The sequence below is a fragment of the Rhodococcus sp. NPDC058639 genome (assembly GCF_042717545.1).
GTDB lineage: Bacteria > Actinomycetota > Actinomycetes > Mycobacteriales > Mycobacteriaceae > Rhodococcus.
The window spans coordinates 461,373-519,043 of the sequence record NZ_JBHXRF010000004.1; the positions used below are offsets into that span (position 1 = coordinate 461,373).

The window sequence follows — 57,671 nt, forward strand, 5'->3', positions numbered from 1 at the left end:
ACCGTCACCGGAATGCTGGCGTCGTAGAGGCGATCCGCGAAGACCACGAGGCGCAAGGCGACCGACTGATCGCGCGCGGGATGCACTCCGTTGATGAAGACCGCAGGCACCCCTTCGACGAGCTTGCCGTACCGGGAGGGGTGCAAGGTGCTCAGGTGATCGCACAATTCGTCGAAGTCGTCGAGCGTCGCACCGGAAACCTGGTCCGCACGCTGGATGAGCTCCTCCGACCCGATGGGATCGGGGGCCGGCGGGAGGTCGCGGTGCCGGTAGTCGGGTCCGTCCACGCGGATCGTCTCGAAGATCGAGGCGAGCTTCTTGATCTCACGCAGGAAGTCCTGGGCTGCGAAGCGACCCTCGCCGAGCTGGCCCGGCAGTGTGTTCGACGTGGCCACGATCGACACTCCGCGTGCCGACAATTCCGTGAGCAGCCGGGAGATGAGCATCGTGTCGCCCGGATCGTCGAGTTCGAACTCGTCGATGCACAGGACGCTGTGACTCGACAGTTCCTCCACGGCCTTGTTGAACCCGAGTGCTCCGACGACGTGCGTGAGCTCGACGAAGGTGCCGAAGGCTTTCGGGGGGGGTGCGCTGTGGAAGATCGAGGCGAGCAGGTGGGTCTTGCCCACGCCGAAACCGCCGTCGAGGTACAGCCCCGCTCCCTGGGCCGGCGCCTTACGGCCGAACAGGCCTCGCTTGCCGCCCCGGACCTTCTCGACCTTGCCGACGAACTCCTCGGCGGCCTTGACCGCTGCGGCCTGGCTCGGCTCGGCGGGATCGGGGATGTACGACGCGAAACTCACCTCGTCGAACATTGCGGGCGGCACCAGCTGGGCTACCAACTGATCTGCGGGCACCACCGGGTTGCGGTCGACGAGGCGTTCGTGCATTCATCCAGCGTAAGGCCGCAGAGTGAGTGGGCAGCACCGGCAAAGCGGAATGCGACCTACTTCACAGAACGTTCACCATGTGGTTACGAGCCGCGAGGACAATGCACTGCACCGCGACGCGGCTCCCGTTCACTCCCACCGGGACCATGCCGGGTCTCGGGGTCGTCCCTCACGTCGGCACCTGTGCACTCCCCGATCGGTGACACCTGGCAGGCTGTCCCCATGCGCAGAACCGGTGTGCTCGCGGTGGGATGGATCGCAGTGGCCGCAGTGGCCGCCGCGTGCGGAGCGGGACCATCGGTCCGGCCCGACGTCGCCGTGGTGCGCGAAGGAGTCGGTGGCAGCGAACCGACCGTCCAGGAAGACGAGGACGCGGCGCCCGAACTCCCCGTTCCCCAAACAGATCTCACGTGGCGCGACTGCACTTCCGACACCGTCGCGTCCTACTCCCTGCCGCCGGGGCCGACAGGCCTGCTGCTCGAATGCGCCGAAGTCCCCACGCCGATCGACCCCTCCGGAGCTGTTCCCGGCACCTTCCCGCTCGCCGTGCTCCGGGCGCAACTGCCGGACACCCCCGACGACGTCGCACCACTGGTCCTCACGACCGGCAGCGACATGCCGTCGACGCGTGCCCTCGCCGCACTCGCAACCGGCCCCCTCTCCGGTGTGCTGACCACGCGTCCGGTGGTCGCGGTGGACCGTCGCGGCATCGGGATGTCGCTGGCCATCGACTGTGTGTTCGGCGCCGACCGTCGCGCCATCGCCGATCTGGGACAGTTCGGTCGCAGCGGGTCCGCGCCGGAGCGAGTGGCCGAACTCGGCCGCCAGGCCACCATCTCCTGCACCGACTACCTTCAGCCCCAGGAGTTGATGTTCAGCGCGTCCCACGCGGCCGGCGACATCGACCGGCTGCGGCAGGCATGGAACATCGAGCGCCTGGGCCTCCTCGGCATCGGAAACGGCGCGGCTGTGGGCCTCGCATACGCCGCGGCGTACCCGGGTGCCGTGGGCCGGCTCGTACTGGACTCCCCCGTCGCCGCATCGGGCGACGCGGAACAGATCGCGGAGTCGCGCGCCCGCGGCGCCGAGTCCGCGGTGGACGCGTTCTCGCGGCAGTGCGCGGCGCTCGACTGCTCGCTCGGTGACGACCCCCGGCAGGCTCTCGAAGACCTCCACGCACAGGCCTCGAGCGGCGCTCTGGCACCTGTCTCCTCCAACGCCCTGCTCACGGTCGTCACCGCGTTTCTCGGCACACCGCGCGGAGATCTTCCGAGCCGGATCCGCGAACTCTCCGACACGCTGGCTGCCGCGCGGGACGGCGATGTGGTGCCGCTGCTCGATCTCGTAGGCACCGCCGAACAGATGCTCGCCTCGGACGGTCAGTTCGTCTCGCGGTGCAGCGACGGCCAGCGGTGGCCGACGCCGACGCGCGCCGCCGATCTCCAGCGCAACTGGGCGACGCTGTACCCCCTGTTCGGCGCAGACACGGCCGCGGCCACCACCGCGTGCGCGGCATGGCCCACCCTGCCCGCTCCACCCCTGCCCGCAGCCCTGGACACCCCTGTGCTCGTCACCGGTGGCGCTGCGGATCCGATCGTCGGCAGCGCGGGAGTCGAATCGGTGACCGGCGCGCTCACCTCCGGCGCGATCGCATGGTCGACCGTGTCCTGGCAGGGTGCCGGTTATTCCGCCTCGCTGCATTCGACGTGCATCCAGGGCCGCATCGAGCGGTATCTGAGTACGGGAGAGTTGCCGCCGAACGGGAGTCTCTGCCCGGCGTGACACGCGACGCGGCGATCCCCTGCGTGCCGGGGGACGTGCGCGGTCCCGATCTCGGACGGGGTACCGTGCCGTAGTGTTCCTCAGCAGTCTCGAACCCCGGACGGCACGAACCACGGCAGACGTGGTCAAGGCCGTGGTGTGGCCACTGGCGGTCCTGACCGTTCTGCACCGGGTGGTGATCAAAGCAGTCAACGGTTTCCGAACCGATGATTTCACCCCGGTCTACAACGCGGCGCTCGCGTTCCTCAACCGGCTTCCGGTCTATACCGCGAACTTCCAATGGGTCGACCCGCACTACCTCTATCCCCCGTCCGGGACGCTGCTGATCTCGCCGATCGCCGTGATCGACCCCGAACGGTCCCGGTGGCTTTTCATCCTCGCGAACGCCATCGCCATCCTGATCGCGCTGTACCTGCTGCTGCGCATGTTCGGCTTGCGGCTCGACTCGCCCGTCGCTCCCATCCTCGTGCTGGGTGCGTTCGCGTCCGAGACGGTGACCAACACGCTGGTCTTCACCAACATCAACGGGATGGTGCTGCTGGGAGAAGTCGCGTTCCTGGTACTCCTGCTCAAACGCCGAGACCTCTGGGCGGGCGTGATGCTGGGGCTCACCTTCGCGGTCAAACCGATCCTCGCGCCGCTGCTGTTCCTTCCGCTGGTGCGAGGGCAATGGAAAGTGTTCATTCCCGCCGCCGGCGTGCCGATTCTGCTCAACATCATCGCGTGGCCGTTGTCGGTCGACGCGTGGAACTTCGTCGAACTGACGGTGCCGTACCTGCTCGAGTCCCGCGACTATTTCAACAGCGCGATCGTCGGCAACGGGATGTACTACGGTCTGCCCGGCTGGCTGGTCCTGGGCCTGCGCGGTGTGCTCGCCGTGCTCGTCGCGGTGTCGCTCTGGCTGCTCTACCGCTACTGCCGCAACGACGAGGTCTTCTTCGTGTGCACCGCCGCCGGTGTGCTCCTGAGTGCGTCGTTCCTGCTGGGGTCGCTCGGCCAGATGTACTACTCGATGATGCTGTTCCCGCTGCTCATGACGGTGCTGCTGCCCAACTCCGTGATGCGGAACTGGCCGGCCTGGCTGGCGGTGTACGGCTTCATGAGCTACGACTCCTGGCTGTCGGGGCGCTGGGTCGAGGCGGGCCGGGCCGCGGAATACATGAAGACGACCCTCGGGTGGTCTCTGCTCATCATCGTGATCTTCGCGGTGCTCCTCGACCGCTACCTCGCGGCGCGCCGGGAAGGGCGGCTCGACGACGGTATCGAGCCGTCACACCTGCTCCCTGCCGCGGAGCACACCGACGAGGCCGCTACTCGGGCCTGAAGTACCCGGGTAGTCGGGACGTGGCCCCGGGGTGCGTCGTGGCGGCGGTCTCGGAGCGCGACTAGCGTGGGGACATGACTTCCACTCCCCGATCCGAACCCGCTCCCAAAGTTGTGCTGAGCGAGGACGAGTGGCGCGACAAACTCACTCCCGCCGAGTACGCGGTGCTGCGTCAGGCCGGCACGGAACGGCCCTTCACCGGTGAATACACCGACACCGAGTCCGAGGGTGTCTACGAATGCCGTGCGTGTGGCGCCGAACTGTTCCGCAGCAGCGAGAAGTTCCCGTCGCACTGCGGCTGGCCGTCGTTCTTCGATCCCGCCGACTCCGACGCCGTGATCCTGCGGACCGACGATTCGCTGGGGATGCGCCGCGTGGAAGTGCTGTGCGCCTCGTGCCACAGTCACCTCGGCCATGTCTTCGAGGGCGAGGGTTACCCCACCCCCACCGACCAGCGCTACTGCATCAATTCGATTTCCTTGCGCCTGGTTCCGACAACGTAACGCCCGCGTCCGTCAACGCGCGCCACAGCCCGTCGGGCCGCTCCGTCGTCGGGAGCGGCTCGACGAGCCGGAACGCACACCCGATCTCCCTGGCGGCGCCGTCCGCTACCGCACTGTCGCCGATCATCAGGGTGCGTTCGGGTTCGACTCCGAGTGCATCGACGGCGTAGCGAAAGATCTCGGGTTCCGGTTTGACAGCACCGATCTCGAAAGAGAGAGCGAACACGGAGACCAAGTCGTCGATGCCGAGTGCGGCGAAGGCAGGCCGGATGTCGAAGGCGATGTTGCTGAGGACCCCCACCGCGATGCCATCGCCCGCGAGTGCTTCGATCACGGGCACGGTATCGGGGTACACCGTCCAGCTCGCCGGGTCGACCACCTTCCCGTACAGCTGCTGAGCCTGCTGGGGGTCCTCGACGCCGGACCTGCAGAGCACGGTCAGATACGCCTCCCGATGCCAGCGCGGATCGCGGTCGCGATTGATCCAGGCGTGATGCTCCTCCGCGTCCATCTCCACCGGCTGTCCGGTGGGAGCGGTCAGCCGCCGCATCAGCTCGGCCTGCCGGCTCACGTCGAGGGCCTCACCTCGTGCATCGGTGAAGCCGGCCATCCAGCTCTCGTCCTCTTCGAGCCGGAACAGCGTGCCGGAGAAGTCGAACAGAACAGCATCGAACGGTCGCGCGCTCATGGTCCGAGGCTATCGACTCGCCGACCGCCTCGCTGTGCGACCAGATCCCGCCGGGTGGCGCCGTCGTGGCTATGGGGCCATGATCGGACCATGGCGACAGCGCGCAGCGGGCCCCGGATCGGAACGGCCAAGGTGTCCATCGTCGGCGTCGGCAGCGTCGGAGCCGCGGTGGCGTACGCGTGCCTGCTCCGCGGCACCGCGAACACGATCGCGTTGTTCGACACCAACGCGGCTCGCGTGCGCGCCGAGGTTCTCGACCTCAACCACGGCACCCAGTTCACTCCGGCCTGCCGTATCGAGGGCAGCGACGATATCTCGGTGACCGCCAATTCCGACCTCGTCGTCGTGACCGCGGGCGCGAAACAGCAGCCCGGTCAGTCCCGGCTCGATCTCGCCGCGGCCAATGTCGCGATCACCCAATCGGTCACGCCCCGGTTGCTGGCGGAGTCTCCCGACGCGGTGATTCTGTTCGTCAGTAACCCCGTCGACATCGTCACGGCGGCGGCCATCGCGGTGACCGGCGTCGACGACGGCAGGATCTTCGGATCCGGCACGGTTCTCGACTCGGGTCGTCTCCGCTATCTCATCGCCGAGCGGGCCGGTGTCGCGATCGAGAACACCCATGCATTCATCGTCGGCGAGCACGGCGACTCCGAACTCGCGCTGTGGTCGGGAGCGTCCGTCGGCGGCATTCCCATCGACTCGTACACGGTCGACGGTCGCGTCGTGTTCGATGCCCAGACCCGCGCAGACATCTTCCACGAAGTGGTGCGCAGCGCCTACGAGATCATCCAGGGGAAAGGCGCGACGAACCTGGCGATCGGGCTGTCGACGGCGCGGATCGTCGAGGCCGTCCTGCGCGACCAGCGGCGCGTACTGCCCGTGACCTCGTGGCAGACCGGGATCCACGGCATGCGCGACGTGTGCCTGTCGCTGCCGACCATCGTCGACGCGGGCGGCGCAGGCAGAGTTCTGGAGGTCCCGCTCTCCGAGGACGAGGTGGCCGGACTGGCCGAATCGGCCGCAACACTGCACAACGTGCAGAAATCGCTCGGGTTGTAGACCGCCCGGTTCCTCACGTCACGGTCGGCGGGGCCTGATCGTCGGCGGGTCGTACGCGCGGATGGGCGGCAACTCCCCCTCGAACCGTTCGATCTCGACGAGCACGTGTTGTCCCGTGCACCCCTGAGCCAGCGACGACGTGCCTGTATCGGGAGTGAGAACGTTCGGGTTGCCGTGGACGCACATGGACTCCGGATCGGCCGGGTCGAGCGGGTCGTACCACGCTCCCGTCGCGAGTTGGACGACCCCGCGGCGCAGTCCTTCGTCGAGCAGCGCACCGGCCAGGCACGCACCCCGGTCGTTGTACACCCGCACCACGTCGCCGGGGGTGATTGCGCGCTCGGCCGCGTCCTGCGGATGGATACGGATCGGTTCGCGGCCGCGGACCTTGCTCTTCTGGCTGGTCGCGCCGTGGTCGAGTTGGCTGTGCAACCTGCTTTTGGGCTGGTTCGCGATCAAATGCAGCGGGAACGTCTGTGCCCGCTCACCGCCGAGCCACTCCTCCGGTTCGTACCACGTCGGGTGGCCCGCGCAGTCGTCGTATCCGAAGCCGTCGATGTCCGCCGAGAAGATCTCGATGCGCCCGCTGGGCGTGCGGAGCGGATTGTGCTCCGGGTCGGCGCGGAATTCCTCGAACAGGGTGAGGTCGTCCTCGGTGCGCATGCGGACGTGGCCGCGACGCCAGAATTCCGCGAACGATGGGGGGTCCTCGAGCCGGCGCTCGTCGGCGAGGACGTAGCCGCGCCACTGCCCGTACAGGTGCTCGAGCCATTGCGCCGACGTGCGCCCCTCGGTGAACCGCTCCCCGAATCCGAGTCGGTGCGCGAGAGCGGAGAAGGTGTCGTAGTCGTCGCGGGCGTCGGCGAAACGGGGTGCGGCCGCCTGCATTGCGACGAGCAGCGGATCGTTGCGCGTGCACGACAGATCGTCGCGTTCGAGCGCGGTGGTGGACGGCACGACGATGTCCGCGTGCTTGGCCATCTGCGTCCAGTACGGGTCGTGGACGACGATCGTGTCCGGCCGCGTCAATGCGCGGCGCAGACGGGCGAGATGCTGATGGTGATGGAACGGGTTGCCGCCCGCCCAGTAGACGAGCCGGGTGTCCGGAAACGTCAGCCGTCGGCCGTCGTAATCGAACTGCTCCCCCGGATGCAGCAGAAGATCGGAGATCGCGGCGACGGGGATGAAGTCGTCGACGTCGTTGTTGCCCTGGAACAGCGTGGGCAGCGGGTAGGGCACGGGCGCGCGGCCGGGTTCGTTCATGGATCCGTACCCGTGGCCGAATCCCCCACCGGGAACGCCGATCTGACCCAGCATGGCCGCCAGGGTGATACCGGCCCACGGTGCCTGCTCGCCGTGTCGTACCCGCTGCAGCGACCAGGTCACCGAGATCAGCGTCCGGCCGGTCGCCATCCGGCGAGCGAGATCGATGAGCGTGGCTGCCGGCAGACCCGACAGTTCCGCAGCCCATTCCGGTGTCTTGGGAACACCGTCGGTGCGGCCGAGCAGGTACGCCTCGAACCGGTCGTATCCGGTGCAGTAGCGGTCCAGGAACTCGCGATCGGCCAGACCTTCGCGCGCGAGGACGTAGGCGAGCGCCAGCATGATCGCGACATCGGTGCCCGGGCGCGGTGCCAGCCATTCGTGCTCGCCGTGGACGTCGTCGCGCAGCGGTGTGATCGACACGATGCGGCCCCCGCGGGCGCGCATCCGGTCGAGGGCACCGCGCGTCGGATGGTCGCTGGTGCCGCCGTCGTTGACGCCGGTGTTCTTCAGCGGCACACCGCCGAAGCACACGAGCAGGTCGGTCTCGCGGGCGATGACGTCCCAGTTGGTGGAGCGTGCGAACAGTTTCCAGTGGGCCCCGACCACTCGCGGCATGATCACGCCGGTCGCGCCCAGCGAGTAGCTGTGCACCGAGCGGGTGTATCCACCGAACATCTTCAGGAAACGGTGCACCTGGCTCTGTGCATGATGGAAACGTCCGGGCGACGACCATCCGTACGATCCACCGAAGATCGCGCGGTTGCCGTGACGCTCCGCTACTCGCTTCAGTTCCGTGGCGAGCAACTCGGTGAGTTCGTCCCACGAGACGGCGACGAATTCGTCGCTGCCGCGGTCTGTGCTCGGGCCCGGCCCGTGTTCGAGCCATCCCCGCCGGATCGCGGGACCCGTGATCCGGGAGCGGTGCCGCACCGATCCCGGAATGTTCTGCAGGATCGGCGACGGGTCGGCGTCCCCCGCGTAGGGGTGCGCGGCGACGACTTCGCCGTCACGCACCTCCGCGGAGTACATACCCCAGTGCGCCATCTGGGAGAAGCGCGCTCCGGGCAGCGCGGGGCCGCCGTCCGTCCCGATCGGGCCGGTCACGGTCAGGGCAGCGACTCGATAAGCGCTTCGACCTCGACGCGCGGACCGGTGAAGAAGGGCGTTTCCTCGCGCACGTGCATCCGGGCTTCGGTCGCACGCAGGTCGCGCATGAGATCGACGATCCGGTCGAGTTCGGGTGCCTCGAACGCGAGGATCCACTCGTAGTCGCCGAGCGCGAACGAGGGCACGGTGTTCGCGCGGACGTCGGGGTAACCGCGTCCGGCCTTGCCGTGATCGGCGAGCATGGTCCGGCGCTCGGCGTCGGGCAGCAGGTACCACTCGTAGGAGCGGACGAACGGGTAGACGCACACGTATGCGCCCGGCTCCTCACCGGCGATGAACGCCGGCACGTGGCTCTTGTTGAACTCTGCAGGGCGGTGCAGGGCGACATTCGACCACACCGGCTCGCTGGCCCGGCCCAGGTTCGTGGTGCGCCGGAAATCGGCGTAGAGCTTCTGGAGGTCTTCGAGCCGCTCGGCGTGCGACCAGATCATGAAGTCGGCATCCGCACGGGTGCCGGCGACGTTGTAGATGCCGCGCACGGTGACATCGGTGTCGTCGAACTGGGCGAAGAACTCCTTCGCGTTCTCGATCGCCGCTGCGCGGTCGTCGTCGAGAACACCCGGCTGCACCTGGAAGACGGACCACATGGTGTAGCGGAGGGTGGAATTGAGTTTGTCGTAATCGAGACGTGCCATACCGTTCATCCTGCCATTCGTGCGGCGAGTCGTGCCGCCGCGGTGGTTCCCGACGCGACGCATGCGGGGACGCCGACACCGTGCAGCATCGCGCCGGCGATTTCGAGTCCGTCGACTTCCGCGACTGCGGCGTCGAGCGCGGCGACGACATCGTGGTGCCCGGACCGATACTGCGGAAGCCCCCCGTGCCAGCGCTGCACGTAGGAAGCCACCGGCTCGTCCTCGACCCCGGTCACGGCGGCGAGGTCGGCGCGCGCGAGGGTGACGAGTTGCTCGTCGGAGGCGGAGAGCAGTGCGTCGTCGCCGTAGCGCCCGAACGACGCCCGGGCGAGCGCGACATCACGCTGCGCGAGGTGTGGCCACTTCCTGCTCGACAGGGTGAACGCCTTCGCGGCGAGCTCTTCTCCGGTGGCCACCAGAATCCCGGAGTTCTGCGGCAACGCCGAACTGCCGGGAAGAGCGAGAGCGACGACGACCGACGACGCGAGAGGTATCTCCGCCGCGGGGGCCGCGGCCGCCGGCACGGCCTCGGCCAGGAGCGCGGCGACCTCGGTGGCGGGGACCGCCAGCACGACTCCGTCGACCTCGCCGACGGGGTCGAGCGACCATCGTCCGTTGCTGCGGCGCAGCCCGCCCGCAGTGGTGTCCAGGTGGATCTCGGGCGCGGCCGCACGCTCGAGCGCCGCGAGCAGCACCGCGTAGCCGTCGCGCAGGGTGCCGAAGACGGGCGTGTTCGAGGGTGCCGGGAGTGCCGCCGCGACCGCGGCGGTCAGGCTCGTTGCACCGGCGTCGAGTGCGGCGGCGAGCGCCGGGACGGTGGCGCGGACACCGGCGGTGTCGGACAGTCCCGAGTAGACCCCACCCAGGAGCGGATCGACACTGCGCCGGACGACCTGCTCACCGAAACGCGAGCCGACGAGTGCGGCGACCGACATGTCGCCGGCCGGATCCCAGTTCAGCGGTACGCCCGGTTCGTCGGTGATGCGCTGCAGCGTGTCGTCGTCGACGAGTCCTTCGACGGAACGGGCGTCGGCGGGGATACCCATGAGCGTCCCCGCGGGCAACGGCCGAAGCCGTCCCCCGGCATAGAGCAGGGGCCGAGCGCCCGACGGATGGACGACCTGGTCGCTCAGGCCCAGTTCGTCGAGCAGGGCGGGAACCTCGGGCCGACGCGCGATGAAGGCTTCGGCGCCCACGTCGACGGGCCCGTTCGCCAGGTCCACGGTGTGCAGTTTGCCGCCGAGTCGCGGAGACCGTTCGAGTACGACGATCCGGGCATCGGGGCCGAGCGCGCCGCGCAAGCGGTAGGCGGCGACGAGGCCGCTGATGCCACCACCGACGACGGCGACGACTGGGTCGGTCACAACGAATGCACCAGCTCGACGACGCGGGTGAGCATGTCGGGATCGGTGTCGGGCAGCACACCGTGGCCGAGGTTGAAGATGTGGCCTGTCGCACCGGCCGCGAGTGCGCGGTCCGCTTCGGCGACCACGCGCCGGACCTCGCGTTCGATGACGTCCCAGCCGGCGAACAGGATGGCGGGATCGAGGTTGCCCTGCAGGGCCTTGCCCGGCCCGACCCGCTGCGCCGCCACATCGAGCGGGATGCGCCAATCGACTCCGACGACGTCGGCTCCGGCCTCGCCCATCGCGCCGAGCAATTCGCCTGTGCCCACACCGAAATGGATCCGCGGCACCTGGGCGGCAGCGAGTTCTGCGAACACGCGCTCGGAGTGCGGAAGCACGTACTCGCGGTAGTCGGACAACGGGAGCGCCCCGGCCCACGAGTCGAACAGCTGGATCGCGTCGACGCCGGCTCCCAGTTGGGCACGCAGGAACGTGATGGCCATGTCGGTCAGCCGTCCGAGCAGCGAGTGCCAGGTTGCCGGATCGGAGTGCATGAGCGCCTTGGTGCGCTCGTGGTTGCGGCTCGGGCCACCTTCGACCAGGTAGGACGCGAGCGTGAAGGGTGCTCCCGCGAAACCGATCAGCGGAGTGGTGCCCAGTTCCTTGGTCAGCAGCGTCACGGCGCGAGCGACCGCGCCGACTTCGTCGGCTTCGAGGTGCGGAAGGGCGGCGACATCGGCAGCGGTGCGCACGGGATTGGCGACGACCGGCCCGGTTCCGGCGACGATGTCGAGATCGATTCCCGCAGCCTTGAGCGGAACCACGATGTCGGAGAACAGGATTGCGGCATCGACCTTGTGCCGGCGTACCGGCTGCATCGTGATCTCGCAGACGAGTTCGGGGTCGAAACACGATTCGAGCATGCCGACGCCCGCACGGATCTCCCGGTATTCCGGCAGCGAACGCCCCGCCTGGCGCATGAACCACACCGGGCGGTGCGACGGCTGCATCCCCCGGGCCGCGGCCAGCAACGGAGCCTCCGGCAACGCTCTGCGCGACGGGTACTCCGCGGGCACCGCGGAAGCGACGTTCGTGTTTTCCAAGCCGGTCATCGATCCTCGTTCTTCGGTCTCGTCGGGTTCGGTCGGACCCCGGTTCGAAGCCCATGCTGCCACGCTCACCCGCCCCGCCGGAACCGGCGCGCCTCCCGCGTGCACTGCGTCACCGGCGCTAACGTCCGCTGTCGTGACCACTTCACCCGAGCCGGCCCGCTTCCGCGCGGCCGTCGAATCGATGAAGGCGGCCACCGTCCGCAGCGAGATCGAAGTGGCACCGATCAGACCACCGCAACGACTGGCCCCGCACAGTTTCGCGCTGGGCGCCGAGGTCCTGCACGACGAGTCCGACGGTGTCCCCGAGGAATCCGAGGGTGACGCCTTCGGCCGCCTCATTCTTCTGTACGACCCGAACGGTGACGAAGCCTGGCACGGCACCACTCGGCTCGTCGCGTACATACAAGCCGACGTCGACGCCTCACTCGCCGCCGACTCCCTGCTCCCGGATGTCGCGTGGAGCTGGCTGGTCGATGCCCTCGAAGCGCACGGCGAGCCGTTGACCGCGCTCGGCGGAACGGTGACGGCGACGAGTTCGGTGCGGTTCGGCGACATCGCCGGCCCTCCGCGAGCGCATCAACTCGAGCTTCGCGCGTCGTGGACTCCTCGCTCCGACGTGCTGGCCCCGCACGTCGAAGCCTTCTGCGATGTCCTCGCGTACGCCGCGGGTCTGCCGCCTACCGGGGTGGCGCAGCTTCGGTCCTGACGGATACGCCCGATTCGGTCCTCTCGGGAGACGGTCGGGTTCTAGCCTGAGGGGCATGCAGCGCCTCAGTGGACTCGACGCAGGCTTCCTCTACCTCGAAACCCCCAGCCAGCACCTGCACATCTGCGGGTTGCTCATCCTCGATCCCTCCACTGTGCCGGACGGATACGACTACCGAGCCGTCCGGCGGGAGTTGGACGCCCGCCTCGACGCCGTCCCCGCCTTCCGCATGAAGCTCGCCGACAGCCGCTTCAATCTCGACCATCCGGTATGGGTCGACGACAAGGACTTCGACCTCGACCGCCACCTGCATCATGTCGCGGTACCGGCCCCCGGCTCGCGGACAGAGCTCGCCGACCTGTGCGGTCACATCGCCGCGCAGCCGCTCGACCGTGCGAAGCCCCTGTGGGAGATGTGGGTGGTCGAAGGACTCGACGACGGTTCGATCGCGATGATCCTCAAGATGCACCACGCCGGCGTGGACGGGGTGTCGGGTGCGGCGATGATCGCTCAGCTGTGCAGCCTCGACCCGGCGGCACCGCGCCCCGACAAGGTCGCCCCCGGCGTCGGCGGCGGAAACGAGATCTACATGGCGGTCACAGGAGCGGTGAACGTCGCCCTGCGTCCCCTGCATCTGGCCCGGATCCTTCCGTCCGCCGTGACCTCGGTGGCGTCCTGGGTGGCACGAGCTCGCCGTGGAGACGCCATGCCGGCCCCCTTCACCGCGCCGCGCACCCCGTTCAACTCGACGATCACCGGACATCGGGCCGTGGCGTTCGCCCAGCTCGAACTCGCGGATGTGAAAACCGTGAAGAACGCATTCGACGTGAAGGTCAACGACGTGGTGATGACCCTCGTGGCGAGTGCGCTTCGCAGCTACCTCGAAGGCCGCGGCGAACTCCCCGACAGTCCGCTCGTCGGGATGGTGCCGGTCTCGGTCCACGAGGAGTCCGACCGGCCCGGACGCAACCAGGTGTCGGCGATGTTCGCGGGCCTGCACACCCACATCGAAGATCCGGTCGAGCGGCTGCGCGCACTGTCCGAAGCGAACGAGGTCGCCAAGGATCACAACGCCGAACTGGGCGCGAACATGCTGCAGGACTGGTCGCAGTTCATGGGAGCGGCAGTGTTCGGCGCGGCCATGCGCACGTACGCCACATTGCGCCTCGCCGACAAGCACCCCGCGATCCACAATCTCGTCATCTCCAACGTGCCCGGCCCCCCGCAGGCGCTCTACTTCCTCGGTGCACACGTGACCGCGCTGTACCCGTTCGGTCCGCTCTTCCACGGAGCCGGGCTCAACATCACGGTGATCTCGCTCGAAGGCAAGCTCGACGTCGGCCTCATCACCTGCCCCGAGTTGGTCCCGGACCTGTGGGTACTGACCGACTATCTGGCGCCGGCGCTCGACGAGTTGCTGGCCGCCGCGGAGCAGGCTCGGTCATCGGACGACGAGGACTCGAGCGTCGACGGTGTGAGCCGATGAGCGTCCGTTCTGCGCGCGGCACAATCTCGCTTTCCCAGGACAGCCGCTAGAGTCACGCCCATGTCTGCAGGCCAGGACCACGAGACGGTAGTGCCCGAGCACAGCTCTCCCACTGGCGGTGATTCCCCGAACGAGCGCCCGCCCGCGGCGACGGTGCCGCTCCTCGAGCCGCGGGAAGGCGTACCCGAGGTCGTCACCACCGCCGCGGGTGTCGCCGAGGCGGCCGCGATGCTCGCCCGCGGGCACGGTCCGCTGGCCGTCGACGCGGAACGGGCCTCCGGCTACCGCTACTCCGCCCGGGCCTATCTCGTCCAGTTGCGGCGCAACGGAGCCGGAACGGTGCTTCTCGATCCGATCCCCACGGCGGCCGACCTCGCGCCGCTCGCGGACGTGATCAACGACCTCGAGTGGGTGCTGCATTCGGCCGACCAGGACCTTCCGGGCCTCGCAGAACTGGGCCTGCACCCCGCCGTGCTGTACGACACCGAACTGGCGGGGCGGCTCGCCGGGTTCCCGCGGGTCGGGCTCGCGGCGATCGTCGCCGACACGCTGGGGTTCGAACTGCGGAAGGGGCACGGGGCCGCAGACTGGTCGACGCGCCCGCTGCCCGACTCCTGGCTGAACTACGCGGCACTCGACGTGGAAATCCTCGTCGAACTCCGCGACGCGATGGCCGAGGAACTCGAGCGGCAGAACAAGACGGAGTGGGCCGCGCAGGAGTTCGAGCACATCCGGCTGGCCGGACCGCCTGCACCGAAGCCCGACCGCTGGCGGCGAACGTCGAAGATCCACACGCTCAAAGATCCGCGCCGTCTCGCGATCGTGCGCGAGTTGTGGACCACCCGGGACGAGATCGCGGCGAATCGGGACATCGCGCCGGGCCGCATCCTTCCGGATTCGGCGATCATCGCGGCCGCGGAGGCCGCTCCGGCCACCCTCACCGATCTGCGCGCTCTCCCGGTCTTCGGTGGACCCCGTCAGCGGCGGTCGTCGCGGGTGTGGTTGTCGGCGATCGACCGTGCCCGCGCCCTGCCCGCGTCGGAACTGCCTCCGGTCACCCCGCCCTTCACCGGTCCTCCGCCCGTGGGCCGGTGGGCCCGGCACCATCCCGAGGCCGCCGCACGACTGTCGGCCGCGCGTGCCGAACTCGCAGCGTTGAGCGAGGAGGTGTCGGTTCCCGTCGAGAACCTGGTGAGCCCCGAACTCGTTCGGCGTCTGTGCTGGGACTGGGATGTCGCGCCCGGGTCGGATGCGGAGGCCTACATCGAGGAGAAGTTCGCGGCCGGAGGTGCCCGGCCGTGGCAGCGGGCGCTGACGGCACCGCGGCTCGCGAAAGCTCTCGCGCCGGCGGCGTAGCGACCGGTCAGGACGAATCTGCTCCTCGTGCGAGAGCGTCGCGCACGAAGTGCCCGAGGAGCCGGGCCGCAACGGCCGCCTCGGGGACGAGTGGGTGGAATGCGTGCCACACGTGTACCTGGCCGGGCCAGATCTGCAGTTCGTGGGACACGCCCGCCGCGGCGAGAGCCTCCTTCAGGGCCTGTGTGTCGCCGGTGATCGCTTCGGTTTCCCCGCCCTGGATGAAAAACGGCGGCCAATGCGACCCAGGAGCCGCGGCGAGCAGGTCGAGGCGAGGATCGGCCGGGTCACCGTCCGGGGCATAGGCGCACCGCGCACGGTCTGCGAACTTCACCGACAGGAACGGATCACGCCGGGCCGCTTCGCGTTCCCAGCCGGTGCGGAGCCACAGGTCCAGCCACGGAGAGACGAGTGCGACCCCGGCGGGAAGATCTGCGCCGTCCCGGTCGAGTTCGACGACGAGCCCGTAGGCGAGGTGGCCGCCGGCGGAGTCTCCGGCGATCACGATGTCGCGGGCAGCGTAGCCACGTTTCCGAAGGTGGTCGAACCCGGCGCGGACGTCGTCGGGCGCTGCCGGGAACGGTGCTTCCGGTGCACGACGGTAATCGGGCAGGAATGCGGGGACTCCCGCGGCGCGGGCGATTCGAGCGGCGACGCCGACGTGCGACGCGGACGACCCCATCACGAAGCCTCCCCCGTGCAGGTAGTAGAGAACGTGCGGCGAGTCGGCGGTCCCGGTCGGGAGGACCCATCGGCCCGGGACCGGGCCGGTGCGGTCGCGCTCGACGCGTGTACCCCGAGCGAGGTCGAGGCGGCCCGCGACCGACAATCCGAGACGCAGACCGCCGAGCGGCACCCGACCCAGCGGGACGACGTCCGCGAGAACCCGGGCGCTCACGGCGAGGACGGCCGCGAAGGCCCGGCTACGGCGGCTCCCCCGGTCGGGAGGCACGACGGCGGCGGTGGCGCGCCCCTCGTCGCCACGGCCGCTACCCGGTGTGACAGGCACACCGGTCATGCCGGCGCCCCGTCCGTCGTGGGCGGACGTACCCCGAACCGGCGGCGCGCGTCGCGCAGGACCAGCGACGCGGGAAGGTGGCGCACCCGGAGCGGGAGTGCCCGGTACAGCGGCGCGGTGACCCGCATCGCGCAGTCGAACCTGCGCTGCTGACGGTCCGTCCAGATGAGGCCGTAGGCGTCGCGGATGCGGGCATCGAGAAGACCGACGGTGAGGAAGCGGGCGGGCGACATGCCCGCGCGGATGTACCACGGCGCCTGCCCGCCACGGAGCAGTGCGTGCGCGTAGGTACGGACGGTGTCGTCGACGACGAGATCTGCGACGACGCTGTTCCAGTAGTCCTCGAATGCCGCGAGGTCGGCCGGCCACAACTCGGCCGGAACCTGGAGCGCGGTGCCGTATACCGCGAACTCCCGGTACATCCGCTCGGCCTCGGACCGGTGGAGAGGCCCGAAGAAGCGTTCGTAGATGTCGTGGCCACCGTGGAACATGACCGCCGCGATCCACAACTGCAACTTCGGGTCGAAGGCGTTGTATCCCTCTGCCCGGACGGGCGCATGAGAGCTGTTGACGAACCGCACCACGGCGCGTCGCTCCTCGTCGCTGCCGAATGCCACGAGAAAGATGTACGCGCTCGTGTTCCGGAAACGGGCAATCGGGTCCGTGAGGGCCTTGCTGTGCTCGGCCACCCCGTGCCCTACCGGTGGAAGCGCAATCTCCGTGAGGAAGCGCCGAGGCGAGCTGAGCAGGAACGCTGCCTCACCTACCACGCCCTGCACCGTGGGGTCAGGCCGACGTCGTGTCATGGATTGCAATGTATCCGCAGATCAGGCGGTGTCAAGAGGAACAAGTCCGGAGGCGATGCACGTGTGGCACCCCGTTGGCCGTTGGGGAATGCTCGTTAACTTCTGGAGGGTGACGAGTGCACCTGGCATCACCACGTCAGCAGGCCCGCACGGGAACCGCCGGGAACGAGAACGCACTGCTCACAGGCGTGCGCCGGGGCGACCCGCATGCCCGCGCGAAATCGCAGGTATTAAGTTACTCACCGGTAATGACAATGTAGGCTTGTCCGCGAGGCCGGTCGCCGTCAGGCGATCGAGCGCTCCTCGCCACGGCACGTGTCGGCGAGTAATCGCTCCATCAGGAGGAATCCGCGTGGCTCCCACCACCTCAACACAACGCAACGTCGTCTTCGTCGACGGAATCCGGACTCCGTTCGGTAAGGCCGGCCCCAAGGGCATGTACGCCGAGACCCGTGCCGACGACCTCGTCGTGAAGGCGATCCGTGAACTGCTGCGCCGCAATCCGCAGCTCGACCCCTCCCGTGTCGACGAGGTCGCAGTCGCGGCCACCACACAGACCGGCGACCAGGGCCTGACCATCGGCCGGACGTCCGCGATTCTCGCGGGCCTGCCGGAAACCGTCCCCGGCTTCGCCATCGACCGCATGTGCGCAGGTGCCATGACGGCCGTGACCACCACAGCATCCGGGATCGGCTTCGGTCAGTACGACGTCGTCATCGCCGGTGGTGTCGAGCACATGGGCCGCCACCCGATGGGTGAGGGCGCCGACCCCAACCCGCGCTTCCTCGCCGACAAGCTGGTCGATCCGAGCGCCCTCGTCATGGGCAACACCGCCGAGAACCTGCACGACCGGTTCCCGAGCATCACCAAGGCCCGCACCGACGCCTACGCGGTCAACAGCCAGAACAAGTACGACGCGGCCAAGAAGGCCGGCTGGATCGCCGACACGCTGGTTCCCGTCGCGACTCGCTCCGCCACCGGCTGGGGCCTCGCGACCGAGGACGAGCCACCCCGCCCGGGCACCACGATCGAAGATCTCGCGAAGCTCAAGACGCCGTTCCGACCCGCCGGCCGTATCACTGCGGGCAACGCAGCGGGTCTCAACGACGGCGCGACGGCCGCGATTCTCGCGGGCGAGGACACCGCGCGTGAGCTCGGTCTGCCCGTCGGCATGCGCATGGTCGGTTTCTCCTTCCAGGGCGTCGATCCCGCGGTGATGGGCATCGGCCCCGTCCCCGCGACCGAGAAGCTGCTCGCCCGCACCGGCCTGAGCATCGACGACATCGGTCTGTTCGAGATCAACGAGGCATTCGCGGTGCAGGTGCTCGCGTTCCTCGAGCACTTCGGAATCGACGACGACGATCCGCGCGTCAACCAGTGGGGCGGTGCGATCGCGTGCGGCCACCCGCTCGCCTCGTCGGGCGTTCGCCTGATGACCCAGCTGTCGCACCAGTTCGCCCAGCATCCCGAGGTCCGCTACGGCCTGACGACCATGTGCATCGGTCTCGGCATGGGCGGCACCGTGATCTGGGAGAACCCGAACCACGCCGATTACGAATCCGGAGCCGCATAACCATGACATCGGACACCGCACACGGGGCGACCGACGCGACGGGAATCGCGTCCGCGTTCGCCGACGAGGTCGTCACCCACGCGTACACCAAGCTGCTTTCCGTCCCCGGCATCGAGGGCCCGGTAGCCCTGATCACGCTGGACAACGGCTTCGACCACACCAAGCCGAACTCGTTCGGTCCCGCGGGACTGCTCGCCTTCGACAAGGCGCTGGACGAGGCGTTCGCGGCGAACCCGGCCGCGATCGCCGTCACCGGCAAGCCGTTCATCTTCGCAGCGGGCGCCGATCTCAAGGGCGTTCCCGCAGTCACCCGCCGTGAACAGGGTGTGGAGCTCGGAACCTTGGGGCACAACGTGTTCCGCCGCCTGCGCGACACGTCGATCCCCACCTTCGCCTTCGTCAACGGTCTGGCGCTCGGCGGCGGACTCGAGGTCGGACTGCACACGCACTACCGCACGGTCGCCGACAACGTTCCGGCGCTCGGCCTGCCCGAGACGATGCTCGGCCTGGTCCCCGGCTGGGGTGGCACGCAGCTTCTCCCGAACATCGTCGGCCCCGACAATGCCGTCACGTTGATTCTCGAGAACCCGCTCAACAACGGCCGCACCATCAAGGCGAAGCAGGCCCAGGCACTGGGTTACGCCGACGTCGTGCTCGCATCGGCCGACTTCCTCGAGCAGTCGCTCGCGTGGGCGTCGAAGGTACTCGCGGGCGAGATCGTGCCGGCGCGTCCGGAGATCGACCGCGGGGCCGGCTGGGATGCCGCCATGGCACGCGCCAAGGCCCTCGTCGCCGGGAAGACCCGCGGCTTCTCCCCCGCCGCCGAGCGTGCCATCGAGCTCCTCGAACTCGCCCGCACCACCGACATCTCGGATCCCGAGTCGCTGAGCAAGGGCTTCGACGCCGAGACCGAGGCACTCGCCGACCTGCTGATGTCCGACGAACTGCGTGCGGGTCTGTACGCATTCGATCTGGTCAACAAGCGCGCCAAGCGCCCCGCCGGAGCTCCGGACAAGTCCCTCGCGCGCAAGATCAGCGGCGTCGGCATCGTGGGCGCGGGCCTGATGGCCAGCCAGCTCGCGTTGCTGTTCGTCCGTCAGCTCAAGGTTCCGGTGATCCTGACCGACATCGACCAGGATCGCATCGACAAGGGTGTCGGCTACGTCCACACCGAGATCGACAAGCTGCAGGGCAAGGGCCGGTTGTCGCCCGACGCCGCGAACCGCCTCAAGGCGCTCGTCACCGGTTCGCTCGACAAGGCCGCATTCGCGAAGACCGACTTCGTGATCGAGGCCGTGTTCGAGAACATGGATGTCAAGAAGCAGGTGTTCAGCGAGCTCGAGCAGCACATCACGCCCGAGACGATCCTCGCGACGAACACCTCGTCGCTGTCGATCACCGAGATGGCGTCGGGCCTGCAGCATCCCGAGCGGGTCGTGGGATTCCACTTCTTCAACCCGGTCGCCGTGCTGCCCCTGCTCGAGGTCATCCGGGGCGAGAAGACCGACGACGCCACACTGGCAACGGCATTCGCGACTGCCAAGTCGCTGAAGAAGTCCGCCGTGCTGTGCGGCGACAAGCCCGGCTTCGTCTTCAACCGCCTGGTCACCCGCACCCTCGGTGAGGTCATGACCGCTGTGGACGAAGGCACCCCGTTCGAGGTGGCGGACAACGCCGTCGGCGCGCTCGGCATGCCGATGTCGCCGTTCACGTTGCTCGCGCTGGTCGGGCCCGCCGTCGCCCTGCACACCGGGGAGACCCTGCAGGCCGCGTACCCCGACCGCTTCGTGTCGTCGCCCGGCCTCGAGGCACTGGTGGAGGCTCGTAAGCCCGGTGTGTGGTCGTACGCCGACGGGCAACAGGTCGTCGACCCCGAGGTCGCCGCACTGTGGCCGCAGGGTGACTCGCCGTCCACCGCGGAGGAGGTGCTCGAGCGCACCCGCCGGGCATTCGCGGAGGAGATCGCCATCATGCTCGACGAAGGTGTCGTCGCAGCACCCGAGGACATCGACCTGTGCCTGATCCTCGGCGGCGGCTTCGCGTTCTGGAACGGCGGCATCACGCCGTACCTGGATCGCACCGGAACGTCGGAGGCCGTCAACGGCAAGCGTTTCCTGGCCCCGGGCGTCGCCGACGTCGCGTAAGGTCCGGCTGCGCTCGACGCGCATACGACGAAGGCGTGTCACCCCTGCGGTGGCACGCCTTCTTCGTGTGAACAACATCCCCCGCGACTTGCCGCGGCGTAGTGTCCCCGATGAGCAATTGCCGTAGCTTTTTCCGACCGCGCAGCGCCCCCGGGTGGTGCACGACGTCAGCAGGAGCTTTCATGACGCAACCGTCGTCCGCACACGCTGCCAAGGTCATCGCGGTTACCGTTGCCGCCGCAGTGGGCGGATTCCTGTTCGGGTTCGACAGCTCCGTCATCAACGGCGCCGTGGAGTCGATCGAGCAAAATTTCGCGCTCAGCTCGTTCGTCACCGGGTTCGCCGTCGCGATCGCTCTGCTCGGCTGCGCGGTAGGTGCCTGGTTCGCGGGCAGGCTGGCCGATCGCTGGGGCCGCAAGCGAGTCATGGTGCTCGGCTCGATCCTGTTCCTGGTCTCGTCGACCGGTTCCGGACTCGCGTTCAGTGTCCCCGATCTCATGCTCTGGCGGGTTCTGGGCGGATTGGGCATCGGCATCGCGTCGGTCATCGCGCCCACCTACATCTCCGAGATCGCACCGGCCCGCTACCGCGGCGGTCTCGCCTCGCTGCAGCAACTCGCCATCACGCTCGGCATCTTCGCGGCCCTGCTGTCGGACGCGGTGTTGCAGAATGCCGCGGGCGGTGCGTCGAACGACCTGTGGTGGGGACTCGAGGCCTGGCGGTGGATGTTCCTGGTGGGAGTCGTCCCCGCTGTGGTGTACGGCATCCTCGCGGTGCTGATCCCCGAGTCGCCGCGATACTTGGTAGGGAAGGATCTCGACGAGGAAGCCGCCGAGGTCCTCGCCAACGTGACCGGCGAACTGGACCCGGAAGAACGGGTACGCGAGATCCGGCTGACTCTGCGACGCGATACGAAGGCGTCGTTCGGAGATATCCGGGGCCCGGTCTTCGGGTTGCAATCGATCGTCTGGGTCGGCATCACGATGGCGATCTTCCAGCAGTTCGTCGGCATCAACGCGATCTTCTACTACTCGACGACGCTGTGGCAGTCTGTCGGATTCAGCGAGAACCAGTCGTTCACGACCTCCGTGATCACCGCACTGATCAATGTGGTGATGACCTTCGTGGCGATCCTGTTCGTGGACAGAATCGGCCGGCGACCACTACTGATGACCGGTTCCCTCGGGATGTTCGTCAGCCTGTTGCTGGCCGCGATCGCGTTCTCCCAAGCCGAGGGCGGAGGCGACGACGTGTCGTTGCCGGCACCGTGGGGTGCCGTCGCGCTCGTCGGCGCGAACGCGTTCGTCATCTTCTTCGCCGCGACATGGGGACCCATCATGTGGGTCATGCTGGGCGAGATGTTCCCGAACCGAATGCGGGCAGTCGCCCTCGGCATCAGTACGGCCGCGAACTGGATCGCGAATTTCACCGTGACCCTGGCCTTCCCGCCGCTGACGTCGGCGGTGGGCCTGTGGTTCCTCTACGGGTTGTTCGCGTTCTTCGCGTTGCTGTCGTTCTTCTTCGTCAAGACGAAGATTCGGGAGACCAAGGGAATGGAACTCGAGGACATGCAGACCTGATCCCCGGCGGGGATCAGCCGACCTCCCGCTCGAGTTCCGCTCCCGTGCCGTTCGGGGCCACGCCGTTGCCGTGTCCGGCCGAGGCGTTGCCGTGTGCGGCCGCCTTCGGAGGAGCGACGGTATGCGGGGTGGCAGCCCATCCCGTCACACGGCGCACGACGTCCTCGACGGTGAGCCCGAGTTCCTGATGGATCTCGGAGCGCGACGCGTGATCGAGGAACCGCTGCGGCACCCCGAGTGCGCGCAGAGGCACATCGATGTCGCGGTCGCGGAGCGCAGCGGCCACTGCCGACCCCACACCACCGTGCGTACCGCTGTCCTCGATTGTCACGACGAGCCGGAAGGAGCGGGCAAGCTCGGTAATCGATTCGGGTACGGGGAGCACCCACCGCGGATCGACGACCGCAACGCTGATCCCCTGCTCCGCGAGAACCTCGGCGGCGTCGAGTGCGAGTCGCACGAATGCGCCCACCGCGACGACGAGCACGTCGCCGGAGCGTTCCTCGGGCATCCGCAGCACGTCGACGATTCCGTCGATCCGTTCGACAGCCGGGATGTCTTTCCCGACCGAGCCTTTCGGAAAACGCAGCACGGTGGGGCCGTCGGAGACGTCGAGCGCTTCGGCAAGCTCTTCTCTCAACGTCGCCGCGTCGCGCGGCGCCGCCACGCGAATGCCGGGGACGATGCCCAGGAGGGAGAAGTCCCACATGCCGTTGTGGCTCGCGCCGTCCGAGCCGGTCACGCCCGCTCGGTCGAGCACCATCGTGACGGGCTGCTTGAGCAGCGCGACATCCATGAGCAACTGGTCGAAGGCGCGGTTGAGGAACGTCGAATACACCGCGACCACGGGGTGCAGGCCACCGAGCGCGAGGCCCGCGGCGGACGTCACGGCGTGCTGCTCCGCGATACCGACGTCGAAGGTGCGGTCGGGGAATCGCTCGGCGAATTTCGAGAGTCCGGTCGGGCCGGGCATGGCCGCGGTGATGGCGACGACCTCGTTGCGTCCGTCTGCCTGGGCGATGAGTTCCTCGGAGAACACCGACGTCCAGTCGGGTGAGGACGACGACGATGTGGCCACACCGGTGCGTGGGTCCATGACTCCGGTGGCGTGCATCAGATCGGCCAGATGGTTCTCGGCCGGTGCGTAACCGGCGCCCTTGCGGGTCACGGCATGGACGATCACGGGGCCACCGTAGGCCTTGGCGCGACGCAGAGCCGCCTCCATGGCCGGCTCGTCGTGGCCGTCGACCGGGCCGAGGTACTTGATCCCGAGATCGGTGAACAGCACCTGCGGACTGACCGCATCCTTGACGCCGGCCTTCATGCCGTGGAGCACCGAGTACGCCGTCGGACCGACCACCGGAAGCCGCTTGACGATCCGGCGGCTGTTGTCGAGGGCACGTTCGTATCCGGGCTTGAGGCGCAGCACCGCGAGATGATCGGCGAGTCCACCGATCGTCGGTGCGTAGGAACGGCCGTTGTCGTTGACGACGATCACCAGGGATCGGTCGGCACCGGCGGCGATGTTGTTCAGCGCTTCCCAGCACATTCCGCCGGTGAGCGCTCCGTCGCCGACGACCGCGACGACCGTGCGGTCGGGTTCCTCGGTCAGCGCGAAAGCTTTGGCGAGGCCGTCGGCGTACGACAGCGCAGCCGAAGCATGCGACGACTCGATCCAGTCGTGCTCGCTCTCGGACCGGGACGGATATCCGGACAACCCCCCGCGCTGGCGCAGGGTGTCGAACCGATCCCTGCGTCCGGTGAGGATCTTGTGGACGTAGGCCTGGTGGCCTGTGTCGAAGAGGATCGGGTCACGCGGCGAGTCGAAGACGCGGTGCAACGCGATGGTCAATTCCACAACGCCGAGATTGGGCCCGAGGTGTCCCCCGGTCGCAGCCACCTTCTCGACCAGAAAATTGCGGATTTCCCCGGCGAGCTGCGTGATCTCGGTGGGGGTCAACCGACGAAGATCGTCGGGGGACTGTATGCGGGACAAGACACCCACCTGGAGAAACTCCCTCCGGCTCGGGATTCGCGCGTGGCCGCGCGAGCAAGTGATCACCAGTCTACGGAGCGAATGCAACAAGGGGGTGAGCGCACTCCGCAGACACGGGGCCCGATGTCGTGATGCACACGACATCGGGCCCCGTCCGCACCGTGCATCACACGTCGGTCGTGTCCTTGGTGCGCTCGTCACCGGACGGCTCTTCGACCAGGTCGATGGTGGTGCGCAGTTCCCGGTTGGGGATGACCGCGACTGCGAGCAACGTGATCACCGCGAAGCCTGCGGCCACGAGGAAGAGCGTGCCTGTGGCGTCACCGTAGGCGTGCTGCACGATCTCGACGACGGGCGCGGGCAGCACACTCAGATCGAGGCTGCCACCGCCACCCGCCCCGGCATCGATGCCGAGCTTCGCGAATCCTTCGGCCGAAATCGTGGCGACTCGCGACGCCAGGATCGAGCCCAGGACGGAGACGCCGATCGCGCCGCCGAAGGTGCGGAAGAACGCGACGGAGCTACTGGCCGCACCGATGTTGCGCACGCTGACGGTGTTCTGGACGGCGAGCACGAGATTCTGCATCAGCATGCCCGTGCCGAGACCCACGATCGCGATGTATCCGCTGATGGCGAGCAAGGACGTGGTGTGGTCGATGGTCCCGAGCAGCGCGAAGCCGACGAGTTGCAGGACCGCACCCCCGATGAGGAAGCCCTTCCACTTACCGAAACGCGTGATGAGCTGACCGGACAGCATCGAGGAGACCAGGGTTCCCACCACCATCGGAATGGTGAGCAGACCCGCCTCGGTGGGGCTGTATCCGCGAGCGGTCTGGAAGTACTGGCCGAGGAAGGTGGTAGCACCGAACAGGCCCACGCCCACGGCGACGGACGCGATGATCGCGAGTGCAGTGGTGCGCTCGGAGATGATCTTCGGCGGGATGATCGGGTCGGCGACCTTCGATTCGACGATGATCGTCGCGATGAGCAGCGCCAATCCCACGCCGACGTAGAGCGCCGATTCGGCGGAGATCCACTCGTAGTATCCGGCCTTCCCTGCGAAGGACACCCAGACGAGCAGGACGCTCACCGCGGCGGTGATGAGGGTCGCGCCGAGCCAGTCGATGTTGACGTTCTGCTTGCGCACGGTCTCGATGTGCAGGGTGCGCTGGAGCAGGACGAGAGCCACGACGGCGATCGGTACACAGACATAGAAGCACCAGCGCCAGCCGAGGGTGTCGACGATGACGCCGCCGAGGACGGGACCACCCGACATCGCGACGGCCATGACCGCGCCCATGTATCCGGAGTAGCGGCCGCGCTCGCGGGGCGGGATGATGCTGCCGATGATCGCCACGACGAGGGCGGTCAGACCGCCCATGCCGATGCCCTGCACCACACGAGCAGCCAGCAGGATCGGCACGTTGTGCGCGACGCCGGCGAGCACCGACCCGACCACGAAGACCAGGATCGACAGCTGTACCAGAAGTTTCTTGTTGAACAGGTCGGCGAACTTGCCCCAGATCGGGGTGGATGCCGCGTTCGCGAGCAGGGCGGTGGTGATCACCCAGGCGTACTGGGTCTGAGTCCCGTTCAGGTCGGCGATGATCGTGGGCAGCGCCGTCGACACGATCGTGCTGCTCAGCAGCGCCGTGAAGAGCGCGGCGAGCAGACCGGAGAGAACGACGAGGATCTCCCGGTGCGTCATCGGCGCGTCGGCCTCTGCCTCAGGACCCGGCGGAAAGGCCCCGGGCCTGGAGTCGGTGGTGGTCATGAAGAAGTCCTTTGGACGGTGGCGGTAGCTATCGGAAGCAGCGAAGCGTTGAGTCGGCGGAGAACTGCGATCGCATCGGCGACCTGCTGCTGATCCCAGTCGGTGAGTTCGGCGGACAATCGCTCGGTGCGCCGCTCGCGGACCGACTCGAGAACGTCCAGTCCCTTCGGCGTACATCGGACGGTGTGTGCTCGCCGGTCACCGGGGTCCGGGCGTCTTTCGACAAGCCCCCGTTCGACGAGTTCACCGATCTGCCGGCTGAGCGACGACTGACTGACGCACATCTCCGCAGCGAGTTCACTGGGGCGGCACTCCCCCGCCCTCGCCAGGAGGATCAGCACCCCGGCGAGCGCGTGGGGAAGCACGTCGGTCTCGTTGTGCGCGAGCGCCGAGCGCATCGTCCTACCCAGGAGAAAGATGGCGTCCACGAGTTCGTGCGCCGTCTCGGTCCGAACCGGCACGAAAACCTCCGAAGACAAGTATTTGGTTACGACATGCAACTATAGCATATAGTTGCTTGCTGTAACCAAATACTTCGCGAAACGGACGTACCTCCCAGCCGTATCACCGGCCGCTCAGGCTGCCCCGCTCACCGGGTGAACAACTCACCGGGTGAACAGCGCGAGGCACTCCACGTGATGAGTCGACGGGAACGCCGCGAACGCGCGGACTTCGGCCAGCTCGAAGCCCTGTGCGCGGTACAGGCCCACGTCACGGCCGAATGCCGCGGGGTCGCAACCGAGGTGGATGACCCGGCGGGGCCCCGCCTCCGCGATGGCACTCACGACCTCCTTGCCCGCACCGGCGCGAGGCGGGTCGAGCACGACGACCTCCGGAGCCGGAAGGTCGCCGACGAGGCGCTCCACGCGTCCGTGCCGGAACGAGATCTGGTCCAGGTCCGCCAGGGCAGCCGTACCGTCCTCCACAGCGGTCCGCGACGACTCCACGGAGATCACACTCCCCCGGCTTCCCACCTGGCCGGCGAGCGAGGCGGCGAAGACACCGACTCCGCCGTACAGGTCCCAGACGGTGCTTCCCTCCGATGCCTGCGCCCACTCCGCGACGACCCCCGAGTACGTGGTCGGCGCCCCGCGATGGGCCTGCCAGAACCCGGTTGCCGCGACGGACCACTCGCGATCGCCGACCCGTTCGACGGGTCGTCCCGACCCCTCGACGACCTTCTCTGCGCGAGGTGCACTCGTCGCGGCCCGGCGAGCGGCGGCGCCGCGGCGGCCGGGGCTCTTGTGACCGGTACCCGAAATCACGGGAGGCGCGATCTCGACGATGTGCCGGTCGCCGTTCGCATCCAGCACGACCTGCAGTTCGGCGCCGGGACGCCACACCTGGTCGGACAACCCCCGGTAAGCGGCGGCATCTATCTGTGGGCACGCAAGCTCGGGAACGACGTCGTTGCTGTGGTACCGCCGGTACCCGGGACTACCTGCGGCGTCGACCGCGAGCCGGACACGGCTCCGCCACAAGGTGCCGTTCGGCGCCCCGCCCGGGATCTCCTCGACGGTGATGTCGCGCTCGACACCACCGAGCCTCCGCAGCTGTTCGCTCACCACCGCGGCGGCAAAACGCTGCTGCGCGGGCACGGAAGCGTGTGACATGTCGCAGCAGCCCGCACCGCCCGGTCCGGACACCGGGCACAGCGGATCGACCCGATCCTCCGAGGCCTCCAGGATCTCCACCGCGTCGGCGAAACAGAACGAACCACCGCGGTCCTCGGTGATCGACGCGAACACCCGCTCCCCCGGAAGGCCGTGCCGGACGAAGATCACCCGGCCTTCGAACCGGGCGACGCAAAAGCCGCCGTGCGCGGGGTTGCCCAAGATCACCTCTACCCGGCGTCCGGACCAATCCGTGCGCGTGCCCTGTCGTTCCTGCCGACTCACTGCTGTTCCTCCTTGTCGAGACCCCGGCGCACCGCTCCGGGCGCCGAATCGATCCGTTCTCGTCCTACCGCTGCCGACGAGCGCAGCTGCCAGGGCACGCTCGTGACCATCACCCCGGGTTGGAAGAGGAGACGACTCTTGAGACGTAGCGCACTCTGGTTGTGCAGGATCTGCTCCCACCAGTGACCCACCACGTACTCCGGAATGAACACCGTCACGACGTCACGCGGCGAATCACGCCGGACACGCCGGACGTAGTCGAGCACGGGCCTGGTGATCTCACGATACGGCGACTCGACGACCTTCAGCGGAATGGTGAGGTCGCTGCGCTCCCATTCCCGGACCAGCTTGCGGGTGTCCTCCTCGTCGACGTTCACGGTGATCGCTTCGAGAGTGTCGGGGCGGGTCGCCCGCGCGTACGCCAAGGCACGCAATGTCGGCAGGTGGAGCGTCGACACGAGCACGATCGAGTGGGTGCGACTGGGCAGAACCCCGTCCCACTCCGCACCTTCGAGTTCGGCCGCGATGGTGTCGTAATGACGACGTATCGCCTTCATCACACCGAAGATCGCCACCATCGTCGCGACCGCGATCCACGCGCCCGCGGTGAACTTCGTGACGAGCACGATCAGCAGCACGGCCGTGGTCGCCACGAACCCGATCACGTTGACCGACCGTGAACGCTGCATCCGGCCACGGCTCGCCGGGTCCGTCTCGGTGGCAAGGAGTCGGGTCCAGTGTCGGACCATTCCGGCCTGTCCGAGACTGAAGGCGACGAACACGCCGACGATGTAGAGCTGGATGAGCTTGGTCACTTCGGCGTCGAAGACCCACACGAACACGATGGCCAGACCCGACAGGAACACAATGCCGTTGCTGAACGCGAGGCGATCACCGCGGGTGTGCAGCTGACGCGGCAGGTAGCGATTCTGGGCGAGTACCGAGGCGAGCACGGGGAACCCGTTGTAGGCGGTGTTCGCGGCGAGCACGAGGATCACCGCCGTCACGACCGCCATCAGGAAGAACGCCACCGGAACGTCGCTGAAGATCGTCTGGGCCAGCTGCGCGACGAGCGTTTTCTGCTCGTACCCCTCGGGGGCACCCCGCAGCTGGGTCGCCGGATTCTCGGCCACCACCACGCCCAGGCGCTGGGCGAGGAACACCACCCCGAGGAAGAGCGTCACGGCGATCGCTCCGAGCATGAGCAGTGTGGTCGCGGCGTTCCGGGCCCTGGGCTTGCGGAAGGCCGGTACCCCGGTGCTGATCGCCTCGACACCCGTCAGCGCCGCGCAGCCCGACGAGAAGGCCCGTGCCAGAAGGAAGATGAAGGCGATCGCGGTGAGGTCGGTCTGCTCGGCGACAAGCTCGAACTCCGCCGATTCGGCTCGCAGGTCCTCCCCCAGGACGAAGATCTGGACCAGCCCCCACCCGAGCATCACGAGCATGCAGACCACGAACGCGTACGTCGGGAATGCAATGGCCTTGCCCGCCTCCCGTAGCCCACGCAGGTTCACCGCGGCGAGTATCGCGATGGCGGCAATGGCGAAGAGCACCTTGTGCTGTGCGACGAAGGGCACCGCCGAACCGATGTTGGCCGCGGCCGACGACAGCGAGACCGCGACGGTGAGCACGTAGTCGACCATGAGGGCGCTGCCGACCGTCAGACCGGCGGTGGCCCCGAGATTCTTCGTCGCGATCTCGTAATCGCCGCCGCCCGACGGGTAGGCGCGCACATTCTGCCGGTAACTCGCCACGACGATCACGAGGACGGCGGCCACCGCGAGACCGATCCACGGCGAGAACGTGTACGCGGACAAGCCGGCGATAGACAGGACGAGGAAGATTTCCTCCGGCGCGTATGCCACCGAGGACAATGCGTCGGAGGCGAATACGGGCAGGGCTATCCGCTTGGGCAGCAGATCGTGCCCGAGGGTATCGCTGCGGAACGGGCGACCCAGCAGGAGCCGTTTCGTCGCGGTGGAAAGCTTGGACACCCGCAAAGCCTAAGCCGTCCGCCTGGTGGAACACTGCATCGGACGCCGGTGTCCGTTTCCGCACGCCACCGACGCTTCTCCGAGTCCGACCCCGCGCCCGACCGCCGGGCGGTACGGTTCCGTTCGGCGACCACCGACCGTGGTCGCCTCCTCGATCGACGAAACGGAGTGTCCACGGTGTACGTGGTGGTGATGGGGTGTGGCCGGGTGGGTTCGTCCGTGGCTACCGCGCTCGCGCGACTCGGCAACGAGGTGGCGGTCGTCGACCGGGACCCGAGCGCATTCCTGCGGCTGGGACCGGATTTTCCCGGCCACACGGTCGTGGGGATGGGATTCGATCGGGACGTGCTGATCCGAGCCGGCATCGAACGGGCCGACGCGTTCGCCGCGGTGTCGTCGGGTGACAACTCGAACATCATCTCGGCGCGCGTAGCCCGAGAGATCTTCGGGGTCGAGCGGGTGGTCGCACGGATCTACGACGCGAAGCGTGCGGCCGCCTACGAGCGCCTCGGCATCCCCACCGTCGCCACCGTGCCGTGGACCACGGACCGGTTCCTGCACGCGCTCACCCACGACAGCGAGACGACGCGGTGGCGTGATCCGACCGGCTCGGTCGCAGTGGCCGGCGTCGACGTCCACGAAGGCTGGGTCGGACGGCGCGTGACCGAACTCGAGGAAGCGACCGGTTCCCGCGTCGCGTTCCTCATCAGGTTCGGCACCGGCCTGCTGCCGGATCGCAGGACCGTGATCCAGGCAGATGATCTGGTCTACATCGCTGCCGTTTCCGGTTCCGCGGCCGAGGCGGTCACACTGGCCGAGAACCCTCCGGCGGAGGACAACTGAGCACGATGACCCCGTCAACCGAGAGGATCCGTCGATGAAGGTCGCCATCGCAGGCGCGGGGGCCGTGGGACGGTCGATCGCCCGCGAACTCGTGCGCAACAACCACGAGGTCATGCTGCTCGAGCGCAAACTCGACCACGTCGAACCCGCTGCCGTTCCGGAGGCCAAGTGGGTGCACGCCGACGCGTGCGAACTCAGTCTGCTCGAGGCTGCCGGTCTCGAAAACTACGATGTGGTGATCGCAGCGACCGGCGACGACAAGGTCAACCTCGTGCTGAGCCTTCTCGCCACCACCGAGTTCGGGGTGCCGCGCGTCGTGGCCCGCGTCAACGACCCCCGCAACGAATGGCTTTTCGACGAGTCGTGGGGAGTCGACGTGGCGGTGTCGACCCCTCGCATGCTCGCGGCGCTGGTCGAGGAGGCCGTCACCGTGGGCGATCTGGTGCGGTTGATGACGTTGCGCAGGGGCGCGAACCTCGTCGAGATCACTCTGCCCGACACCACCGCGCTCGCGGGCAAGCCGGTGCGCAAGCTGCAGTTGCCGCGTGACGTCGCGCTGGTGACGATCCTGCGCGGTGAACGGGTCATCGTCCCGCAACCCGACGACCCGCTCGAGGGCGGAGACGAACTGCTGTTCGTCGCTGCGCAGGATGTCGAAGACGAGTTGCGGGCGGCGGTCGGCGTCTAGCCTCCCACTCCGCCGGGACCTTCGGACGATTCCCGTGCCGGGTCCCGGTTCCGGCTCCCACACGACCGGCGCTGCACGGCGCACCTCGGTACGCTGTGCCGACCATGCCGCCGCGGCGTGACGAGGGACTTCGGAGGTGACCGAACCATGACCGTGTATCGGCAGCAGATCGCCGGTGTCACATACGAATTCCACGGTCTCGTGGATCTCCTGGCGAAAGCGTCACCGCGGCGATCGGGCGACGAACTCGCCGGGTGCGCCGCGCATTCCGACGCCGAGCGTGCGGCGGCTCAATGGGCGCTCGCGGACGTGCCGCTGTCGGCCTTTCTCACCGAGGCGATCGTTCCGTACGACACCGACGAGGTGACCCGTCTGATCATCGACTCGCACGACGCCGACGCGTGCGCACCCGTCGCTCATCTGACGGTCGGGGGCTTCCGCGACCACCTGCTCACCGTCGCGGCGCAGCCGGACCCTGCCCCCGCGCTGGGGGCACTCGCGCCCGGGTTGACCCCGGAGATGGTCGCGGCAGTCAGCAAGATCATGCGCAACCAGGATCTGATCGCAGTCTCGCGGGCGGCGACCGTCACCAGCGCCTTCCGCACCACCATCGGCCTGCCGGGACGGCTGTCGACGCGGTTGCAACCGAACCATCCGCTCGACGACCCGCACGGTGTCGCGGCGGCCGTGCTCGACGGTCTGCTGATGGGGTGCGGCGACGCGGTGGTCGGTATCAACCCCGCGAGCGACTCTCCGCACGCGGTTGCCGACCTCCTGCGGTTGCTCGACGACATCCGGCAGCGGTTCTCCATCCCGGTCCAGTCGTGTGTACTCACCCACATCACGACGACCATCGACCTGGTGGCGCAGGGCGCGCCGGTCGATCTGGTCTTCCAGTCGGTCGCGGGCACCGAAGGCGCCAACCGCGGATTCGGAGTCGATCTCGCCCTCTTGCGGGAAGGCAACGACGCGGCGCGGGCGCTGCGCCGCGGAACGGTCGGCGAGAACGTCATGTATCTGGAGACCGGGCAGGGCTCGGCGCTCTCGTCGGGCACGCACCTGGGCGCCGGAGGACGTCCCGTGGATCAGCAGACGTTGGAAGCCCGCGCATACGCGGTGGCGCGTGAGCTGGATCCGCTACTGGTCAACACCGTCGTCGGTTTCATCGGGCCCGAGTACCTCTACGACGGCAAACAGATCATCAGAGCAGGCCTCGAGGATCAGTTCTGCGGCAAGCTCCTCGGCCTGCCGATGGGAGTCGACGTCTGCTACACCAATCACGCCGAGGCCGACCAAGACGACATGGACACCCTGCTCACGTTGCTGGGCGTCGCGGGCACCGCGTTCGTCATCACGGTCCCGGGGGCGGACGACGTCATGCTCGGCTACCAGTCGCTCTCGTTTCACGACGCGCTGTACGCGCGGGAGGTCATGGGGCTGCGACCCAGCCCCGAATTCGAGGAGTGGCTTCGGGCACAGGGCTTGGCCGACGATTCCGGGCGCATCCTGCCCGTCGATATGGCGGCCTCGCCGCTGCGAGCACTCGGAGGGGCACTGTGACGGACGCGTGGGAGGTACTTCGGCGCCACACGCAGGCCCGGATCGGGCTGGGACGGGCCGGCAACGGTGTGCCCACGCGGCGGCACCTCGAGTTCGTCGCGGCGCATGCGGTGGCCCGCGACGCCGTTCACGCACCTCTCGACGTGGAGTCCCTCGCACAGCAGCTGGAGGCGCTCGAATTCGATGATCTGCCCGGACCACCTGGACTCGGTACGCCTCTGACGGTGCGCAGCGCGGCCGTCACCCGGGACGTCTATCTCCGCCGCCCCGATCTGGGACGCCGGCCCGAGGACGGAACCGCCCTTCCCCACAGTGGTGCCGATGTGGGGATCGCTCTGTGCGACGGCCTGTCGTCGACCGCGCTCCTGGCCCACGGCCCCGCGCTCGTCGCAGCGATCGTGCGTGCGCTTCCCGGTTCGACCTTCGCACCGCCGGTCATCGCCACGCAGGCGCGGGTCGCGCTCGGCGACCACATCGGCGCTCAACTCGGCGTCACGACCATGCTGGTGCTCATCGGGGAGCGCCCCGGACTGTCGAGTGCCGACAGTATCGGCGTCTACCTGACCCATCACCCCGAGCCGGGGCGCCGCGACTCCGAACGGAACTGTGTGTCGAACATCCATCCGCCCGACGGGATGACATGCGAAGGGGCTGCGCGGGTGATTGCTGCACTCGTGGACGGTGCGCGGCGGCTCGGCGCGTCCGGCGTCATGCTCAAGGACACTTCACGCGGTCCGGCGTTGGCCGACGGAGAACACCGCGCGTTGTAGCGCTGCTTCGTCTTGCAGGCTGTCTCGTCCGGGCGAAATCACACGTCGCGGTGGCGGCCCGAGGGAGGAATCGGGGTCTCCCCCGGTTCCTGGACTTCCGCGGCCTCGGGAGCCGGCTCGACGAGACGGTCGGCTTTGCGTACCGCCCACAAGGTCACCAGCAACACCAGTCCGGTGAGCGGCCAGCCCATTCCGATGCGGGCCACAGCCAGCCAGCCGGTTTCGTCGGCGTCGTAGAGGTGGTTCTGGACGAGATAGCGCGCCAGGAACACCAGTGCCCACGCGACGGTCGCGATGTCGTACGCACGGACGGCGTCCTTGTGCGACCGCCACCGTGAGCCCTGCCCGTTCAGCATCCCCCAGATCACGCCCACGAGCGGCCTGCGGACCAGCACCGATACGACGAATGCTCCGCCATAGATCAGGCTGGCGTAGATCCCGAAGAGGAAGTACCCCTTGGCATCACCGGTGCGGTACGCGATGAACGCGCACACCGCGACGCCGATGAAACCCGAGATCGCGGGCTGAATAGGGGTGCCGCGAATCAGCCGCCACGCCAGGACACCGCAGGCGACGGCCACGGCCGCCCAGATCGCGGCCGTCAGGCCCCACCAACTGTTCACGGGCACGAACACCAGGACGGGTAGCGTCGAATACACCAACCCGCTGATGCCACCGAGTTGTTCGAGCATCGTCTGTTGCCTGATGTCGCTCACTCCTACGAGAGTGCCATATTCCCGGTGCTGCCCCGGACGCAGACGTGCGGAGACCCCAGGAGCCTCACGGTCCGCGCCCGATCAGGCCGGGCCGCGCAATTCGTAGTAGGGGTTGTAGATCACCCGTCGACCGTCGCGTTCACCGACTCGGCCCCGTACGAGCAGGGTTTTACCGGTTTCGATACCCGGGATCCGTCGACGTCCGATCCAGACCAGAAGGATGGAGTCGGTGCCGTCGAACAACTCCGCCTGCACTGTCGGGGCGGCCGCTTTCGAGCACGACTCCACGCTGCGGAGTCGGCCGAACATGGTCACTTCCTGGCCGCGGGTGCACTTGACGACGGGAAGCGCGCCGGTCGAATGAGACGACTCGGCCATCTCTTCTGCGTCGAGTTCCTCGAGATCCTCGGTCAACCGACGAGTGAGCCGGCGTAGGTAACCGGCCGCGGCGGGTGGCATGGCGCGCTCCTGTACACGGTGGGCACATGTGGCGTGCCCGAAGTTGTCGTTCGATCGCCACTGTAGACCGATTCCGGGCAAGCACAAGCACACCGAGTTGTAGTCCGGTTTCGAGCATTCGGCAGGATTGTGAGATGCCCCGCACCGTGCCCCTCACCATCGATCTCAGCACTGTCACCGTCGCCGTCGTCCTGCCCGGCACGGGTTCGGATGCGAACTTCGTGGATCGCGTCTTCCGCGACCCGCTGCGCTCCCGGGGAATCGACGTCGTGGCGGTCGATCCCGACCCTCGGGGAGTCGTGCGCAGCTACGTCAGCGCCATGGATGCTGCCGCGCGCAGCGGACCGATCCTGGTCGGTGGAGTCTCGATCGGGGCCGCAGTCGCCGTGCAGTGGGCGGCAGAGCATCCCCATCTCGCTGCGGGAGTACTCGCGGCCCTGCCTGCGTGGACCGGCGATCCTGCCGCGGCGCCTGCCGCAGCGAGCGCGCGATGGACTGCCTCGGAACTGCGCGCTCACGGTCTCGACGCGGTAACGGCCGCGATGGCGGCGTCGAGTCCTTCCTGGCTTGCCACAGAACTGACTCGATCCTGGAAGGCCCAGTGGCCCGACCTGCCGTCGGCGCTCGAGGAAGCCGCCGGTGTACACGCGCTCGACGTGGACGGCCTGCGCGCGCTCGAGGTGCCTGTCGGGATCGCTGCGGCCGTCGACGATGCGGTGCATCCGTTCGAGACGGCGGCGCAATGGTCGCGGGAGATTCCGCATGCCGCGCTGGCGAGCCTCCGATTGGCCGACATCGGCGCGGATCCGGGTCGGCTCGGCACGCTGTGCCTGACGGCGCTCGACCAGGCGTGCGCCGGCCCGGCCCCGCGTGAGGACCGGACCGGCGGTACGGGCTAGAAGCCCAGCTGCTGCATCGCGGAGCCGGACTCGCCGCGCCGAGGCGGCTGCGGCTGGCGGGCGCTCGGCGGCGGGGGGTTCGTTCCCGCGCGCGCCTGCGGTGCGGGCCCACCCTGGCGCGGCGCCTGAGGCGCAGCCGGGGCGCCCTGCGGAGCGCGTTGTTGCTGTGGGGCGGCTCCCTGCTGAGTGGGTTGCTGTCGCGCCGCAGCTTGTTGCTGCGCTGCCGCGGCGAGCTGCTGCGCAAGTGCTTCGGGAAGCACGACGGGCAACGGCGTGCGCACCGGATACGGCTCTGCTCCGCGTCGCACCACGGTGCCCGCGACGACGGACCGCGCGAGCACCACCAGTTCCGAATCCCCGCCCGCGTTACCGGCGGGACCGGCGACAACACACCGAATCATCCAGCGAGGGCCGTCCACTCCGATGAACCGGAGGTCCGCGTTCGAGGTCACGCCGTGCAGTTCCCGGCCCCACGGACCGGATTCCATGCTCACCGTCGCGTTGTCGTTGCGCAGGGTCTCGGACAGTTCCGCAGCGACTTCGCGCCACTGACCCGGCGACTTCGGCGCCGCGTACGCCGACACCGTGATCCGCCCGTACCGGGTGACGATGTGAACATTCTGCGGCGCACCGTTCTGCGCCATCTCGACCTGGATCTGGCTTCCCTGCGGGAGGGGCACCAGCACGGACCCGAGATCGAGGCGGGAACCGGTGAGGTCCTCTTCGTCGATCTCGGTGATGTCGAACGGCCCTTCGTCGCCGGCGGCACCGGTCGCGTGGTCGTAACCTGCCTCGTCGTAGCCGGCAGTGTCGTACCCGGCCTCGTCGTACCCGGCCTCATCGAAGCTGCCGTCGTCCGCGTAGGCCTGCCCAGCGCGATCTGCACCGGTATCCTGCCCACGATTCTTGCGACGTCCGAACATGTCAGGAACCTTCCTTCACGAGACCGGCGTGTCCGCCGCTCGATCCGTATCCGCCGCTTCCGCGCGCGGTGTCGTCGAGTTCGTCGACCTCGACGAACTCGGCGAGTTCGACGCGTTGGACCAGCAACTGGGCGATCCGGTCACCGCGGCGCAGCTCGACGGCGTTTTCGGTGTCGTGGTTGATAAGGCACACCTTGATCTCTCCACGGTATCCGGCGTCGACCGTGCCGGGGGTGTTCACCACCGACAGGCCGAACTTCGCTGCGAGTCCGGACCGCGGATGAATGAGCCCGACGGTACCGATCGGCAGGGCAACAGAGATGCCGGTCCCCACCAGAGCTCGCTGGCCCGGTTGGAGAGTCAGGTCGGCGGTCGTGCACAGGTCGACACCTGCGTCACCGGGGTGAGCGCGGGTGGGCACGGGGATCCCGGGGTCGAGGCGACGCAGCGGAATGCGCGGAAGATCGGTCACGTGGACCGAGGTTACTCTGCGGATGCCGGTCCCCCACTGCGGGCGCGAGGCCATCCGATACGGGCGACTATCCTGGGCCTGTGTCTCGATCCTCTCGCTCCGGAGCGACTCCCGGCCGGACCACCGGCACCCCGACCTTCTCCGAACAGATGTGGGTGCCGTGGTGGTGGTGGCCCATCGGGCTCGGCATCGCTGCGTTGCTCGCGGCGGAACTCCATATGGGCGCGCCGGGCCTCTACGCCTGGCTGCCGTACGTCCTGCTGCTGCCCTTCCCGATCTGGGCTCTGATCTGGCTCTCTCGCAGCAAGGTCGAAGTCGTCGACGGGGAACTGGTCGTGGGACGCGCACATCTGCCGGTGGAGGTCATCTCACGCGGTGTGGTGGTTCCGGCGTCGGCCAAGAGCGCTGCGCTCGGTCGCCAGCTCGATCCGGCCGCGTTCGTCCAGCACCGGCCGTGGGTCGGGACGATGGCGATGGTTGTACTCGACGATCCCGACGACCCGACGCCCTACTGGCTGATCAGTACCCGGCGTCCCGCCGAGTTGCTCGAAGCGTTGGGCTGCGACGTTTCCACAGGAAAGTAACCAGGGGCAGCACCCGAGGGAAGTGAACTCGGGCCGCGACCCGGTCGCCGCAGCGACCTGAGTTCGTCACACCGAGCGGCCGCGCGGCATGGTCATGCCGAGCGGCCGCGGGGCGACCTCAGGCTGCGGAGTCGCGGGGCGATCTCATGCGGCGCAGTCGCGGGGCGATCTCATGCGGCGCAGTCGCGGCAGATCAGGACGCCGTTCTCCTCGGTTGCCAGTCGGCTGCGGTGGTGCACCAGGAAGCAGCTCGAGCACGTGAATTCGTCGGCCTGCTTGGGCACGACGCGTACCGACAGCTCTTCGCCGGACAGATCGGCACCGGGCAACTCGAAAGACTCGGCGGTATCCGATTCGTCGACGTCCACCACAGCGGACTGCGCTTCGTTACGCCGCGCCTTCAGTTCCTCCAGTGAATCCTCCGACACCTCGTCACTTTCGGTCCGCCGCGGTGCGTCGTAGTCAGTCGCCATGTCCTCTTACCTTCTAATCTTCGTGCGGGCGCTCAGCAGAAGCACCGAAGGTGCTCCCGGCCAAGGCAACGCTCGACGGTGTCATGAAGTTCCCTGGATAAGTCCGGATCCCGGACATACCCGAATACGTTGTATTGCGAGCCCAGGTCGCGCAACTCCTACGACTCGGGCCGCCGAACAATAGCCGACACGGACCCGAAATATGCAATCAATTTCGCAGCCCACCCGGAATTGTCGAGTAATTGTCACCAACACCACAGAAACCCGTGGCATTCCCTCCCCGCGAAGGCGGACACCTCCGGAGGCCTCCACCTTCCGAAGGCACCGCCCTCTAGAGTGAGTGCGCACCATCACCGGCACGAACACGAGAGGCAGGGCGGCGTGGTTTCCCTGATCACCCAAGGCACCGCTACCGACAAGCGCGGCCGGCCGTTCCGTCACCGCCGGACACTGCCGGCAGCGATCGCCGCGGCGGTCCTCGCGGCCGCGACCATCGTCGTCTGGACCTCGGTGTTCAGCTCGGTCGAACCGGTGACCACCACCGTCGCGTGCAACGCCCCGGCCCTCGGCGCATCAGGTCCGGACGGCACTGAGCCCGCGCCGCTCGGAGACGTCGTCGATCGGTCCACCTTGCTCGACGTCGAGCCCGCGTCCCTCGCAGCCACCCGTGTTCGCGTGTTCAACGCCAACGGCGAGCGTGGCCAGGCGACACACGTCGCGGCGCAGCTGAGCGACTACGGCTTCGCCAGCGCGCCGGATGTTCAAGCCGGCAACGACCCCGTGTACCTGGATCAGAACATGCAGTGCCAGGGACAGATCCGGTTCGGCGAGTCGGGTAAGGCCGCCGCGAGCGCGGTCTGGCTGCTCGCTCCGTGCGCCGAGCTGGTCCTGGACGAGCGTGGGGACGACACCGTCGACTTCGCCCTCGGGACGTACTTCAAGGACCTCTCCCCCTCTGCGGACGCGGAAGAGGTCCTGCGGACCCTCCGCGAGGTCCCGGCCGGAGAGGGTTCGGCGCCCCTCGACATCGACCTTCTCACCGCCGCACGCGACGCCCGTTGCTGATTACTTTTTCACTTCGAGTGCAAAAGGGGACGCCGCTCACAATTTCGACGTGACGCGACACAAAGCATATTCGGGTGAACCGGGCGGAATACTCAATTCGGCGCGGAGTGATTTGCGCCTAATTCGGTGAGTAACTCGTTGAAAGCGACCGCAATTCCCGGCGCCGCCGCGACCGTGATCTCTCCGGCGTCGCCGAAGCCCCCGGGTATCCGTACCGTCGCGCCCGCCTCGGCCGCGACGAGCGCACCCGCTGCCCAATCCCACGGATTGAGGCCGTGCTCGTAGTGCGCGTCCACGCGACCCGAGGCCACCATGCACAGGTCGAGCGCTGCTGCGCCGATCCGCCGGATGTCGCGGACCCGCGGAAGGAGCGCTGCGACTATCGCGCCTTGATGGGCGCGCCGGCCCGGAGAGTAGGAAAAGCCCGTCGCCACGAGCGACATCCCCAGGTCGGTCACCGGGTTGCACCGCAGCGGGGTCTCCGTGCCGCGCGCGTCCGTGAGGGTCGCGCCCGCGCCCAGCGCGGCCGAGTACGTGTCGCCGGACGCGATGTCGACGACCGCCCCCGCGATCGATCGGCCGTCCACCTGCGCGGCGACCGAGACCGCCGACGCCGGGATGCCGTAGACGAAGTTGACGGTGCCGTCGATGGGATCGACCACCCAGCACACTCCGGTCTCCCCCGTGCCGGCCGCCTCGCTGCTCCCGCTCTCCTCGCCGAGAAAAGCATCCCCGGGTCGCAACTCGCGCAAGCGGGCGCGGATCAGGTCCTCGCTCTCGGTGTCCGCCACGGTGACGGGATCGGTGTGCGTGGATTTCGTGCGGACCGAATCGGCGCCGTCGGATCCGGGCGGGCCGAAGAGTTCACCGCGACGGGCGCGAACATGGTCGGCGGCCTCTCGGGCAACCGTGACGGCCACCTCGCGCAGGGCGGACAATTCCGAAGGGGTGGCATTTTGCTCGGCAGGCATTTCCTCATCCGAACACACCCGAGCGCGGGACACCAGCGCACCACTCGCGGCTCGCAGAACGGAGATGCACGGGTTCGCGACCCCGCGCCGCGACGGACCACACTATCGTTGCGACACAGGCGCAGTCCGGATTCCCCGGACCGATCCGAGCGAGAGGAACACGTGATGACCCAGGACACCCCGACGATGTCGGCGAAATCGGTGCAGTCGTCGAACCTGGGGTTCGGGGTCGACGTCGGAGGCAGCGGCATCAAGGGTGCGGTGGTGGACCTGGACACCGGGGAACTCGTCGGTGAACGCATCAAGATCCTCACTCCTCAGCCGTCGACACCGGATTCGGTCGCCGCGACGGTCGCCGAAATCGCGGAACAGGCCGGATGGTCCGGTCCGGTGGGTGTCACCCTGCCGTCGGTCCTGATGGGTGGTGTCGTACGCACCGCCGCCAACATCGACTCGTCCTGGATCGGCACCGATGCGCACGAACTGTTCACCGAGGCACTCGGACGTCAGGACGTGTCCATCCTCAACGACGCCGATGCGGCCGGGATCGCCGAAGATCGCTTCGGCGCGGCGAAGGACACCGACGGAGTGATCATCCTGCTCACCTTCGGTACGGGCATCGGCTCGGCCGTGCTGCACAACGGCGTCCTTCTCCCCAACACCGAATTCGGCCACATGGAGATCGGCGGGCGCGAGGCCGAACACATCGCGGCGTCCTCGGTCAAGGACAAGCTCGGCCTGTCGTACAAGCAGTGGGCCAAGGAAGTCTCCCGCGTTCTCGAGCACTTCGAAGCGCTGCTGTGGCCGGACCTGTTCATCGCGGGAGGCGGGATCAGCCGTAAACATCACAAGTGGATCCCGCTCCTGAACAACCGAACTCCGGTCGTTCCCGCCGAACTGCGGAACGCCGCGGGGATCGTCGGAGCCGCATACGCAGCGAAAACCGGCGTAACACCCTGAGTCGCGCTCATCCTCCCCGGACGGAATCGTTACAATGGTCCTCAGCCGGCCGGAACCGGCCTGATCCCGACAGACCTCTCCGCCGGAACACCTCTGGCGCGACGCCGCACTACCTCGTCACGAAAGGGCGTACGTGGCAGCCACCGACATCCACACCGCTGATTCAGAGAACGAATCCGCACCCGTTGCAGGCGCCTCGGGCGCCGCCGCCGACGCTGACGGCACCGCGGCGGATACCGCGCCGAGCACCAAGTCGCCAGCGAAGAAGGCCGCAGCCAAAAAGGCTCCCGCCAAGAAGGCCGCAGCAAAGAAAGCTCCTGCCAAGAAGGCCGCAGCCAAAAAGGCTCCCGCCAAGAAGGCCGCAGCGAAGAAGGCCGCCGGAGCGGCCGGCGAGGAAGAGTTCGACGCCACCAACGTTGCCGATCTCGCCGACCTCGAGATCTCCGAGGGAGAACTCGCCACCACCGAGGATGTCGTGGTGGAAGAGGAAGAGCCCACCGAGAAGGACAAGGCGTCCGGTGACTTCGTCTGGGACGAAGAGGAGTCCGAGGCGCTTCGTCAGGCCCGGAAGGATGCCGAACTCACCGCCTCCGCCGACTCGGTGCGCGCGTACCTGAAGCAGATCGGCAAGGTCGCCCTGCTCAACGCCGAAGAAGAAGTCGAGCTCGCCAAGCGGATCGAGGCGGGCCTGTACGCCGTCTACCGTCTGCAACAGCTCGCCGAGAAGGGCGAGAAGCTGCCCGTCGCGCAGCGGCGCGACATGAACTGGATCTGCCGCGACGGCAACCGCGCGAAGAACCACCTCCTCGAGGCGAACCTTCGACTCGTGGTCTCGCTCGCCAAGCGCTACACCGGCCGCGGAATGGCGTTCCTGGACCTGATCCAGGAAGGCAACCTCGGTCTCATCCGCGCGGTCGAGAAGTTCGACTACACCAAGGGTTACAAGTTCTCCACGTACGCCACGTGGTGGATCCGGCAGGCGATCACGCGTGCGATGGCCGACCAGGCCCGCACGATCCGTATCCCGGTCCACATGGTCGAGGTCATCAACAAGCTCGGCCGCATCCAGCGCGAACTCCTCCAGGATCTGGGACGCGAGCCCACGCCGGAAGAGCTGGCGAAGGAAATGGACATCACGCCCGAGAAGGTGCTGGAGATCCAGCAGTATGCGCGTGAGCCCATTTCGCTCGACCAGACGATCGGCGACGAGGGCGACAGCCAGCTCGGCGACTTCATCGAGGATTCCGAGGCGGTCGTCGCCGTCGACGCGGTGTCGTTCACGCTGCTTCAGGATCAGCTGCAGTCGGTCCTCGAGACCCTCTCCGAGCGCGAGGCCGGCGTCGTCCGGCTGCGCTTCGGTCTCACGGACGGGCAGCCTCGCACGCTCGACGAGATCGGGCAGGTGTACGGCGTGACCCGCGAGCGTATCCGCCAGATCGAGTCGAAGACGATGTCGAAGTTGCGGCATCCGTCCCGGTCGCAGGTACTGCGCGACTACCTCGACTGACAGAGCAACGAGAACGAGGGCCACCCTGCCGGGTGGCCCTCGTTCTCGTTGTTCACTCCGGCACGCCCCTCGCAGATTTCGGCGACGGAGTCGGCTGACGACGCCGGACGCTCACAGTCGCGCGAACCGGCCGTCGTCGCCGGGCCGGTATTCGGTGACCGCGACGACCGCACCGACCGGCAGCGGGCCGTACAGGTGCGGGAACCGCATCGACTCGGGGTCTTCGGGCACACCCGGCTCGTAGCGCACCGGGTCGGTGAGCGCCGAGGGGTCCACGTGCAACAGCAGCAGGTCGGTCCGGCCGGCGAACAACCGGTTGGCGGGCAGATGCACCTGCGCGGGCGTCGACAGGTGCACGAATCCGGTCTCGCTCAGCGACACCGGCGTCACGGCACCTGCGTCCCGAGCCCGGTCCCACTCGTCGCGTGGGCAGAGGTGGAGGAGAATGTCGGTCATCGGCTCATTGTCCTCGTAACCTCGGCACGCCTGCCGATTCGGCCACCGTGAGCAGATCGCCGCCGAGCCCGCGCTACCGGGACTCGCTGGGGCGACGCTGCGCTGTCAGCGAACACACCCCGGGACAAAGCTCCACGTCGGGGCCTTTTCGCAGGTCCATGCGTGAACCGCGACACCATTGGGCACCCCGGGGAACAACGCATCGAACCGAAACGTCTGTCAGAGTAGATCCACCGCGCTACCCCCGGCGCGGCGGACCAGACCCCAGGCACCCGATTTCAGCGGTAGCCAGTTTGGAGGAGTCATGCCCGGTACGTTGACCAGCCCGAAGTTGACCGCTGCAGATCGCTGCGATCGGTGTAATGCTGCCGCTCGCGTGCGCGCCGTCCTTCCGACCGGTGGTGAATTGCTGTTCTGTGGCCACCACGCCAACGAGCACACCGATCGTCTCCGTGAACTCGGAGCGACGATTGCCACCGAAGAGGAATCCGACGCGACCGTCTGATCCTCCGACCCTCCGTCGAGAGCCACACGGCCCCCGACATCCGACCCGAAGCGGGCGACCACAGCAGATGTGGTCGCCCGCTTCCGTCTGTTACCGGCTCTCCGCCTGTCACCAACTCCGCAGGATCGCGATCCGATCTCGCAACTGCTCGACATTGGCCATCGCCGTCGGCGGACCTCCGCACTGCCGGCGCAGATCCCCGTGGATCACCCCGTGCGGTTTACCGGTCCGGTGGTGCACCACCGCGACGAGCGAATTGAGCTCACGCCGCAACTGGGCCAGCGAATCGGCCGTCGCGACCCGCTCCGTGACCTGAGGAGGAGGTTCGTGCGCGGGAACCGCTTTCGGCTTCTCGAGTTGCTGTTCCTGGCGTTGCCGCAGCAGGGCTCGCATCTGGTCCGCGTCGAGCAGGCCGGGCAACCCCAGATAGTCGGCTTCCTCATCGCTCCCGGAGAAGGTGGCCGTGCCGAACGAGGAACCGTCGTAGATCACCTGGTCGAGTTCGGCGTCGGCGCCGAGCGACTGGAACGCCTTCTCGTCCTCGCCCGGCTCGTCCTTGCGGCGGTTGGCGTCGGCGAGCAACTCGTCGTCGAATCCCTCCTTCACCCGGTGGGGTTTGCCGAGGATATGGTCGCGCTGAGCCTCGAGCTGGCTGGCGAGGTCGAGGAGGACCGGAACGGACGGCAGGAAGACGCTGGCGGTCTCGCCTTTGCGGCGGGCACGCACGAACCGTCCGATCGCCTGCGCGAAGTACAGCGGGGTGGAGGCGCTCGTCGCGTACACCCCCACTGCGAGACGGGGCACGTCGACGCCTTCCGACACCATTCGCACCGCGACCATCCAGCGCTGGGTGCTGGCGCTGAACTCCGAGATCCGCTTCGAGGCGGTGGGATCGTCGGACAGGACGACGGCGGGCGCCTCCCCGGTGATGACCTCGAGGGCCCGCGCATACGCACGGGCGACCGTCTGGTCAGTCGCGATGACGAGCCCACCGGCGTCGGGCATTCCCCCGGAACGTAGCTGTTCGAGGCGGGTGTTCGCCGCCCGCAGGACGGCCGGGATCCAGTCGCCCTCGGGATCGAGAGCGGTACGCCACGCTCGCGCCGTCTGTTCGGCGCTCAGGGGCTCACCGAGGCGTGCGGTGAACTCCTCCCCCGCGTTGGTGCGCCAGCGGGCCTCGCCCGAATAGGCGAGGAACACCACGGGTCGCACCACGCCGTCCGCGAGGGCGTCGGCGTACCCGTAGGAGTGGTCGGCTTTGGACTGCATCAGCCCGTCACCGTTCGGCTCGTACGTGACGAACGGAATGGCGCTGTCGTCACTGCGGAACGGAGTACCGGTCAGTGCGAGACGCCGGGTGGCGTCACCGAACGCCTCACGGATGCCCTCGCCCCAGCTCTTGGCGTCACCACCGTGGTGGATCTCGTCGAGGATGACGAGGGTGCGGCGCGCTTCGGTGCGTACCCGGTGCTTGAAGGGGTGCGACGCCACCTGCGCGTACGTGACGACCACGCCCTGGAAGTCACTCGAGGTCTGCCCGGTCGAGTTCGAGAAATTCGAGTCGAGGGCGATACCGACGCGCGCGGCACCCGCGGCCCACTGGTGCTTGAGGTGCTCGGTGGGCGCGACCACCGTGATCTGATCGACGGTGCGGTCGCGCAGCAGTTCCGACGCGACACGCAGCGCGAAGGTGGTCTTGCCGGCGCCCGGGGTCGCCACGGCCAGAAAATCGCGGGGCTTGGTCGCCAGGTACTTGGTCAGGGCGCGACGCTGCCAGGCGCGCAGCTGTCCCGCCGGGGCGGAGGTCGTAGCTTGTCCGACGGTTTCGATGCTCACCGGTTTCTCGTGCTCCTTGTCCGCATAGCTGTGATCGACCTCCGCCGGTGCCGCGACGCAATGCGCCTCGACCGGACGTCGACCGTCATGAAGCCTAACGTCTCCGCGCGCCGATCCCGGTCACGAACCGCGCGCCGACGGTCACCTCCGGCGGGATCGTGGCAGACTTTCCCTGCACCTACCGGCCCGGCTACGCGCATGACGGCACGTCGTCGGGAATCCTGGAAGCAGATGAACGACACACTCCGATCTCCCACTTCCCAGCCCCGCGGCCGCCTGCGGCACGCGGTACGCCGGACTGGGCAGGTCATCGGCCACACCCTGGCGATGGCCTGGAATCACTCGATCTTCAGCAAGGCGGCGACTGCGGCCTTCTGGCAGACGCTGTCGTTGCCGCCGCTGCTGCTGGGGCTGCTCGGCAGCCTCGGTTACGTGGGCGGATGGTTCGGACCCGACACAGTGGACATCATCACATCCAAGATCGTCACGTTCACCCGTACGGCGTTCAGCGACAGCGTGGTGGACCAGATCATCCAGCCCACCGTCGAGGATGTCCTCAATCGCGGGCGCGCCGACGTGATGTCCGTCGGGTTCGTGCTGTCCCTGTGGGCAGGGTCGTCGGCGATCGCCACCTTCGTCGATTCGATCGTGGAAGCCCACCATCAGCAGAACCACCGCAACCCGATCTGGCAGCGCATCTTCGGCCTGCTGCTCTACGTGATGTTTCTCATCCTGGCAGTGTTCACTCTGCCGCTCGTCGCTCTCGGCCCGACGATGATCGGCCGGTTGCTGCCCGACTCCTGGTACACGCTCGGATCGAGCATCGTCGACACGTTCTACTACCCGGGTGTCGGACTGCTGCTGCTCCTCGGTCTGACCACGCTGTACAAGGTCGCCCTGCCGAAGTCGCTGCCCTGGCACCGGTTGCTCGGAGGTGCACTGGTTGCCGGCGCGTTCTTCATCGCCGCGAGCGTGGGACTGCGCTGGTACCTGACGATCATCGCGTCGACCGGGTACACCTACGGAGCGCTGGCCGCGCCCATCGCGTTCCTGCTCTTCACATTCTTCCTGGGATTCGCGATTGTGCTGGGCGCCGAGTTCAACGCGACCGTCCAGGAGTTCTGGCCGGCGCGTGCGACCAGGATGGAACAGTGGAAGGAGTGGCTGTCGGCGCAGGCCGACCAGGTGCCGTCACCCGAACTCGGTCCGGTCACCAATCTCACGCGACGGCTCACCGCCGCCAGCCCGATCCGGATTTCCGATCTGTTGCGACCGGGAGACGAGCAACCCGAGGCCTGCCCGATCGACCGGCACGAGCGATCCGACACCGACCGGGAGTGCATGAAAGTCGACCGGGACGGCGCGGAGAGCACCGCACCCGAGCATGCAGAAGCGGCCGGGGAAGAGAGTTCTCCCCCGGCCGACGATGCCGATGTACTACCGCTGGATCCGGGTGCCGGGACCGTGCCCGAGGCTCACTCGCCGCCTCTACGGAGACCTTCGTAGACCTTCTTGCACTCGGGGCACACCGGAGAACCGGGTTTCGGCGATCGCGTCACAGGGAAAACCTCGCCGCACAGCGCAACAACGTGGGTTCCCATGACCGCGCTTTCTGCGATCTTGTCCTTCTTCACGTAGTGGAAGAACTTGGGAGTATCGTCCTCGGTCGTCTCGTCGGGGGTGGTATCCGGCCGTTCCTTGGTATCCGTGCTCACGTATCCATGATGCCGCACGACGACCGGAGATGCGCGTGTGCATCTCGGGACCTGTCGTGGGAAGGTGGAGGCTATGGCAAGAACTTCAGGTTTCGGTGGATCTCCCGACCACGGATCGCCCGATAACCCGGTTCTGATCACGGAGGCGTCGGCGTCTCTCGAGGACCAGCACCGAGCGCGGGTCCGCAAATACCTCACGTTGATGTCGTTCCGTATCCCCGCGCTCATCCTGGCGGCGATCGCGTACGGCGTCTTCGAAAATCCCTGGATATCGATGGCCATCATCGGCCTGTCGATCCCGCTCCCCTGGGTCGCCGTGCTGATCGCCAACGATCGGCCGCCGCGCAGCAAGAACGAGCCGAGCCGCTGGGACGGTCGTTTCGACGCGAACCCCGCCGTCGAGGCACCGGACCGCCGGGTCATCGACGGCTGACGCACGACGCCCTGCGAGAATGCCGGGGTGGACCGCGACCTGCTTCTGTCGATCTGCCCTGCCCTGCGCACGGCGCTGAGCCGATCCCGCTACGACCTCGACGCCGTGCGGGAACTGCTCGGACCCGAGGCGCACGCCGCATACGGTCGCGGGGAGCCGGTACCGGCGCGCCGCGCGGCCCGCGGGGCGGGCGATCTGGGGCTGCTCGTGCGTCTGTTCCTGTTGCAGGACACCTGCCCCGAGGACGACGCGGCACGCGCCCTCGCGCCCCTGTCCCCGGCCGACGCGATCCGGGCCGGACTTCTCGAACGCGACGGTGACGGCGTGCGCGCCGCACTCGACCTCCGACCGTTCGATGCCGGGACCGGCACGCGGTGGCTGCTCTCGGACCTCGACGGCTCTCTCCGACCCACCGTCACCCGCCCCGACCACGTCCTCGGTGTCGGGCAGGCCTCCCTGTCGCTGCTCCACGCCACCCCTACCGACCGGGTCGGTTCGGTGCTCGATCTGGGCACCGGATGTGGCGTCCAGGCGATCCGTGCCGCCGAGTACGCGGACACGGTGACCGCAACCGACATCACGCCGCGGTGCCTCACCCTCACCGCCGCCGGCGCGGCGCTCAACGACATCGACCTGGAACTGCTCGAGGGATCGTGGTTCGACCCCGTCGCGGGCAGGACATTCGACCGGATCGTCGCGAACCCGCCGTTCGTGGTGAGCACCGGCGACGTCGAGCACAGTTACCGGGACTCCGGAATGGATCTCGACGGCGCCAGCAAGCTGATGGTCTCGCAGGCGGTCCGGTATCTGAACCCCGGTGGGACCGCTGCGATGCTCGCGTCGTGGGTGCACGTCGAGGGTGAGGACTGGCGGGCCCGCGTCGCCTCCTGGCTCCCTGCGCACGGCGTCGACGCCTGGGTCGTCCAGCGAGACGTGGCGGACCCAGCGCTCTACGTGGGTACATGGCTGCGCGACGGCGACGCGGACGAGCGCGACCCCGACGGTGCAGCCCTCGCCGAGCAGTGGCTCGACCATTTCGAACGCAACGGCGTCGAGGGCGTCGGGTTCGGATTCGTCTATCTGAGACGGACCGACAGCCCGTCGGACGTGCTCGCCGAAGATCTGCGGCACGGGTCCACCGATTCCCTCGGGGACGAGGCGATCGACTACTTCCGGCGTGTGGAGTGGCTCCGGAACCACGATGTGCTCGGCGCGCGGTTCACTCTGCGGCCCGACACCGCTCTCGAGCGGGTCTATCTCCCCGGCGCGGAGGGCTGGAAAGAAGCCGTCGTCCGCGTGCACCGCGGCAACGGACCCGGGTGGCAACACGAGATCGACGACCTCGCCGCTGCACTGCTCGCGGGGTTCCGGGCCGACGGATTGCCGTTGGAGGACCTGGTGACGTTGCTTGCCGCCGCACACGGGGAAGACGAGGACGCGCTGACGGCGCAGGCCGTCTCACTCCTTCAGGGTCTGATCCGGCACGGACTCGTCGAACCGGCCTGATTCCCGCGTCTGCGGCGGTGGCGGGTTCCGCCTGGGCGATCTCTCAGCAACTTCTCAGGACGGGCGGCGGGTTTCCGCAGGTCAGTGCGGTGGTGCTCACAGTCTCACGGGAACTATCGGTGGGCTTCCGAGCGTTGAAGCTTGTAAGACACCACCGATGAGGAGGCACGTCATGGCACGCCCCGCAACAACCGCTCGCGTCGATTCGGACATCGACAGCCAGAGCCCCGCCGCTGATCTCGTCCGCGTGTATCTGAACGGGATCGGTAAGACAGCTCTGCTGACGGCAGCCGATGAGGTGGAGCTGGCCAAGCGGATCGAGGCCGGTCTGTATGCCAAGCACGTGCTCGAGACCAAGAAGCGGCTCACTGCTGCGAAGAAGCGCGACCTGTCGATCGTCGTTCGCGAAGGTCAGGCCGCCCGCAGTCATCTGCTCGAGGCGAATCTGCGTCTCGTGGTTTCGCTCGCGAAGCGGTACACCGGACGTGGGATGCCCCTGCTGGATCTGATCCAGGAAGGCAACCTCGGCCTGATCCGCGCGATGGAGAAGTTCGACTACGCGAAGGGCTTCAAGTTCTCGACCTATGCCACGTGGTGGATCCGGCAGGCCATCACCCGCGGTATGGCCGATCAGAGCCGCACGATCCGCCTGCCCGTCCACCTCGTCGAGCAGGTCAACAAGCTCGCCCGGATCAAGCGTGAGTTGCACCAGCAACTCGGCCGGGAAGCTACCGATGCGGAACTGTCGAGCGAGTCGGGCATCGCGGTCGAGAAGATCGCCGATCTGCTCGATCACAGCCGCGACCCGGTGAGCCTCGACATGCCGGTCGGCAACGACGAGGAGGCGCCGCTCGGTGACTTCATCGAAGACGCCGAAGCCACGTCCGCCGAGAACGCCGTCATCGCGGGACTGCTGCACAGCGACGTCCGGACCGTGCTGGGCACGCTCGACGAGCGCGAGCAGCAGGTCATCCGCCTGCGGTACGGCCTCGACGACGGACAGCCCCGCACCCTCGATCAGATCGGCAAGCTGTTCGGGTTGTCGCGCGAGCGGGTCCGGCAGATCGAACGCGAAGTGATGAGCAAGCTTCGCGAGGGCGAACGCGCAGATCGCCTTCGCGCATATGCCAGCTGACCGGGCGCGTCAGCGGTAAAGATCCCCGAGGACCGGGCTGGGTCCTCGGGGATCGTCTTGTCTGTGGGGCGTGCCCCGGTGTTCAGCGCAGGCGCCGGGGCCCCAGATCGAGCGGGTGCGGTTCCGGCCCGACCCGCACATGGGCGTCGGTCAGTTCCACACCCCCCGGGGATGCGAGCAGCGGCTCACAGACGAGATCGCGCACCTCGGGCAGATCGTCGGCGAGAGCCGAGATCCGCTGTACGAAGTCCACCAGCGCCGCCTTGTTCACCGGGGCCGCGTTGCGGTAGCCGGAGAGCAGCGGTGCGGCCTTCGGTGCGTCGATCAGTTCGGTCGCTTCGTCCTCGGTGAGAGGCAGCACCCGGTACGCCCGGTCGCCGAGAAGATCGGAGATGACTCCGGCGAGGCCGAACGAGATGAGCGCGCCGAACGACGGATCGTCCTGCACGCGGATCGCACATCCGATGCCTTTGACCGCCATCTTCTGCACGTGCAGCAGCGGCTCGCCCGACATCGCCGCAAGGTCGCGGTACGCGATCCGCACGGATTCCGCGTCGACGAGATCGAGTCGTACCCCGCTCAGGTCGGGACGATGGCGCCATTGCGCCCCGGTGGCTTTCACCGCGACCGGAAAACCGATCTCCTTCGCCGCCGCGACCGCTTCGGACTCGGTGGTCACCGCCCGGAAATCCGCGACCTGCACGCCGTAACACGCCAGCAGCAGGGCCGCCTCCGTGTCGGACAGGTACCGGCCCTCGGGAGCGGCCTCGAGCCACCCCTGGACGAGCGCGCGGGCCCGTTCGGGATCGATCCCCGCCGGACGCACGACCTGCGACGGCGGCCGGCTGCGCCACTTCGCATAACGCCATGCCCGCGCGAGCGCCTTGGCCGCACGCTCCGGCCCCGGGTACGACGGCACCGACCCGCGGGTGGGGTTGCCGGCGGAATCCCGCACGGCGAGAACGTCGGGGATGCCTTCGGTGGCGAGGAAGGTCGTCACCACGGGCTTGTCGGATCCGGAGACCGCATCGCGCAGTGCCTGCGCGAACGGTTGCACGTCCACCGCGACCGGCGGCACGAACACCGCGATCACCGCATCGATGCTCGCCGAATCCAGTGCATGTGCCACGGCCTCGGCGAACTCGTCCGGGCTCGCCTGCGGCCCGAGGTCCACCGACTCCGGCGCCACCAGTCCTTCTCCGCGTGCGGCGTCGACCGCGAGCACGCCGAGAGCGGTGGAGTTGCCGATCACGGCGACCCGCGGCCCGGCAGGAAGCGGCTGATACCCGAAGAGGAGAGCCGAGTCGAACAGTTGCGCAATGGATTCCACCTGCACGACGCCGGCCTGTTCGAACAGACTGCGCACCATGGTGTCGTCCATCTCGCCGGTACGTGCCGCGAGGGCGGGGGGTACGGCATGGCGTCCGCTCTTGACCGCCACGATCGGCTTGCTGCGCGCCACCCGCCGGGCGATCCGCGAGAATTTGCGCGGGTTGCCGAAGCTCTCGAGATACAGCAGCACGACCTCGGTCGCCGGGTCGGTGTCCCAGTACTGCAGCAGGTCGTTGCCGGACAGGTCGGCGCGGTTGCCGGCGGAGACGAACGACGACAGCCCCACTCCGGTCTTCGCGGCCTCGTCGAGGATGGCGATACCCAGGGCGCCCGATTGGCAGAAGAATCCGACGTTGCCGGGCGCCGGAAGCACCGGTGCCAGGGTTGCGTTGAGCAGGATCGACGGATCGTTGTTGGCCACGCCGAGCGCGTTCGGGCCGATCAGCCGCATGCCGTGGGAGCGGGCGGCGAGCGCGAGTCGCCGTTCCGCATCGCGGCCCTCCGGCCCGGTTTCGCCGAATCCGGACGAGACGACGAGCAGCGCCTTGACGCCCTTGGCGAGACAGTCGTCGAGTACCGCGTCGATGGACTCGGCGGGCACCGCGGCGATCGCGAGGTCCACCTCGTCCGGGATGTCGCGGACCGTGGGATAGGCGCGCACCCCCCGCACCGACCGGTGTTCCGCGTTGACGGGGTACACCGGTCCGGTGAACCCGCTGCGCAGCATGTTCACGAGCACCGCATTACCGACCTTGCGGCTGTCGGTGGACGCACCGATCACCGCGACGCTGCCGGGGCCCAGGATGTTGCGGACGCTGCGCGCCTCGGCGGCGCGTTCGCGAGCGTTCCGCACCGAGACGAGCGCTTCGGTGGGGTCGATGGCGAATTCGAGTCGCACCACCCCACCCTCGAAACTACGGCTGACCTGGTATCCCGCTTCCCGGAACACCGTGATCATGTGCCGGTTCTCGGCGAGAACCTCCGCGACGAAGGTATGCAGTCCGTTCTCGGCTGCCGCACCCGCGAGATGCTCGAGCAGGATCGGCCCCAGACCACGTCCCTGATGCGCGTCGGCGACGGTGAACGCCACCTCGGCGGACAACCCGTCGCCCTCGTCCGGGAGTCCTTCGTACCGCCCGACCGCGATGATCTCGTCGCCGAGCAGCGCCACGAACGCGACACGGGTGTGGTGATCGACGACGGTGAACCGAAACAGGTCCTTCTTCGAAATCGTGGGATACGGCCCGAAGTACCGCAGGTACCGGGTCCGTTCCGACAATTTGCTGTGGAACTCCACGATGCGGTCGGCGTCCTCGGGGACGATGGGCCGCAGATGCACGACACCGCCGTCGGAGGCCAGGACATCGGCAACCCAGTGTCGGGGATAGTCCCGGGCGACGCTGAGCGCGCGCTCGCGTGCCGCATCGGCAGCGATCTCCGCCTCGCTTTTCCCGGGCCCGAGGCCCGGGTCCGCCGGTACTTGCTGGGATTCAGTCACGCGGGTCCTCCGGATCCAGGCCGAGCAGTGGGAACGCCGATCGGCGTGTGGCGATGATCGCCGAGTCGATTCGGGTGAGCGCCCGATCGAGAGACGCCACCCCGGTTTCCGGGGTGCCTCCCGGGCCGTCCCAGGGAAGATAGGACACGTCCGAGTCCTCCCCCATGACGGTCGGCAGATCCACTCCGGGCGCGAGGGCGCCGACCCGTTCGCGCCAGTCTTCCGGGACGGCGGTGGTGAGGTCGATCTCGCGGTCGAGCGCCGCCGCGATGAGGTGGGTCCATGCCCGCGGCACGACGCGAACCAACCCGTAACCGCCCCCGCCGACAGCCAGCCAGCGGCCCTCGCAGTGGCGGTCCGCGAGATCACGCATCGCAAGATAGGAGGCCCGCTGGCCGTCGATGGTCAGCGCGAGATCTGCGAGAGGGTCCTCGCGGTGACTGTCGGCGCCGCACTGGCTGATGAGGATCTGCGGGCGGAACGCAGCGAGCGCGCCGGGGACCACGGCGTGAAAAGCCCTCAGCCACAAGGAATCGACGGTGCCGGGCAGAACGGGCATGTTGATCGAGGTGCCCTCGGCGTCACCCGCGCCAACCTCACTCGACCAGCCGGTATTGGGCCACAGTGTCGCGGGGTGCTGGTGGAGAGAGATCGTGAGCACCCGTGGGTCGCCGAGAAAGGCGTGCTGGACTCCGTCACCGTGATGCGCGTCGACGTCCACGTAGGCGATGCGGTCGTAGCCGTTGTCGAGAAGCCAGGAGATCGCGATCGCGGCGTCATTGTAGACGCAGAACCCGGCTGCCCAGTCGGCCATCGCATGGTGCATACCCCCACCGATGCTCACCGCGCGCCGGGTCCGGCCGGAGGCGATCTCCCGGGCGGCGGCCAGTGTGCCGCCGGCGAGGGTGGCACTCGCCTCGTGCATGCGGGGGAAGATCGGATTGTCCTCGGTACCCAGGCCGTGCGGGGCGTCGGCGACGGCAGCGGTACCGGGTGCGACCGCGCCGGCCCGTTTGACGGCATCGAGGTAGGCCGGGGTGTGGATACGCAGCAGGTCCACATCGTCTGCGGGAGAAGGATGGACTGTCTCGACACCCTCGAGCAGACCGATACTTTTCGACAGCGCCATGGTGAGATCGAGCCGCGTGGGGTTCATCGGGTGCGTCGGGCCCCACCGGTAGTCGAGGTATTCGGGGCTCCACACCACCACTCGATCGCCGCCCAATTGTGTCGTACCGCCCTCTGCGGTGGAGCTAGTGGTCATGAACACAGACGCTACTGGTCCGGGAAGGGACGCGCGAGCAGCCGAGGGCGCCCCCACCGCCCTATTCGCACGGTTAGAATCGGCGCAGACGAAGGGGTGTGAGAGTGAAGGACCTGGTCGATACCACGGAGATGTATCTCCGGACGATCTACGATCTGGAAGAGGAAGGCGTCGTGCCGTTGCGTGCGCGCATCGCCGAACGCCTCGAGCAGAGTGGACCCACCGTCAGCCAGACGGTCGCCCGTATGGAGCGGGACGGCCTGTTGCGCGTCGCCGGCGACCGCCATCTGCAACTGACCGAGAAAGGCCGCGACCTCGCGGTGTCGGTCATGCGCAAGCACCGTCTCGCGGAGCGACTCCTCGTCGACGTGATCGGCCTCGACTGGGAGAACGTGCATGCCGAGGCGTGCCGGTGGGAGCACGTGATGAGCGAGGAGGTCGAGCGGCGACTGGTCGAGGTGCTCAACAACCCGACGACGTCCCCGTACGGAAACCCGATCCCGGGCCTGGCACAGCTGGGCTTGGACAAGGATGCTGCTCCCGACGAGAAGCTGGTGCGGTTGACGGAGATTCCCGCCGGAAAACCGACCGCGGTCGTGGTACGTCGGCTCGCCGAATACGTGCAGTCCGACCCCGAGGTCATCGCGCGCCTGCGTGAGGCCGGAGTCGTCCCGGACGCGCGCGTTACAGTCGAGACGCGCCCGGGCTCGGTGACCATCACCGTGGCCGGGCACCACAGCTTCGAGCTTTCCGACGAGATGGCCCACGCCGTGCAGGTGAAACAGGTTTGATGCAAACCTCTTCACAGGCCCGCTGCGGGCCTGTGAAGAGGGGATCCACAGCGTGAGACTTCTGGTGACCGGCGGTGCCGGGTATGTGGGCAGCGTGTGCAGCACAGTGCTGCTCGAACAAGGCCACGAGGTGGTGGTGGTCGACGACCTGTCCACAGGCAACGCCGACGCGGTCCCCGCCGGTGCCGAGTTCGTCGAAGGCGACATCGCGTCCGTCGCGACCGAGGTCCTCGGCTCGGGCGACGACGGCCCCCGATTCGACGGCGTGCTGCACTTCGGGGCGCAGTCGCTCGTCGGTGAATCCGTCGAGCACCCGGAAAAGTATTGGCAGGGCAACGTCGTCACGACGTTGACGTTGCTCGAAGCGATCCGGCGATCGCGCACTCCCCGTCTGGTGTTCTCGTCGACAGCGGCGACCTACGGTGAACCCGACGAGGTACCGATCGTCGAGGACGCACCGACGAGACCCACCAACCCGTACGGCGCTTCCAAGCTCGCAATCGATCATGCGATTTCGTCGTATTCCCACGCGCACGGCCTGGCGGCGACGAGCCTGCGGTACTTCAACGTAGCCGGGGCGTACGGCGGTGTCGGTGAGAACCGGGCGGTGGAGACCCACCTGATCCCCCTGGTGTTGCAGGTGGCGCTCGGGCAGCGAGACCACATCTCCGTGTTCGGAACCGACTGGCCCACCAAGGACGGGACCGCGGTGCGCGACTACATCCACGTCAAGGATCTCGCCGACGCGCATGTCCTGGCGCTCACGCGGTCGGAGCCGGGTCGCCACCGCATCTACAACCTCGGCAGCGGTGAAGGTTTCAGTGTCCGAGAAGTGATCGCTGCGTGCGAACGCGTCACGGGACAGCCGATCGCGGCGGTCGACGCCCCCCGCCGGGCCGGCGATCCCGCGGTGCTGATCGCGTCGAGCGCCCGGGCCATGAACGAACTCGGATGGGCTCCGAAACACACCGATATCGACGAAATCGTCTCGGATGCCTGGGAATTCACCAAGAGCCTCGGTGGGCGCTCGCACGCCGCGCGCCGCGGCTGAGTCACCGGGCAGGTCCGTCCTGCGGTAGTGCGACGCCCAGTCTCGCGGCGATCTCGTATCCGGTCGCCGCGAGACTCCTGATCGCGTCGGGACGCAACCCTGCCTGCAACGCCTGATCGAGAAGATCGGAAAGCCGGTGTCGCGGGTCGGATTCCAGCGCGACCCCGAGAGCGACGCCGGCGAACGGCCCGTCGCCGCGCACATACGCTCCGAACGCGACCAGTGCGGCCGCATCGGCGCGTTCGGGGTCGGGCAGGGCACGCACCAGATCCACCCAGAGCCGTTCGGCGGCGCCCGCCCACGGTCCTGTCGCGAGGGCCAGCGCGGCGTCCCGCACGGTCCGGTTCGCAAGAATCACGGCCAGTTCGGCGCACTCCCCCGGCAGCAGATGCTCCTCGTCGCGGCCCGGGACGACCAGAGCCAGGAGGGTCTCGAGTTCTGCCCGGTCGGCGGCGACGGATCCTCCGCTCCGTTCGGCACGCTCGTACGCGAGATCGCGGGCGTGGACGGCCGCGTCGAGCCTGCTCGCGACGTCGGCGCGGAAACTCGCCGGGTAGGGCTCGAGGAGGGCGGTGAGTTCGCTGCGGGTTCGCCGGATCGGGTTGCCGTCGAACACGCGGGCGGCCGCCACGACGGAGGCGTCGGGGTCGGGCACCGTCCCGGAGTCGTCGCGACCGGGAACGAACCATCTGGCGCCGGCATCGATGGCGGGGACCGCGAGCGCACCGCCGAGCACGATGTCGGCGGTCGCGAGGTAGGCGGCGAACTCCTCGACGAGGGTGTGAGCACGGCCGGCGGCCGGTCCGTGAGGGTCCTCGAGCCTGTCGTCGACGAGGATCGCGATCACGGACTCCGCTTCCTCACGCGCGCACACGGCACGGAACCGGCGGAACGCGTCGCGCATCGGGTCCTGCGTCCCGTCCCGGGGTCCGTCGAGTAACAGGTCGTGCCGCATCACCGCTCCGATCGTGGCGGCCCCGGTCTCACCCGGCCGCGTTGTCACGGGCGAGAGGCTGAGAACGACGAGGGAGCGCGCGGGACGGAACCCGAGCAGCGCGGGCACCGCTGCGATCAGGTCTCCGATATCGGTGAGGCGGAGCGGGCGTGGGGACGAGGTGGGTGTGGTCATGCCCGAACGGTCTCCCGGCCCGAT

At 68.1% G+C, this 57,671-nt stretch carries 51 protein-coding genes (1 of these 51 only partly in view); 26 read left to right on the forward strand and 25 right to left on the reverse strand.

Annotation, left to right across the window (positions count from 1 at the left end):
- Positions 1-890 carry the 5' portion of a cell division protein ZapE gene (gene zapE, locus ACFWU2_RS10500; protein WP_378604951.1) on the reverse strand. It extends 124 nt beyond the left edge of the window, so 890 of the gene's 1,014 nt are visible here — the first part of the coding sequence; it begins with the start codon at positions 888-890; the stop codon falls past the left edge of the window.
- Positions 891-1,112: 222 nt separating this feature from the next.
- On the opposite strand from zapE, the gene ACFWU2_RS10505 reads away from it, so the two are divergent.
- The 3 genes from ACFWU2_RS10505 (at position 1,113) to msrB (ending at position 4,499) form a co-directional block, all read left to right on the forward strand.
- Complete coding sequence (locus ACFWU2_RS10505) at positions 1,113-2,672, forward strand: alpha/beta hydrolase (RefSeq protein WP_378604953.1); 1,560 nt, start codon at positions 1,113-1,115, stop codon at positions 2,670-2,672.
- A 73-nt stretch (positions 2,673-2,745) separates the two neighbouring features.
- On the forward strand, positions 2,746-3,996 hold the full coding sequence (locus tag ACFWU2_RS10510) for a glycosyltransferase family 87 protein (RefSeq protein WP_378604956.1): 1,251 nt from the start codon (positions 2,746-2,748) through the stop codon (positions 3,994-3,996).
- A 74-nt stretch (positions 3,997-4,070) separates the two neighbouring features.
- Complete coding sequence (gene msrB, locus ACFWU2_RS10515) at positions 4,071-4,499, forward strand: peptide-methionine (R)-S-oxide reductase MsrB (protein WP_169620703.1); 429 nt, start codon at positions 4,071-4,073, stop codon at positions 4,497-4,499.
- Here msrB and ACFWU2_RS10520 read toward each other — a convergent pair.
- Complete coding sequence (locus ACFWU2_RS10520; protein ID WP_378604959.1) at positions 4,462-5,187, reverse strand: HAD family hydrolase; 726 nt, start codon at positions 5,185-5,187, stop codon at positions 4,462-4,464. The two genes, msrB and ACFWU2_RS10520, sit on opposite strands and share 38 nt — an antisense overlap.
- A gap of 90 nt (positions 5,188-5,277) precedes the next feature.
- Between ACFWU2_RS10520 and ACFWU2_RS10525 the strand changes: the two genes are divergently transcribed.
- Positions 5,278-6,249 (forward strand): L-lactate dehydrogenase, encoded by a 972-nt coding sequence (locus tag ACFWU2_RS10525; protein ID WP_378604962.1) that lies wholly within the window; start codon positions 5,278-5,280, stop codon positions 6,247-6,249.
- Positions 6,250-6,267: 18 nt separating this feature from the next.
- On the opposite strand, the gene ACFWU2_RS10530 is transcribed toward ACFWU2_RS10525, so the two are convergent.
- The 4 genes from ACFWU2_RS10530 to hemE form a co-directional block, all read right to left on the reverse strand.
- A complete protein-coding gene (locus ACFWU2_RS10530; protein WP_378605212.1) occupies positions 6,268-8,559 on the reverse strand; it encodes a molybdopterin-dependent oxidoreductase in 2,292 nt (763 codons plus the stop codon).
- A 62-nt stretch (positions 8,560-8,621) separates the two neighbouring features.
- A complete protein-coding gene (gene hemQ / locus ACFWU2_RS10535) occupies positions 8,622-9,317 on the reverse strand; it encodes a hydrogen peroxide-dependent heme synthase (protein ID WP_378604965.1) in 696 nt (231 codons plus the stop codon).
- 5 nt (positions 9,318-9,322) lie between these two features.
- Positions 9,323-10,681: a protoporphyrinogen oxidase gene (locus ACFWU2_RS10540; RefSeq protein ID WP_378604968.1), complete on the reverse strand. Its 1,359-nt coding sequence runs from the start codon at positions 10,679-10,681 to the stop codon at positions 9,323-9,325.
- The gene (gene hemE / locus ACFWU2_RS10545; protein WP_378604971.1) at positions 10,678-11,775 is read right to left on the reverse strand and encodes a uroporphyrinogen decarboxylase; all 1,098 of its coding nucleotides are present in this window, start codon (positions 11,773-11,775) and stop codon (positions 10,678-10,680) included. Before hemE ends, ACFWU2_RS10540 begins: the two co-directional genes overlap by 4 nt.
- 133 nt (positions 11,776-11,908) lie before the next feature.
- Here hemE and ACFWU2_RS10550 point away from each other — a divergent pair, with 133 nt between their 5' ends.
- From ACFWU2_RS10550 to ACFWU2_RS10560, 3 genes are read left to right on the forward strand one after another with little or no spacing between them, the layout of a single operon-like run.
- Complete coding sequence (locus tag ACFWU2_RS10550; RefSeq protein ID WP_169620697.1) at positions 11,909-12,481, forward strand: DUF3000 domain-containing protein; 573 nt, start codon at positions 11,909-11,911, stop codon at positions 12,479-12,481.
- Positions 12,482-12,536: 55 nt separating this feature from the next.
- On the forward strand, positions 12,537-13,967 hold the full coding sequence (locus tag ACFWU2_RS10555; protein WP_378604974.1) for a wax ester/triacylglycerol synthase family O-acyltransferase: 1,431 nt from the start codon (positions 12,537-12,539) through the stop codon (positions 13,965-13,967).
- A 60-nt stretch (positions 13,968-14,027) separates the two neighbouring features.
- Positions 14,028-15,323 carry an HRDC domain-containing protein gene (locus ACFWU2_RS10560; RefSeq protein ID WP_378604977.1) on the forward strand — a complete coding sequence of 432 codons (1,296 nt, stop codon included), beginning with the start codon at positions 14,028-14,030 and terminating at the stop codon, positions 15,321-15,323.
- A 7-nt stretch (positions 15,324-15,330) separates the two neighbouring features.
- Here ACFWU2_RS10560 and ACFWU2_RS10565 read toward each other — a convergent pair whose 3' ends face one another.
- Positions 15,331-16,341: an alpha/beta hydrolase gene (locus tag ACFWU2_RS10565; protein ID WP_378604980.1), complete on the reverse strand. Its 1,011-nt coding sequence runs from the start codon at positions 16,339-16,341 to the stop codon at positions 15,331-15,333.
- Positions 16,338-17,147, reverse strand: a complete 810-nt coding sequence (locus tag ACFWU2_RS10570; RefSeq protein ID WP_378604983.1) for an oxygenase MpaB family protein — start codon at positions 17,145-17,147, stop codon at positions 16,338-16,340. The genes ACFWU2_RS10565 and ACFWU2_RS10570 overlap by 4 nt, the downstream gene beginning before the upstream one ends.
- A 352-nt stretch (positions 17,148-17,499) precedes the next feature.
- Here ACFWU2_RS10570 and ACFWU2_RS10575 point away from each other — a divergent pair, with 352 nt between their 5' ends.
- The 3 genes from ACFWU2_RS10575 to ACFWU2_RS10585 all read left to right on the forward strand — a co-directional run bounded on the left by ACFWU2_RS10575 (position 17,500) and on the right by ACFWU2_RS10585 (position 22,444).
- Entirely contained in the window at positions 17,500-18,720 is a 1,221-nt protein-coding gene (locus ACFWU2_RS10575) for a thiolase family protein (RefSeq protein WP_378604986.1), read from the forward strand.
- Positions 18,721-18,722: 2 nt separating this feature from the next.
- Positions 18,723-20,864, forward strand: coding sequence for a 3-hydroxyacyl-CoA dehydrogenase NAD-binding domain-containing protein (locus tag ACFWU2_RS10580; RefSeq protein WP_378604989.1), 2,142 nt, complete (start codon positions 18,723-18,725; stop codon positions 20,862-20,864).
- Between the two features lie 182 nt (positions 20,865-21,046).
- Positions 21,047-22,444, forward strand: a complete 1,398-nt coding sequence (locus ACFWU2_RS10585) for a sugar porter family MFS transporter (protein ID WP_378604992.1) — start codon at positions 21,047-21,049, stop codon at positions 22,442-22,444.
- A 13-nt stretch (positions 22,445-22,457) separates the two neighbouring features.
- On the opposite strand, the gene dxs is transcribed toward ACFWU2_RS10585, so the two are convergent.
- The 5 genes from dxs to ACFWU2_RS10610 all read right to left on the reverse strand — a co-directional run bounded on the left by dxs (position 22,458) and on the right by ACFWU2_RS10610 (position 30,106).
- On the reverse strand, positions 22,458-24,449 hold the full coding sequence (gene dxs / locus ACFWU2_RS10590) for a 1-deoxy-D-xylulose-5-phosphate synthase (RefSeq protein ID WP_378604995.1): 1,992 nt from the start codon (positions 24,447-24,449) through the stop codon (positions 22,458-22,460).
- A gap of 157 nt (positions 24,450-24,606) precedes the next feature.
- Entirely contained in the window at positions 24,607-26,214 is a 1,608-nt protein-coding gene (locus ACFWU2_RS10595) for an MDR family MFS transporter (protein ID WP_378604998.1), read from the reverse strand.
- Positions 26,211-26,675, reverse strand: a complete 465-nt coding sequence (locus ACFWU2_RS10600; RefSeq protein ID WP_378605001.1) for a MarR family winged helix-turn-helix transcriptional regulator — start codon at positions 26,673-26,675, stop codon at positions 26,211-26,213. The genes ACFWU2_RS10595 and ACFWU2_RS10600 overlap by 4 nt, the downstream gene beginning before the upstream one ends.
- A 144-nt stretch (positions 26,676-26,819) precedes the next feature.
- A complete protein-coding gene (locus ACFWU2_RS10605; protein ID WP_378605004.1) occupies positions 26,820-28,112 on the reverse strand; it encodes a class I SAM-dependent RNA methyltransferase in 1,293 nt (430 codons plus the stop codon).
- The gene (locus tag ACFWU2_RS10610; protein WP_378605007.1) at positions 28,109-30,106 is read right to left on the reverse strand and encodes an APC family permease; all 1,998 of its coding nucleotides are present in this window, start codon (positions 30,104-30,106) and stop codon (positions 28,109-28,111) included. The genes ACFWU2_RS10605 and ACFWU2_RS10610 overlap by 4 nt, the downstream gene beginning before the upstream one ends.
- 177 nt (positions 30,107-30,283) lie before the next feature.
- On the opposite strand from ACFWU2_RS10610, the gene ACFWU2_RS10615 reads away from it, so the two are divergent.
- The 4 genes from ACFWU2_RS10615 (at position 30,284) to eutC (ending at position 33,967) form a co-directional block, all read left to right on the forward strand.
- Positions 30,284-30,949: a potassium channel family protein gene (locus ACFWU2_RS10615; RefSeq protein WP_378605215.1), complete on the forward strand. Its 666-nt coding sequence runs from the start codon at positions 30,284-30,286 to the stop codon at positions 30,947-30,949.
- Positions 30,950-30,983: 34 nt separating this feature from the next.
- Positions 30,984-31,637: a potassium channel family protein gene (locus ACFWU2_RS10620; protein WP_378605010.1), complete on the forward strand. Its 654-nt coding sequence runs from the start codon at positions 30,984-30,986 to the stop codon at positions 31,635-31,637.
- 147 nt (positions 31,638-31,784) lie between these two features.
- Positions 31,785-33,197, forward strand: a complete 1,413-nt coding sequence (locus tag ACFWU2_RS10625) for an ethanolamine ammonia-lyase subunit EutB (protein WP_378605013.1) — start codon at positions 31,785-31,787, stop codon at positions 33,195-33,197.
- On the forward strand, positions 33,194-33,967 hold the full coding sequence (gene eutC / locus ACFWU2_RS10630) for an ethanolamine ammonia-lyase subunit EutC (protein ID WP_378605016.1): 774 nt from the start codon (positions 33,194-33,196) through the stop codon (positions 33,965-33,967). Before ACFWU2_RS10625 ends, eutC begins: the two co-directional genes overlap by 4 nt.
- 38 nt (positions 33,968-34,005) lie before the next feature.
- Here the strand turns inward: eutC and ACFWU2_RS10635 are convergent, their stop codons facing one another.
- Positions 34,006-34,659, reverse strand: a complete 654-nt coding sequence (locus ACFWU2_RS10635; RefSeq protein ID WP_378605218.1) for a DUF3159 domain-containing protein — start codon at positions 34,657-34,659, stop codon at positions 34,006-34,008.
- A 105-nt stretch (positions 34,660-34,764) separates the two neighbouring features.
- A complete protein-coding gene (locus tag ACFWU2_RS10640; RefSeq protein WP_169620683.1) occupies positions 34,765-35,142 on the reverse strand; it encodes an OB-fold nucleic acid binding domain-containing protein in 378 nt (125 codons plus the stop codon).
- Positions 35,143-35,276: 134 nt separating this feature from the next.
- Between ACFWU2_RS10640 and ACFWU2_RS10645 the strand changes: the two genes are divergently transcribed.
- Complete coding sequence (locus tag ACFWU2_RS10645) at positions 35,277-36,041, forward strand: alpha/beta hydrolase (protein WP_378605018.1); 765 nt, start codon at positions 35,277-35,279, stop codon at positions 36,039-36,041.
- On the opposite strand, the gene ACFWU2_RS10650 is transcribed toward ACFWU2_RS10645, so the two are convergent.
- Both ACFWU2_RS10650 and dut read right to left on the reverse strand, forming a co-directional pair.
- Positions 36,038-36,964: a DUF3710 domain-containing protein gene (locus tag ACFWU2_RS10650; protein ID WP_378605021.1), complete on the reverse strand. Its 927-nt coding sequence runs from the start codon at positions 36,962-36,964 to the stop codon at positions 36,038-36,040. The genes ACFWU2_RS10645 and ACFWU2_RS10650 overlap by 4 nt on opposite strands.
- Before the next feature lies 1 nt (position 36,965).
- Complete coding sequence (gene dut / locus ACFWU2_RS10655; RefSeq protein WP_169620680.1) at positions 36,966-37,436, reverse strand: dUTP diphosphatase; 471 nt, start codon at positions 37,434-37,436, stop codon at positions 36,966-36,968.
- Between the two features lie 149 nt (positions 37,437-37,585).
- Between dut and ACFWU2_RS10660 the strand changes: the two genes are divergently transcribed.
- Positions 37,586-38,020, forward strand: a complete 435-nt coding sequence (locus tag ACFWU2_RS10660) for a DUF3093 domain-containing protein (RefSeq protein ID WP_169620734.1) — start codon at positions 37,586-37,588, stop codon at positions 38,018-38,020.
- A 170-nt stretch (positions 38,021-38,190) separates the two neighbouring features.
- Here the strand turns inward: ACFWU2_RS10660 and ACFWU2_RS10665 are convergent, their stop codons facing one another.
- Positions 38,191-38,493 (reverse strand): DUF4193 domain-containing protein, encoded by a 303-nt coding sequence (locus ACFWU2_RS10665; protein ID WP_169620679.1) that lies wholly within the window; start codon positions 38,491-38,493, stop codon positions 38,191-38,193.
- 381 nt (positions 38,494-38,874) lie between these two features.
- Here ACFWU2_RS10665 and cei point away from each other — a divergent pair, with 381 nt between their 5' ends.
- On the forward strand, positions 38,875-39,558 hold the full coding sequence (cei, locus tag ACFWU2_RS10670; protein WP_378605024.1) for an envelope integrity protein Cei: 684 nt from the start codon (positions 38,875-38,877) through the stop codon (positions 39,556-39,558).
- Between the two features lie 92 nt (positions 39,559-39,650).
- Here the strand turns inward: cei and ACFWU2_RS10675 are convergent, their stop codons facing one another.
- Positions 39,651-40,529 (reverse strand): inositol monophosphatase family protein, encoded by an 879-nt coding sequence (locus tag ACFWU2_RS10675; protein WP_378605027.1) that lies wholly within the window; start codon positions 40,527-40,529, stop codon positions 39,651-39,653.
- 165 nt (positions 40,530-40,694) lie between these two features.
- Here ACFWU2_RS10675 and ppgK point away from each other — a divergent pair, with 165 nt between their 5' ends.
- Together ppgK and ACFWU2_RS10685 are read left to right on the forward strand one after the other, a co-directional pair.
- Entirely contained in the window at positions 40,695-41,489 is a 795-nt protein-coding gene (gene ppgK, locus ACFWU2_RS10680) for a polyphosphate--glucose phosphotransferase (RefSeq protein WP_378605030.1), read from the forward strand.
- A gap of 133 nt (positions 41,490-41,622) precedes the next feature.
- The gene (locus ACFWU2_RS10685; RefSeq protein ID WP_378605033.1) at positions 41,623-42,996 is read left to right on the forward strand and encodes an RNA polymerase sigma factor; all 1,374 of its coding nucleotides are present in this window, start codon (positions 41,623-41,625) and stop codon (positions 42,994-42,996) included.
- 111 nt (positions 42,997-43,107) lie between these two features.
- Here the strand turns inward: ACFWU2_RS10685 and ACFWU2_RS10690 are convergent, their stop codons facing one another.
- Positions 43,108-43,452 (reverse strand): DUF952 domain-containing protein, encoded by a 345-nt coding sequence (locus ACFWU2_RS10690; RefSeq protein WP_378605036.1) that lies wholly within the window; start codon positions 43,450-43,452, stop codon positions 43,108-43,110.
- 304 nt (positions 43,453-43,756) lie between these two features.
- Between ACFWU2_RS10690 and ACFWU2_RS10695 the strand changes: the two genes are divergently transcribed.
- A complete protein-coding gene (locus tag ACFWU2_RS10695; RefSeq protein WP_378605039.1) occupies positions 43,757-43,957 on the forward strand; it encodes a hypothetical protein in 201 nt (66 codons plus the stop codon).
- A 108-nt stretch (positions 43,958-44,065) separates the two neighbouring features.
- Here ACFWU2_RS10695 and ACFWU2_RS10700 read toward each other — a convergent pair whose 3' ends face one another.
- Positions 44,066-45,793: a DEAD/DEAH box helicase gene (locus tag ACFWU2_RS10700; RefSeq protein WP_378605042.1), complete on the reverse strand. Its 1,728-nt coding sequence runs from the start codon at positions 45,791-45,793 to the stop codon at positions 44,066-44,068.
- A gap of 231 nt (positions 45,794-46,024) precedes the next feature.
- On the opposite strand from ACFWU2_RS10700, the gene ACFWU2_RS10705 reads away from it, so the two are divergent.
- Positions 46,025-47,299 (forward strand): YihY/virulence factor BrkB family protein, encoded by a 1,275-nt coding sequence (locus ACFWU2_RS10705; protein WP_378605045.1) that lies wholly within the window; start codon positions 46,025-46,027, stop codon positions 47,297-47,299.
- On the opposite strand, the gene ACFWU2_RS10710 is transcribed toward ACFWU2_RS10705, so the two are convergent.
- A complete protein-coding gene (locus ACFWU2_RS10710; RefSeq protein WP_169620671.1) occupies positions 47,269-47,508 on the reverse strand; it encodes a DUF3039 domain-containing protein in 240 nt (79 codons plus the stop codon). The two genes, ACFWU2_RS10705 and ACFWU2_RS10710, sit on opposite strands and share 31 nt — an antisense overlap.
- Before the next feature lie 73 nt (positions 47,509-47,581).
- On the opposite strand from ACFWU2_RS10710, the gene ACFWU2_RS10715 reads away from it, so the two are divergent.
- The 3 genes from ACFWU2_RS10715 (at position 47,582) to ACFWU2_RS10725 (ending at position 50,582) form a co-directional block, all read left to right on the forward strand.
- Complete coding sequence (locus tag ACFWU2_RS10715; RefSeq protein WP_378605048.1) at positions 47,582-47,941, forward strand: DUF3099 domain-containing protein; 360 nt, start codon at positions 47,582-47,584, stop codon at positions 47,939-47,941.
- 27 nt (positions 47,942-47,968) lie between these two features.
- Entirely contained in the window at positions 47,969-49,447 is a 1,479-nt protein-coding gene (locus ACFWU2_RS10720) for a methyltransferase (protein ID WP_378605051.1), read from the forward strand.
- A 172-nt stretch (positions 49,448-49,619) separates the two neighbouring features.
- A complete protein-coding gene (locus tag ACFWU2_RS10725) occupies positions 49,620-50,582 on the forward strand; it encodes a sigma-70 family RNA polymerase sigma factor (RefSeq protein ID WP_169620668.1) in 963 nt (320 codons plus the stop codon).
- Between the two features lie 82 nt (positions 50,583-50,664).
- Here the strand turns inward: ACFWU2_RS10725 and ACFWU2_RS10730 are convergent, their stop codons facing one another.
- Positions 50,665-53,349 (reverse strand): GNAT family N-acetyltransferase, encoded by a 2,685-nt coding sequence (locus tag ACFWU2_RS10730; protein WP_378605221.1) that lies wholly within the window; start codon positions 53,347-53,349, stop codon positions 50,665-50,667.
- 55 nt (positions 53,350-53,404) lie between these two features.
- Entirely contained in the window at positions 53,405-54,676 is a 1,272-nt protein-coding gene (locus ACFWU2_RS10735) for an acetoin utilization protein AcuC (protein WP_378605054.1), read from the reverse strand.
- A 104-nt stretch (positions 54,677-54,780) separates the two neighbouring features.
- On the opposite strand from ACFWU2_RS10735, the gene ACFWU2_RS10740 reads away from it, so the two are divergent.
- Both ACFWU2_RS10740 and galE read left to right on the forward strand, forming a co-directional pair.
- The gene (locus ACFWU2_RS10740; RefSeq protein WP_378605057.1) at positions 54,781-55,467 is read left to right on the forward strand and encodes an iron dependent repressor, metal binding and dimerization domain protein; all 687 of its coding nucleotides are present in this window, start codon (positions 54,781-54,783) and stop codon (positions 55,465-55,467) included.
- Positions 55,468-55,519: 52 nt separating this feature from the next.
- Positions 55,520-56,518, forward strand: coding sequence for a UDP-glucose 4-epimerase GalE (gene galE, locus ACFWU2_RS10745; protein WP_378605060.1), 999 nt, complete (start codon positions 55,520-55,522; stop codon positions 56,516-56,518).
- A 1-nt stretch (position 56,519) separates the two neighbouring features.
- Here the strand turns inward: galE and ACFWU2_RS10750 are convergent, their stop codons facing one another.
- A complete protein-coding gene (locus ACFWU2_RS10750) occupies positions 56,520-57,647 on the reverse strand; it encodes a DUF4192 domain-containing protein (protein ID WP_378605063.1) in 1,128 nt (375 codons plus the stop codon).
- Between the last annotated feature and the right edge of the window lie 24 nt (positions 57,648-57,671).

What these genes read in the sequence shown, in the direction of transcription:
- ACFWU2_RS10505 (WP_378604953.1), top strand. Translation starts at nt 1,113, where the DNA reads ATGCGCAGAACCGGTGTGCTCGCGGTGGGATGGATCGCAGTGGCCGCA.
- msrB (WP_169620703.1), top strand. Translation starts at nt 4,071, where the DNA reads ATGACTTCCACTCCCCGATCCGAACCCGCTCCCAAAGTTGTGCTGAGC.
- ACFWU2_RS10520 (WP_378604959.1), bottom strand. Translation starts at nt 5,187, where the DNA reads ATGAGCGCGCGACCGTTCGATGCTGTTCTGTTCGACTTCTCCGGCACG.
- ACFWU2_RS10525 (WP_378604962.1), top strand. Translation starts at nt 5,278, where the DNA reads ATGGCGACAGCGCGCAGCGGGCCCCGGATCGGAACGGCCAAGGTGTCC.
- ACFWU2_RS10530 (WP_378605212.1), bottom strand. Translation starts at nt 8,559, where the DNA reads ATGGCGCACTGGGGTATGTACTCCGCGGAGGTGCGTGACGGCGAAGTC.
- hemQ (WP_378604965.1), bottom strand. Translation starts at nt 9,317, where the DNA reads ATGGCACGTCTCGATTACGACAAACTCAATTCCACCCTCCGCTACACC.
- hemE (WP_378604971.1), bottom strand. Translation starts at nt 11,775, where the DNA reads ATGACCGGCTTGGAAAACACGAACGTCGCTTCCGCGGTGCCCGCGGAG.
- ACFWU2_RS10555 (WP_378604974.1), top strand. Translation starts at nt 12,537, where the DNA reads ATGCAGCGCCTCAGTGGACTCGACGCAGGCTTCCTCTACCTCGAAACC.
- ACFWU2_RS10560 (WP_378604977.1), top strand. Translation starts at nt 14,028, where the DNA reads ATGTCTGCAGGCCAGGACCACGAGACGGTAGTGCCCGAGCACAGCTCT.
- ACFWU2_RS10565 (WP_378604980.1), bottom strand. Translation starts at nt 16,341, where the DNA reads ATGACCGGTGTGCCTGTCACACCGGGTAGCGGCCGTGGCGACGAGGGG.
- ACFWU2_RS10570 (WP_378604983.1), bottom strand. Translation starts at nt 17,147, where the DNA reads ATGACACGACGTCGGCCTGACCCCACGGTGCAGGGCGTGGTAGGTGAG.
- ACFWU2_RS10580 (WP_378604989.1), top strand. Translation starts at nt 18,723, where the DNA reads ATGACATCGGACACCGCACACGGGGCGACCGACGCGACGGGAATCGCG.
- ACFWU2_RS10585 (WP_378604992.1), top strand. Translation starts at nt 21,047, where the DNA reads ATGACGCAACCGTCGTCCGCACACGCTGCCAAGGTCATCGCGGTTACC.
- ACFWU2_RS10595 (WP_378604998.1), bottom strand. Translation starts at nt 26,214, where the DNA reads ATGACCACCACCGACTCCAGGCCCGGGGCCTTTCCGCCGGGTCCTGAG.
- ACFWU2_RS10620 (WP_378605010.1), top strand. Translation starts at nt 30,984, where the DNA reads ATGAAGGTCGCCATCGCAGGCGCGGGGGCCGTGGGACGGTCGATCGCC.
- ACFWU2_RS10625 (WP_378605013.1), top strand. Translation starts at nt 31,785, where the DNA reads ATGACCGTGTATCGGCAGCAGATCGCCGGTGTCACATACGAATTCCAC.
- ACFWU2_RS10635 (WP_378605218.1), bottom strand. Translation starts at nt 34,659, where the DNA reads ATGCTCGAACAACTCGGTGGCATCAGCGGGTTGGTGTATTCGACGCTA.
- ACFWU2_RS10640 (WP_169620683.1), bottom strand. Translation starts at nt 35,142, where the DNA reads ATGCCACCCGCCGCGGCCGGTTACCTACGCCGGCTCACTCGTCGGTTG.
- ACFWU2_RS10645 (WP_378605018.1), top strand. Translation starts at nt 35,277, where the DNA reads ATGCCCCGCACCGTGCCCCTCACCATCGATCTCAGCACTGTCACCGTC.
- ACFWU2_RS10650 (WP_378605021.1), bottom strand. Translation starts at nt 36,964, where the DNA reads ATGTTCGGACGTCGCAAGAATCGTGGGCAGGATACCGGTGCAGATCGC.
- ACFWU2_RS10660 (WP_169620734.1), top strand. Translation starts at nt 37,586, where the DNA reads ATGTGGGTGCCGTGGTGGTGGTGGCCCATCGGGCTCGGCATCGCTGCG.
- ACFWU2_RS10665 (WP_169620679.1), bottom strand. Translation starts at nt 38,493, where the DNA reads ATGGCGACTGACTACGACGCACCGCGGCGGACCGAAAGTGACGAGGTG.
- ACFWU2_RS10675 (WP_378605027.1), bottom strand. Translation starts at nt 40,529, where the DNA reads ATGCCTGCCGAGCAAAATGCCACCCCTTCGGAATTGTCCGCCCTGCGC.
- ppgK (WP_378605030.1), top strand. Translation starts at nt 40,695, where the DNA reads ATGACCCAGGACACCCCGACGATGTCGGCGAAATCGGTGCAGTCGTCG.
- ACFWU2_RS10690 (WP_378605036.1), bottom strand. Translation starts at nt 43,452, where the DNA reads ATGACCGACATTCTCCTCCACCTCTGCCCACGCGACGAGTGGGACCGG.
- ACFWU2_RS10695 (WP_378605039.1), top strand. Translation starts at nt 43,757, where the DNA reads ATGCCCGGTACGTTGACCAGCCCGAAGTTGACCGCTGCAGATCGCTGC.
- ACFWU2_RS10705 (WP_378605045.1), top strand. Translation starts at nt 46,025, where the DNA reads ATGAACGACACACTCCGATCTCCCACTTCCCAGCCCCGCGGCCGCCTG.
- ACFWU2_RS10715 (WP_378605048.1), top strand. Translation starts at nt 47,582, where the DNA reads ATGGCAAGAACTTCAGGTTTCGGTGGATCTCCCGACCACGGATCGCCC.
- ACFWU2_RS10725 (WP_169620668.1), top strand. Translation starts at nt 49,620, where the DNA reads ATGGCACGCCCCGCAACAACCGCTCGCGTCGATTCGGACATCGACAGC.
- ACFWU2_RS10735 (WP_378605054.1), bottom strand. Translation starts at nt 54,676, where the DNA reads ATGACCACTAGCTCCACCGCAGAGGGCGGTACGACACAATTGGGCGGC.
- ACFWU2_RS10750 (WP_378605063.1), bottom strand. Translation starts at nt 57,647, where the DNA reads ATGACCACACCCACCTCGTCCCCACGCCCGCTCCGCCTCACCGATATC.